Here is a 57,671-nt window from a genome sequence, read left to right as displayed (position 1 = left end):
CCAGTCGAACGGGCATGCATTTTATCATCAACCAGATGATGCAGTTTCAACATATGCATGTAACCCAGTGTGACTTTACGTTCAAACGCTTCACCGGTACGGCCATCGTACAAAGTAACCTGATTCTTCGATGGTGTCATACCGAGATGCTGCGCGATATGGTCAGGGAAGGCCAGATCCAGCATGCGACGAATTTCTTCTTCATCCGCACCGTCAAACACTGGCGTTGCAAACGGCACACCGTTTTTCAAGTTATTCGTCAATTCCAGAATTTCTGTATCGGTGAAGCTGTCCAGATCTTCTGTTTTGCCGGATTCGTTGTAAATCTTTTTCAAGAATTCACGCAGCTCTTCGACCTTGGCTTTTGCCTTCAGCATTTCGCCGATACGCAAGCCCAGACCTTTTGCGGCCCAACCCAGATGTACTTCCAGAACCTGACCCACGTTCATACGTGAAGGAACACCCAATGGGTTCAATACGATGTCTGCAGGAGTACCATCGGCCATGTATGGCATATCTTCGATAGGCACGATACGGGAAACCACACCCTTATTACCGTGACGACCCGCCATTTTGTCACCTGGTTGCAGACGACGTTTAACAGCCAGATAGACCTTAACCATTTTTTGTACGCCTGGCGGCAACTCATCGCCTTGCGTCAATTTGGTACGTTTTTCTTCGAAAGCCAGATCAAACTGGTGACGTTTCTCAGCGATAGAATCTTTGATCGCGACCAGAGCATTCGCTGCTTCGTCCGATGCCAGACGAATATCGAACCAGTGGTACTTGTCGATACTTGCCAGATATTCTTTGCTCAGTTTCGTGCCTTTCGCCAGTTTGGCTGGGCCACCATCGGCAATCTTACCGTCAAGCATACGTTCCAGACGTTCAAACGCATCGCCTTCAACAATACGCAACTGATCGTTCAGATCGAGGCGATAACGCTTCAATTCATCATCGATAATTTGCTGTGCACGTTTGTCGCGTTGGATGCCTTCGCGAGTGAACACTTGCACGTCGATGACTGTACCTACCATGCCTGAAGGCACGCGCAGGGACGTATCTTTGACGTCAGACGCTTTCTCACCGAAAATCGCGCGCAACAGTTTTTCTTCCGGTGTCAGCTGAGTTTCACCTTTTGGCGTCACTTTACCGACCAGAGTATCACCAGCTGTTACCTCAGCGCCGATATAGACGATACCGGACTCATCCAGACGAGCCAGTTGGTTTTCTGCCAGATTCGAGATATCACGTGTGATTTCTTCGGCACCCAACTTAGTATCACGGGCAACAACAGACAACTCTTCGATATGAATCGATGTATAGCGGTCATCAGCGACCACTTTTTCAGAGATCAGGATCGAATCTTCGAAGTTATAACCGTTCCATGGCATGAACGCGACCAGCATGTTCTGACCAAGAGCCAGCTCACCCATATCTGTCGATGCGCCGTCAGCCAGTACGTCGCCTTTAGCAACCACATCACCGACTTTAACGATCGGACGTTGGTTGATATTTGTATTTTGGTTAGAACGTGTGTATTTGATGAGGTTGTAAATATCCACACCGACTTCACCAGCCTGCGCTTCAGCATCATTCACACGAATAACGATACGGCCCGCATCGATGTAATCAACTTTACCGCCACGCAATGCCTGTACTGTTGTACCGGAGTCAACTGCAACAGTACGTTCAATACCTGTACCGACAAATGCTTTTTCCGGACGCAAGCAAGGAACTGCCTGACGTTGCATGTTGGCACCCATCAACGCACGGTTCGCATCATCGTGTTCGAGGAACGGAATCAGCGATGCCGCAACAGAAACGACCTGACCAGTTGCCACGTCCATGTACTGAATACGTTCTGGGGATACCAGTATCGTTTCGCCAGCTTCACGCGCGGACACCAGTTCATCAATCAGTTTGCCTTCGCCATCGATCGTCGCATTCGCCTGAGCGATGATGTAACGACCCTCTTCAATCGCAGACAGGTAGTCGATCTGATTGGTGATTTTGCTGTCAACAACTTTACGGTATGGCGTTTCCAGGAAACCGTATTCGTTCAGACGTGCATACAACGCCAGCGAGTTGATCAGACCAATGTTTGGTCCCTCAGGAGTTTCAATCGGGCAAACACGACCATAGTGAGTTGGATGAACGTCGCGGACTTCAAAGCCGGCGCGTTCACGTGTCAAACCACCAGGTCCCAGAGCGGAAATACGACGCTTATGCGTGATCTCGGACAATGGGTTAGTCTGATCCATAAACTGAGACAATTGTGAAGAACCGAAGAACTCACGGATCGCTGCAGAGATAGGTTTGGAGTTGATCAGGTCATGCGGCATCAGGTTGTCAGCTTCAGCCTGACCCAGACGCTCTTTCACAGCACGCTCTACACGTACCAGACCAGCGCGGAACTGATTCTCAGCCAATTCACCGACGCAACGTACACGACGATTACCCAAGTGATCGATATCATCGACTTCACCGCGGCCATTGCGCAGTTCTACCAGAATCTTGATTACGGCCAATACATCTTCGTTCGACAGTGTCATCGCGCCTGTCAGTTCATCACGACCGATACGGCGGTTGAACTTCATGCGACCGACAGCTGACAGATCGTAACGGTCTTCGCTATAGAACAAACCATTGAACAATGCTTCAACGGAATCTTCTGTTGGAGGTTCGCCAGGACGCATCATGCGATAAATCGCAACACGGGCAGCCATCTGATCCGAAGTGTCGTCAGTACGCAAGGTCTGAGAAATATAAGCACCCTGATCCAGATCGTTTGTGTACAGAGTCTGAATATCAGCCACACGTGCATCGCGCAAACGCGCCAGCAATTCCTCTGTCAACTCATCATTGGCATTTGCAATCACTTCGCCAGTATCAGCGTCGATAATATTTTTTGCCAACACGCGGCCAAGCAGATAATCTTCAGGTACGGAAATATGCTTGATTCCACCCGCCTCGATTTCACGTACATGCTTAGCATTGATACGCTTATCCTTAGCAACAATCACTTTGCCAGATTTGTCAGCGATGTCGAAACGCGCAACTTCACCGCGCAAACGCTCAGCGACAAATTCCATTTCTGCGCCATCTGCATGCAGGTTGAAATTATCGAAAACAAAGAAGTTTGCCAGGATCTGTTCGTTGCTCATGCCGATAGCACGCAACAAGATCGTTACTGGCATCTTACGGCGGCGGTCAATACGGAAGAACAGGATATCTTTCGGGTCAAACTCGAAATCCAGCCATGAACCACGGTAAGGAATGATCCTTGCCGAGAACAACAATTTACCGGAAGAATGCGTTTTGCCGCGATCATGTTCAAAGAACACACCTGGCGAGCGATGCAACTGGGAAACAATCACACGCTCGGTACCGTTAACAACAAAAGAACCCGTCGTCGTCATCAAAGGCAATTCGCCCATGTAGACTTCCTGCTCTTTCATTTCTTTAACGACAGGCTTAGTCGGCGATTCTTTATCCAGAATCACCAGACGTACTTTTGCACGCAATGGTGAAGCATAGGTAAGTCCACGCAATTGACATTCCTTGACGTCAAAAGCAGGATCACCTAAAACATAGGACAAGAATTCGAGACGAGCGAATCCATTGTGTGAAACGATAGGGAAAATCGAAGTGAAGGCTGACTGCAAGCCCTCATTTTTGCGGTTTGCCGCTGTTCTGTCTTCTTGCAAAAAGCTTTGGTACGACTCGATTTGAGTCGCCAATAAGAACGGAACGTTGTGGACGTTGGCGCGCTTCGCAAAAGATTTACGAATACGCTTCTTCTCAGTAAATGAGTAGTGCATGGACACTCCGTGAGTGACAAGGAAGGATGGAGAATTCAGGATTCCTGTCACAAAATTAATTCAACTCTGCGACAAAAAACCTCAAGTCTCAGCCCTCGGTCTTAATAAACAGCTAAACAACCCTGAACGACAAAGAAGCCAAAGAGGAACCCTCTCTTTCGAGAGGATTCCTGCCTTTGACTTCGGCAAATCCGCAGATTTGCCTTAATACTGTATTACTTAACGTCGACTTTAGCGCCAGCTTCTTCAAGCTTTTTCTTAGCGGCTTCAGCGTCAGCTTTAGCAACACCTTCTTTAACTGCTTTAGGTGCGCCATCAACCAGATCTTTAGCTTCTTTCAAGCCCAGACCTGTGATTTCACGAACTGCTTTAATGACGCCAACTTTGTTCGCGCCAACTTCAGCCAGAATTACGTTGAATTCTGTTTGTTCTTCAGCAGCTGCAGCAGCACCGCCGCCAGCAGCAGGACCAGCTGCAACTGCAGCAGCGGACACACCAAATTTTTCTTCGAAAGCTTTAACCAGATCGTTCAGGTCCATTACGGACATCGCGCCTACGGCTTCCAGGATATCGTCTTTGCTAATTGCCATTTGAAACTCCAATTAATTAATTACATTGATACGGTATTTGACGGAAACGTCACTACATTACGCAGCTTCTGTTTCTTTCTTTGCTGCCACGGCGGCCAGAGCACGTGCGAAAGCAGATACAGGAGCCTGCATCATACCTACGACTTGCGCCAACAATACTTCGCGGCTTGGGATGCTTGCCAATGCAACAACGCCAGCTTTATCCAGCGATTTGCCTGCATAGTTACCCGCTTTGATAACCAGTTTGTCATTGCTTTTTGCAAAGTCTTGAACGACTTTAGCAGCAGCAACAGCATCTTCCGAGATCGCATAGATCAACGGACCGGTCATTTCAGAAGCGAGGCTGGCAAATGCAGTTCCCTCAACAGCGCGACGTGCGAGTGTGTTTTTCAACACGCGCATGTATACGCCTTGAGCACGTGCGTTAGCACGTAATTGCGTCAAATGACCGACCTGGATGCCACGATATTCAGCCACGACGATAGTCTGAGCAGTTGCTACTTTTGCAGAGACTTCAGCGACGACGGCTTTTTTGTCATTCAGATTGAGACTCACGGTCAACCTCCATTAATGATATTCAGTCTGCACATCAGGATGATGCACTTCCCTCACATCGTTTCGAACACGGCGTCCGAAGTTAGGAGTTTCACTGGGGGACCAGTAATCACTACAAAACTTGTTCGGGTACACCATCTGCGTTGGGTTCTGCAAATTGCTCTACAGATGTTTAACTTGAAACAAAGTAACAAGCCCAACGGTCTTTGACACTCTGAATATCCTGATTGCTCAAGATATCCAGCCCAAAGATACGCCTCATGCAATACAGCATGAGGACTTAATTTTTTACTTAACCGAGATTAGCGTGATCAACGCGTACGCCGGCACCCATCGTAGATGAGATAGAAATCTTACGCAGGTAAACACCTTTGCTTGTCGCTGGTTTAGCTTTGTTCAGTGCATCGATCAATGCAACCAGATTCGACTTCAAATCACCATCAGCAAAAGACTTACGACCGATAGTAGTGTGAATAATACCTGCTTTGTCTGTACGGTATTGTACTTGACCTGCTTTTGCATTTTTAACTGCAGTAGCAACGTCAGGAGTCACAGTACCAACTTTCGGATTTGGCATCAGGCCACGTGGGCCCAGAACCTGACCTAAAGTACCAACGATACGCATAGTATCTGGAGATGCGATCACAACGTCAAATGGCATATCGCCAGCTTTAACGCGTTCTGCCAAATCTTCCATACCAACGATATCTGCACCTGCTGCTTTAGCTTCTTCAGCTTTTGCGCCTTGAGCGAATACTGCTACACGTACTGTTTTACCTGTACCAGCTGGCAAGACAACTGCGCCACGAACAACTTGGTCAGATTTCTTAGGATCAACACCGAGTTGAACAGAAACGTCGATAGATTCGTTGAATTTCGCAGTAGCACATTCTTTGATCAACGCGATAGCATTGTCAAACGGGTACACTTTCAGACGATCTACTTTAGTTGCGAGCAACTTTGCTTTTTTAGATAACTTAGCCATTACAGACCCTCCACCGTGATGCCCATAGAGCGAGCGGAACCAGCGATAGTACGCACTGCTGCGTCCATATCAGCTGCTGTCAGATCTGCGCGCTTAGTAGTCGCGATCTCTTCAGCTTGCTTACGTGTGATGCTGCCAACTTTATCAGTGTGAGGTTTAGCTGAACCTTTAGTGATACCTGCAGCTTTTTTGATCATGTAAGTTGCTGGTGGAGTCTTCATCACGAAAGTGAAAGACTTATCCGCAAATGCAGTAATCACGACAGGAATCGGCATACCTGGTTCAACACCTTGAGTCTGTGCATTAAATGCTTTACAGAATTCCATGATGTTCAAACCACGTTGACCCAGAGCTGGACCGATTGGTGGGGATGGATTTGCTTTACCAGCTGGCACTTGCAGCTTGATAAAACCAATAATTTTCTTTGCCATGTTGGCTCCTTCATTAATTGAGTGTTAGCGCCTGACAAGGCTATTAACTAAGTCAGGCTCCTCTGCTTACTTCTCAGTTTCAAAAATTGCTTTTTTCGTACTGATCAACGATTGCTACTCTCAGACTTTTTCAACCTGAGCAAATTCCAACTCAACTGGTGTAGCGCGACCAAAAATCGTCACTGTTACACGCACTTTGGATTTCTCGTAATTAACTTCTTCAACGTTTCCGTTGAAATCAGTGAACGGGCCTTCCTTAATACGTACAACTTCACCAACTTCATACAATACTTTTGGCCTTGGCTTCTCAACGCCATCCTGCATTTGCTGCAGAATTTTATCTACTTCATGCTGAGGAATCGGCGCAGGCTTATTCGACTTACCACCAATAAAGCCAGTCACTTTGCTGGTATTTTTTACCAGATGCCATGTATCGTCCGTCATATCCATTTCAACGAATACATAGCTTGGGAATAAACGGCGCTCAGTCACTACTTTACGACCATTGCGAACTTCAATCACTTCCTCTGTTGGCACAAGAATACGACCGAACAGATCTTGCATTTCAGCGCGCTCAATACGCTCCACCAGAGCACGGTGCACACTTTTTTCCATGCCTGAGTAGGCGTGAACGGCATACCATCTTTTAGCGCTTTTAGGCACAGACACCTCAGGCGCTGTACCTTGCTCGTTTTCCTGAATGTTATCGCTCATTATTTTTTCCATCCAAGAATTACGTCATACAACAAAAACTCGAGAAACTTATCCGTCCCCCAGAGAAAGATCGCCATGACCAATACAAAACCAAACACCACTGCCGTAATCTGACCGGCTTCTTTGCGCGTAGGCCAGACAACCTTTTTTGTTTCACGAACAGATTCTTTAGCGAAATCAAAAAAATTACGACCAACTTCGGAAATTGCAAGCAGTCCGACAGCAACAACCAGGCCCGCCAGAAGAGCAACAACCCGAACCCAAGTCGACTGACCAGCGAGAATGTAAAAAGCAGCAATTCCAGAAACGACTGCAGCACCAGCCAGAATGACTTTATATTTGTCATTGGAGGTACTTACTGTTTGTACGGAATGATTAGACATACTTTTGATTTACTTTCGGTGCCCTGCGGCCTTGACGGTGGCAGGGGCGGTAGGAATCGAACCTACAACCTTCGGTTTTGGAGACCGACGCTCTGCCAATTGAGCTACACCCCTACATCTTAGAACCACTTGATAAGTACTGCGACCTTGGCAAGCCGCAATACTTATTTCGAATGAACTTTAAAAATTACTCGATAATTTTAGCAACAACACCCGCACCAACAGTACGACCACCTTCACGGATAGCGAAGCGGAGACCTTCTTCCATCGCGATCGGGTTGATCAGTTTGACTGTGATAGAGACGTTATCACCTGGCATCACCATTTCTTTGTCTGCTGGCAACTCGATCGAACCGGTGACGTCCGTTGTACGGAAGTAGAACTGTGGACGGTAGTTGTTGAAGAATGGTGTATGACGACCGCCTTCATCTTTCGACAAAACGTAGATCTCGCCTGTGAAGTGGCTGTGTGGCTTGATTGAACCTGGTTTTGCCAACACTTGACCACGTTGGATGTCTTCGCGTTTTGTACCGCGCAGCAGAACACCGACGTTGTCACCAGCTTGACCTTGATCCAGCAATTTGCGGAACATTTCAACGCCAGTACATGTTGTCTTAACTGTGTCTTTGATACCGACGATTTCGATCTCTTCGCCAACTTTGATGATACCGCGTTCGATACGACCAGTCACCACTGTACCGCGACCAGAGATGGAGAATACGTCTTCTACTGGCAACAGGAAGGCGCCGTCAACAGCGCGCTCTGGTGTTGGGATGTAGGTGTCGAGTGCATCAGCCAGTTTCAGGATTGCTTCTTCGCCCAATGGACCTTTGTCGCCTTCGAGCGCCAGTTTTGCGGAACCTTGGATGATAGGCAGATCGTCGCCTGGGAATTCATATTTGGACAGTAATTCACGTACTTCCATTTCAACGAGTTCCAGCAATTCAGCGTCATCAACCATGTCGCATTTGTTCAGGAAAACGATGATGTATGGAACGCCAACCTGGCGAGCCAACAGGATGTGCTCACGTGTTTGTGGCATTGGGCCGTCTGCTGCGGAGCAAACCAGAATCGCGCCGTCCATCTGAGCCGCACCAGTGATCATGTTTTTAACATAGTCAGCATGGCCTGGGCAGTCAACGTGAGCGTAGTGGCGTGTTGCTGTTTCGTATTCAACGTGGGCAGTATTAATTGTAATACCGCGTGCTTTTTCTTCTGGTGCTGCGTCGATTTCGTCGTATTTCTTCGCTTCGCCACCGAATTTTGCAGACAATACTGTTGCAATCGCTGCTGTCAATGTTGTTTTACCGTGATCAACGTGACCAATTGTACCTACGTTGACGTGCGGCTTGGTGCGTTCGAACTTACCTTTTGCCATTTTGGACTCCTAACGATTTTATGAGATACTCAGGCACGCGCCCGACGACTTCAGACTTGAAACACCAGCTTACATGGTGCCCTTGACGTGGATTGAACACGTGGCCTCTCCCTTACCAAGGGAGTGCTCTACCACTGAGCTACAAGGGCAGCTTAGTCTGCACAAAGCCATGCAAAATAACTGGAGCGGGTGAAGGGAATCGAACCCTCGTCATAAGCTTGGAAGGCTTCAGCTCTACCATTGAGCTACACCCGCAGGGGCTACCACTTCAGCCGCAATACAAATTCTTTCCTATGGTGGAGGGGGCTGGATTCGAACCAGCGTACTCAGAGAGAACAGATTTACAGTCTGTCGCCTTTAACCACTCGGCCACCCCTCCATAGGGAACTCAGAACTATAGAGATCCGAAGCACTGATGTCAAGAGCTATTTAAAAAAATTGTCGAAAAGAGTCAATTTCGTGCATGCGACAACTGGAAGGAATCAACGCCGTCAAATTTTTCGAAGTCCTGAGATAAAACACTGATTGGCAGCGCAAGCTTTTTATCCATTGCGACGGCAACAAAACGCCACTCCAGAGCACCATTACTCTGTGCAATCGCCAACGTACCACTGGCCATTTCATAACCGCGTCTCAAAGCCATTTCGCCCATTGTTTTCTCATCCGGCAAAAATCCCTTTTTAAAACGTATCGTGATCACAATTGCCGCTTGTGAAGGTAACCAGGACTCAAGGCGATGCACCCATACCATGCAGGCAGCCGACAAAAGTGCCAACAGAATTGCCGCGGCATAAAAGCCTACTCCGACCAAAACACCGATCGCAGATGACGCCCACACCGAAGCAGCCGTCGTCAAACCGCTGATCGTGAATCCTTCCTTCATGATCACACCGGCACCGAGAAAACCAATACCGGTAACGATTCCCTGAATAATTCTGGTCGGATCAAGCGCCACCGGCGCTATCGCCCGACCGCCGTACCAGAAGTCAGGGTAACCGGCAATCACGACCAACGCTGCAGAAGCCATACATACCAGCCCGTAGGTCCGCATGCCTGCGGCACGTCCGTGATAAGAGCGCTCGTAGCCGACAACAAAGCCCAGCAACATTGCGCCAGCCAAATTTAAGAATATGATGATGTTGGCGTTCAGTTCGGCGGCCGACCAGAAACTCATGAAATGACTCAGGTAACTTCCCATAACGCCCCATAAATGATGTAAATCGTTTTTTAGTTTATCAACTATCAGTCTGTGGCGGAAAGCAATTTACGCTACCTGCGTAAGATATCCGGGTAAAAATCAGTTCCCGTTTTTTAAACCTATCATCCGCAAGCGACTATGCAGTATAATCCGCGCTCACATTCATTGGGGAGTAGCCTGCTTCAGCCTTGCTGAAGAAATCGCATCAACATACTTGACTCAACAGTCATGGTGCGGTTGATCCTGTGATCTGCGCGGGATTTGGCAAGACCTTTGATAGTTGCACTTCTGTTACCGGAGATCGGGCGGAGTGTTGCTGTCATTGGTTATCAGCGCCCGATCTCAATAAAAATCATGGAAGCTTTCCTCGTCTCTGCTCTGGCCGTCACCGTTGGCGAAATTGGTGACAAAACGCAATTGCTCGCCTTATTACTGGCAGCGCGCTATAAAAAACCAATCCCTATCATTCTCGGCATATTGATTGCTACCTTAGCCAATCATGCTCTGGCCGGATTACTCGGCCAATGGGTTGCCACTAATATTCCCTCCACGTTGTTGCGCTGGGCGCTAGGATTATCGTTTCTGGCCATTGCAGCCTGGACACTGAAACCTGATGAAATGGAAGATGAAGGCCTGAGTGAAGGAAAATACGGCGTCTTCGCGCTGACCTGCATCACTTTCTTTATTGCCGAAATCGGCGATAAAACACAGCTGGCAACGGTCGCACTGGCAGCAAAATACTCGAATCTCTACCTGGTTATCGCAGGTACAACGCTGGGTATGTTGATTGCTGATATTCCTGCAGTCTTTTTAGGAAAAATCGCAGCGCCGAATTTTCCATTCAAAATAGTCCGCTGGATTGCTGCTGGCGTATTCGCTATTCTTGGTGTCTTGGTGCTGATGGGTATCGGCGATCGTTTTTTATAAAGAGAAAGAAATGCTGACGATTTATCATAATCCGCGTTGCTCCAAATCACGTGAAGCACTGGCGATACTCGAATCTGCCTGCGCTGAACACGCGCAGGAATTAAAGGTCATCGACTACCAGAAAACACCGCTGTCGGTCGGACAATTAACGACGCTGCTGGAGCAACTGGGCGGCGATGTACAACAAATGTTGCGTACTAACGAAGCGGAATATGCCGAGAAAAATTTGGCGGAAGCCGACGTTTCCCGCGCGCTTCAGGCCATCGCAGATTGTCCCAAATTACTGCAACGTCCTATCGCTACATTCAATGGAAGAGCGGTCATAGGACGTCCGCCGGAACAAGTGCTGCACCTATTTAAGAAAGTTTCATCACATGAGTGAATTTAAACTTGCCGCTGGCAGTATCGTCAAATTCGGTTGCACAACAACCCAGCTTTATCCGATTTTAAGAAATGGTATCGCGATGAGTAGTGTGCGCCAGGGTTTGCAAGATGCCGCTGGCGCATCAATACCAGGAATCATAATAGGCGAGTTGATGGCCTACTTCGCTGCGTGTGCAGATTTCTGCAATAACACCGGCGCGGTCCATCACGCACATCAGGACATCATGGCAGCTTTCGTGCAAGCGCTGCAGAATCATCGCGGCGAAAAACCGCAAATGCCGGAGCTGGAAAGCATTGCCAGTGAAACCGGCTTACCGGTCGTACTGGAAATCGTGCTCGGGGAAGATTGTGTCGTGCAGGCAGACACGCATTTCGTCAGTGAAGGTGAAGCCGAGAAAAGCTGGAAACTCTGGCGCAGTGGTTCTTTGCAAAGAGAATGCGGAATTCCGGCGAGTTGGATCAAACAATTCTATTTCCCGCGCCTGCTCGATTACCGCGATATCAGCGTTGCCCGAAATCCACGCAGTCTGGAACAAACCACCGATACAGCATTGATGGTCGGTGGTCTGATGCAATCGTGGCACAAAGACACACCGGCAGATTTACTGAATGCCTTCAATAAGCAATACGGTCGCATCAATTTTTCTCAGCGCAGTCAATTTGACGAAACATCGCTGGAGCGCTTCTTCAATCTAAATGCCATGCTGGACCCGGCAACCCGCTTGTTAAATCAGATGACCATCTGGCAAGACATTGATTCTCTCGCCAAGAAACAAGGTATTGAGCTGAACTAAAGCAAATCAGTTGGACGGGCTGCGTTTGACGAAAAACAGCGCAGCCCCAATCGCCATCAGTATCCCGCCGAAGAAGCGATTCTGGCTTTTTAACCAGCGTGGATCACTGAAATATCTCTGCATGGTCGAGGCGGCATACGCATAGCTATGCATCACGATCAGATCGACGCCGCACATAGTCGCCCCGAGTATGCAAAGCTGCGGCAACAACGGCGCATCATGCGAAATAAATTGTGGTAACACCGCCACCATAAAAATGATGCCTTTAGGATTCGTCGTATTTGTAAAAAATCCGATCAGGAAACGTCGGCGCGCAGTGGGCAACTGTGTCAGCGTGACTTTTTTTTCTTCTTCCTTCACAACTTCTACCCGCGCACGCCATTGATTAAATCCGAGATAAATCAAATACAGCGCACCAACGATTTTAACGATATTAAACGCGAATTCTGACGCTAACAGAATCGAACCCACCCCTGCCCCGGCAATCGCCAGAATCAACAACAAGCCAGCCTGCAAGCCCAGTATCGTTGTACTGGCTTTTTTGACGCCGTAATTCAGCCCATGCGACATCGATAACACTGCACCAGAACCAGGGGAAATAGCGATTACACAAGCGGCAATCAGAAAGGCAAACCAGGTAGAAAAAGTCATAATCATCAATAGCGACGAGCGCTGAAATTAAACTGCAAAAAAAACACAAAAACTATTGTAGCCGCTGCCGCAATCAATCGCAGATCGTAGAATAAAAAATCAGCCTCGCATCATCGCCGCGAGTAACTGACTTTTCAAGGTCTTTATCAAAGCGGTTTCATCCGGCGGCACGCCTTCATCTGCGGTGGTCGCGCGATCCGCATAAAACAAGCCTAGAGGCTTCTTTTGTATGACCAGCGGCAAAATAATGAAACTGCGGGCGTCCGGTAATAATTCCTGATGCCAGGCTGGCAATAAACTGCGGATTTTTGGCACCATCGCATCCGAAATCATCACGTCAGCATTATTGCTTAAGGCCAGCGCAAATAAATCAGACTCGGATTTGCCGCCGAAGAAAAAGCTCTTTTGCCGTTCTGCATAATGTTCACCAACCGCCAGGCGCGCGACATAACGCCCGCTGCTGATATCGCGCAGGCAGACTGTGGCAAAACGAAATCCCATGCTGGTGTACAAGGTTTCGAGCACCAGCAAGATCAAATCATTCAATTTATAGTCATCGGAGGTCAGCATCTGCGTCACATCCTGCACGCCGGTCAGCAACAGATCACGCGCGTTGTGCGGTTTTCCGCTGGGGTAACGAATCGCTTCCTGCGCGGGAGTGACTTCGGCGGTCTTCAGCAAAAACTCACTGGGAACACCCAGCGCCTTCAATAATTCCGGTGCTTCTGCATTCGCCTCTGGCAAGGCAATATCCATGCTCTTTGCCATCTGGCGGGTCTCAGCTTCGACTTTGAGCAACAAATCGTCCAGCATCGCCTGATCCAGCTCCAGCACTTTACCGAAGCGCTTCAGCAATTTTTCATAACGGGCTGATTTATCGCCGACACCCGAAATCAGAATACCGGCCAGCGCATCGCTGAAGCTTGCCACTTGTTTCAGCCATTCATTACGTTGCGTGCTCTTGCGCAGCTCGCCAGAAGGCAATGGCGCCATCGCCTGAATAATTGCGTCCGGGATTTTCCAGCCTTGCAACGCCAGCTCGCCAAAACGCTCGAAGCTACAGCCGAGCAACAAGACCGATGCCGCATCTTCACTGGTTTCTCCGGTGGCAGCGACATTCTGGATACGAGAAAATAATCCGTGGTCAAACGAGGCAATCAGAACCTTGCCGACATTCTTGAACAAGGAAGCAACCGCCGCTTCTTCGCCATCCTGAAAACGTCCACGCTGTGCAATTTCGCGGCCGATAATGCTGGCGCACAAAGAATGAATCAGCTCTTTACGTACACTGATCGCCTGCGCCTGATCTTTGAAAAAATCGACCAGCAGCATCGCCAGCGCGCTGGTTTTAACGGTATTGAATCCGAGCAGAAATATCGAGCGTGAAATGGTCGTCACCGCAGCGCCAGCCGCAGTCCGGTATTGCACCGTATTTGCCAACCGCAAGATTTTTTGCGTCAGACCGACATCCGACAAGACAAAATGCGCGAGACGTGACACCGAATCTTCGCCGGACGAAGTAATTTCAACGACTTTAGCGATCGCGACACCTAGTGTCGGTAAATCGTTTTCGTCTCGGATTTTTTTTAATAAGCGTTCGCGATGCGACTCGAGGGGAATCTGAGAAAAACCTGTTGTTGGATAAGTTGCCATAGTTCCTGCGTGTGCAGCCAATGAATTCGACAAGATACTGTGCGACTCCTGCCTGCTGTTCGATCAATCGCCGATACGGCTGGCAGATATGGCAATCGATCTAATTTTTTGTAAAACGACTGATACTCAAACCATACTTTTTCTGCAGCTCATCATATAAACCCCGAATCGCCTTCAGACGCGGATTCATAGGATCAAGATGACGCGCAGATTCGATCAGCGCCTTCGCCTGCTCGCCGATAGTATTGTCCCAGCCAAGATTTTCCAGACATTTCAATGCCGCCAGCGCAGCATTCATCACCACTTGTGAATTATCCGGCGATTTACGGGCAGCGGCCGTCATCAGCTCGACAGAACCGCGGAAATCGCCCTGCTTCGCTTTTTGCACACCCAGCGCCACCAGATCCATAACTTCCTTCTTGCTGCGCTGTGCCAGCTCTTTCGCCAGATGCCCTTTGCCGGCGCTTTCAAACACGCCCATCGCCTTGTTCATGACCTGCTGGTTACTCGCCGCATTTTTCATCACGTCGAGAATAATTTCGGAAGCCGCGTCTTCATTGTCGTTATCAAGGCAACTCTTCGCCAGACCGATCTTGGCGCCAGTCGATAAACCGATGTCTTCGCGCGAGGCTTCGACGGCGGCACCGAGTTCTTCGGTCAACCTCGCGTCACCGGTTTTGGCATGCACCATCGCATTTGAAATCGCGCGGCAGGCCGCGGTCTTTTTCAGACCGACCATACTTCTGTCCATGTCGCGGATCACCGATTTAGCCTGATCGGTGTCGCCTTTTTTGACCAGCGCATCGACCAGATTCATGTGATCTTCAGGATCACGGAATTCAGAAAATTTTGCCTTGCTGACGACTTTTTTAAACACGTTTTCTGCGGTTTCGATGTCACCGGTTTCCATCGCAATCCGCCCCAGATTACGTAAGCGGCGTACACCGTGCGGCGAAACGGCGACTGCCGTATCCAGCACTTCTTTCGCTTCGGGGAGCTGGCCAACCATTTCATGTGTTTTGGCAAGCCAGTCATACGCATCCATGTACTTGCTGTTTTCCGCGACCAGATTTTTCAGGATGCTTTCCGCTTCCTGATATTTTCCCTGCATGTACAGCGTTTTCGCCAGACCCAGGCGAGCCCAGGCGACGGCTTTCATTTCAAACAGCTGGGTGTACAGCGCTTCGGCTTCGGCGGCTTCGCCCAGCACCACATGCAGTTCGGCGCGCAGACGCATGAAATCAATCACATAGCGCGGAAATTCACGTTCGCCGTGGTAGGTGGCGGTAATCGCCTCGCTCACTTGACCCTGTTCCATCAGGTTATAGACATCGACAAAGGCTTTGCGTTTTTCCAGCGCGCGAACTACACGTTCCAGCAGCATGTCGGCAGTAAATGGCTTGAGCAGGTAATCAGACGGGGCAAGTTCAGCGGCGCTGACGACTTTGGCGTAAGAGCGCTCGGCGGTCACCATAATAAAGATGGTCGATAAAGGCGCAAGCTTGTGATGGCGCATGTCTTCCAGCAATTGCTGGCCGTCCTGACCGACGCCGAGATCGTATTCGCACAGAATCAGATCGAATACTTTTGCCTGTATGGTCCGCACTGCAGTACCGGCAGTCAGCGAGTGCTCGATTTTTGTAATGCCACACAGATTGAGCATATTGTGCAAACTGACCCGCATTCCCTGATGCGGTTCAATGAGCAATGCCCTGATTTCGCTGAGTTCGCTCATTTCTACCTTTAGCGTAATTTTTTGTTTGTAATCGCTAGTAAGACATATCAGATAGCAATGCTGATATAAGTTCAGCAACCTCCTGATTGCTGCCACGCCTGTCGATTCATTATATTAAAGTGACGGCGAAATAGCGTAAAAACTTTAATCGGCCAACGCTGCAAAATCGGTGCAAAACCGGCATTTTTTCTGCGCTATTGCGTTCACTTGAAGACGCGCGCCAGCAACAACACGACCAGCGAAATCAGTATCGTCGAGGCAAACGGAAAAGAAAAATCACGGCCAAATAAGCGAAAACGAAGGTCGCCGGGCAAGCGTCCTATGCCCAGTTTTTCCAGCCACGGCAGCAGGCTGGAAAACACCACGACGGCCAGAAATATCGTCAATACCCAACGAAACATCAGATACTCCCCCCTGTTTTCATCAAAAACACCTTTATGTCCTTATAAACACTGGGCTTCAAAATATACTCCCCCCAGTATATTGGACGCCTATTTTCACGTCAGCACGCGATCAAAGACGGTGACTACGGTCGTGCCGCAGTAAATTGTCAGGAAGATCAACGCCGCTGCCGACCACAAGGACTTTGAATAACTCGCCCATTTCCGCCGGAGAGATCAGTTTTTGCAGTGCGTTCGCCTGCGGCAGATAAGCCATCACCTCTTCCGGCGAGGTACGGCTGAGCAGGTCTGTAATGCCCGATTCGAGTAAAAAACCGGCCTGACTGGTGTAGCTCAATACAGACAAATTTTCTTCCAGCGCCGCGCGCGCCATGGCAGTAAAGTCAACATGGGCGGTGATATCTTGCAAGCCTGGCAAATAAAACGGATCAGGATGTGCGTGATGGCGATAGTGGCACATCAGGCTGCCCTGCGAGCGCTGCGGATGATAATACTCTTGCGCCGGAAAACCGTAATCGATCAGGATCGCCGCGCCGCCTTTGCCAGTCGCTGCGCAACCGGCATTCAGCATCTGCGCCAGGCTGTGCATGAAACCCGTCGCCACCGCATGCACTTCAGTCAGATAAGCAACCGGCAGCTCACCGGCATCGGGAATCTGCGCGCATTTTGCCGCATCACACGTGCGTTCGCGGTATTGCAGAGGCGCTGCGCCACCGTCGTCCGCCAGCGCCACGCCTATCTCACACCAGCCATCGGCGGTCTTGCGCACCAGATCGACCGGCATCGCATCGAGCACTTCATTGCCCAGCACAATGCCGGAAAAAGACGCTGGCATTTCCTGCAACCAGACCACCTGCGGAAAGTCTTTCAGCAAATCTTCCTGACGGGCGCGCAATTCGCCGGACAATTCCACGATAAAATAGCGCTCTATCGCTATTCCAGAAAATTGACATTCCGTTAAAAAGTCTCTGGCGAGCTTACCTGTACCGGCACCGAATTCCATGACTTGCGCGGTGGTTTGGGCGAATAATTTGCCCGCCAGCGTGGCCAGCGTCGCACCGAATAAAGCAGACATTTCCGGGGCTGTTGTAAAATCGCCGTCTTTGCCTAATTTTGTGGCACCGCCGCTGTAATAACCCAGATCCGGCGCATACAAGGCCAGTTCCATGTAGCGCGAAAAAGGGATCCAGCCCTGATGTTGCCTGATGTCGTCAATGATGAGCTGTTGCAGTGCTTGTGAAGCTGCGAGCGCCTCCGGCGCAGGAATAGGAAGAGATAATTTTTGCATACCGGCATTGTAGTAAAAACCCCGTAGTCACGTTAAAGAATTTCCATGACCCAGACCAAGCTCAGCAACACCGAGGCGCGTGTTGCTCTCGTTACCGGCAGCGCGAAACGCATAGGGCGGCATATCGCCCTGACGATGGCGCAACAAGGCTGGGATATCGTCGTGCATTTCGGCACCTCGGCCTCCGATGCCGCCAGCGTGGTGCAGGAAATTCAGGCGCTGGGGCGACGCGCAATCGCTTTGCAATGCGACCTGGCTGATGAAGCCGCGACGCGCGCTTTGTTACCGCAGGCGATTGCCGCGATGGGCGCGGTGCATTGCGTGGTGAATAATGCGTCCCTGTTTGCAGAAGACAGCGCCAGCAGCTTTACCTATGCGGCACTCGACCGCCACATGCACGCCAATCTGGGTGCGCCGCTGATCCTCGCACAAGCACTGCATGCGGCCACCGCCGAAGGCCAGCAAGCCTGCGTGATTAATTTGCTCGATCAGAAATTATTTAATCTGAATCCCGATTTTTTATCGTATACCTTGTCCAAAGCTGCACTACAATGCGCGACCACCACGCTGGCACAGGCGCTGGCACCGAAAGTGCGAGTGGTTGGTATCGCGCCCGGCATCACGATGGTGTCCGGCCATCAGAGCGAGGCCGATTTTCAGCAGGCGCATCAGGTTACGCCGCTGGGTCGTTCCAGCACGCCGGAAGATATTGCGCGCACAGTCTGTTTTGTTGCCGACAGCCCGGCCATGACAGGCACGACCTTATTGGTCGATGGCGGGCAGCATTTAATTCCTTTGCAGCGCGATGTGATGTTTGTTGCCACTGCAAATCAATACTCATGAATCACAGCAAATGAATTACTGCGGATGAATCACAGAAAATGATACGCAGGCCTGACAACGCGCTTGCCGCAGGCTACCCGAATCAGAAAACGTTTTTACTTTATCAGGCTCTTTTATCAGGCTCTTTATGCTATCCATTTTGCACCACCCACAACTCGCCGACTGCCGCCGCTTGTTTTTGCGGAATTACGAAGTGTCGATCAACATCGGCGTTCACGAGTTTGAGAAAAAAGGCGAACAGCGCGTCATGATCAATGTCGATCTGTATATTCCGCTGGCACTCTCGACACCGAAAGACGATCAGCTTGATGAAGTCGTCGATTACGATTTCATGCGCGGCACGATCGCCGCCCGCGTTGCGCAGGGTCACGTGCATTTGCAGGAAACGCTGTGCGACGACGTCGCCCGCATCATGCTGGCACATCCGCGTGTGCGCGCCGTACGCGTATCGACCATGAAGCCGGATGTGTATCCCGATTGTGAAGGCGTCGGCGTTGAAGTATTCCAGATCAAAACAGAAATTTAAGTCAGACCATGCAAGCAATCAATGAATCTTTAACAGCACAGGCAGATGCGCCTGCAGCCGTTGCCAAATCGCAGGAAAAAATCACCTACGAAAATAATAAGCTGCACAAACGTCTGTGCCGTCAGGTTGGGCAGGCGATTGGCGATTTCAATATGATAGAAGACGGTGACAAAGTCATGGTCTGTCTGTCGGGCGGCAAAGACAGCTATGCCTTGCTCGATATTCTGATGACGCTGCGCGAACGCGCACCGATACATTTCGATATCGTCGCGGTCAATCTCGATCAGAAGCAACCCAACTTTCCAGCCGATGTTTTACCGGCGTATCTGGAAAAAATCGGCATTCCGTATCACATCGAAAATCAGGATACGTACAGCATCGTCAAGCGCCTGATCCCGGAAGGCAAAACCACCTGCTCGCTGTGTTCGCGCCTGCGTCGTGGCATTCTGTACCGGGTTGCTGATGAATTGGGTGCGAATAAAATTGCACTCGGCCATCACCGTGACGATATTCTCGAAACCTTTTTCCTGAATATGTTTTTCGGCGGAAAAATTAAAGGCATGCCAGCCAAATTGCAATCGGATGACGGTAAGCACATCGTCATCCGGCCGATGGCATATGTCAAAGAAACCGATACCGAGCGTTATGCGCAAGTCAAAAATTTCCCTATCATTCCTTGCGACCTGTGCGGCTCGCAGGAAAACCTGCAACGCAAGCAAATCAAAAATCTGATGCGTGAATGGGATAAAAAATATCCGGGTCGCGTCGATAATATTTTCTCGTCTTTATCGACCGTTGTGCCTTCCCATCTGATGGATAAAAACCTGTTCAACTTCACCGATCTGCAAATCAGTGGCGAAGCAAATCCGGATGGCGATATCGCATTTGACGAAGAGCCATGCGCCACGCCAGCCAGCGGCGTGATTCAACTGCATCTGGGCCAGGATCAGGACGATTAAGGCTTTTCCCCTGACAAAAAAAGCGGGCATGAAATGCATTCATGTCCGCTTTTTTATTTTCTATGCTGCGTCCGTTTCAGGCAAATTTACCTTCACGGAAATCGCTGATCGCTTTGAAGATTTCTTGCTGACTGTTCATCACAAACGGCCCGTACTGGACTATCGTTTCACCCAGCGGCTCACCGGCAATTAACAATGCGCGGGTAGGTGTGGCAGCGCTGATGATGACGCCATCGGCATCCGCTGTTTTTTTCAAAATCGCCATTCTTTGCTGCGGCACTGCTTTGCCCGCGACTTCCAGCTCACCTTCATACACGTACAAAAACGCGTTGGCCGTCGCACTCAGATGCTGGCGGAATTGCGTTCCGGCAGGCAAATGAATATCGAGATACAAAGGCTGCGTTACTTCACGCTGCATCGCACCGGCAACGCCATGACTATGCCCGGCAATCACGCGCGCTTTCACGCCTTCTGCGGTCAGCAATTCAGGAATCGCTTCGCTCTGAATATCGCGATACCACGGCTCTGTCATCTTATCCTTGGCAGGCAAATTCAGCCACAACTGAAAGCCCGCCATGCGGCCTTCTTCCTGCTCCGGCAATTCTGAATGAATCACACCACGCCCTGCGGTCATCCATTGCACGCCGCCGTTTTGCAGCAAACCTTCGTGTCCGGCGCTGTCGCGATGACGCATGCAACCGGTCAGCATGTAAGTGATGGTTTCAAAACCGCGATGTGGATGGTCGGGGAAACCGCCGATGTAATCGTCCGCCTCGTCGCTGCCAAACGCATCCAGCATCAGGTAAGGATCAAGACGATACTGGAACGGCTGGGTCAACACCCGCGTCAGTTTGACGCCAGCGCCATCGGAGGTCGCCTGACCGGCGACCAGTTGTTCCACCACCCGCGACTGGTTGACGTTTTCTGTCTGCAGATCTGTATGTACGGTGCTCATCCTGATTCTCCTTTTTAACTGATTGCGCCAAATGGCAATCAGGCTTTCAGTGCATCTTCAATTTGTTGCGTCGCTGAAGCAATCGCTGCCGCTTCGGCGTCAGGGCCCATCGCCAGACCTTCAGCGTAAATGAATTCCACATCGGTCATGCCGAGGAAGCCGAAGAAAGTTTTCAGGTAAGGCATTTGTGTGTCATTCCCTGTGTTGCGATACAAGCCACCACGGGTCAGCACCACATACACTTTTTTGCCGGTCAGCAAACCTTCAGGGCCATTCGCGGTATAACGGAAAGTGACCTGAGCACGGGAAATCGCATCGATCCAGTTTTTCAGCTGGGAAGAAATACCGAAGTTATACATCGGTGCGCCGAGCACGACCACGTCTGCTGCCTGAATTTCTGCGATCAGCGCATCATCTTGTGCCACACGCGCCTGCTGCGCCGCATCGCGCTGATCGGCTGGTGTGAACAAGGCTTGCAAGGCCGCTTCGTCGAGTGCCGGATGTGGCGTATGTCCCAGATCACGCACCGTCAGCGCTGCGCCCGGATTTGCTGTCAGCAAACGCTCGGCCAGCACTTTTGACAAACGGTTGGAATGAGAACCTTCGGAACGGACGCTGGAATTGATTTGTAAGAGTTTCATTTTCTTGCCTTCGATAAAGTGGTTAAGGATCAGATGACCATGAACGTACTTTATATGTTCCAATCGCATTCCAGAAGACCATAAATTGGATATCATTATCCCAAATATGGAACAATGGCTTGTTTATCAGTCAGTTTCCCCAAACTCCCACAAAAAATCAGGCGAAAAGAGAACGACGATGCAACTGGAAGCGAATGATCTTTTACTGTTTGCCCGCATTGTGGCTGAAGGCAGCTTCAGCAAGGCGGCGGCCCGTTTAGCGGTACCGAAATCGACGTTGTCGCGCCGCATCACGGCACTCGAATCGCAACTCGGTGAACGGCTGCTGCTGCGCACGACCCGCAAACTCAGCGTCACCGAATTCGGTCAGCATGTCTTGCAACACGCGCAGCATGTGCAGGAAGAAGTGGATGCCACTCTGGCACTGACCCAGCATCGCCAGGCCGAACCATCGGGACGCCTGCGGGTTTCGATGCCCGCCGATTTTGCGAATCAGGAAATGAGCCAGTTCTTATCTGCGCTGATCGCCGCACATCCGGCGATTGCGTTTGAAATTGATTTATCACCACGTCGTGTTGATCTGATCGGTGAGAATTTCGATGTCGCGATCCGCACCGGCGATCTGCCGGACGATGCCTCGCTCGCAGCGCGCCGGCTGGCGGTGTTCACGGTGGGTTTGTACGCGTCGCCCGCCTACATCGCGCGGCACGGCTTACCCAGTGAGCCGGAAGCGCTGATGGAGCATGATGCTTTGCTGCTGTTGGCGCGCAATGGCGAAGCAACGCCGTGGAAACTGAGTCGCAATGAAGAAAAATGGGAAGGCATTCCACCCGGACGCGCCAGCGCCAATTCGCCGGAACTCCTGACGCGCCTCGCGCGCAACGGCGATGGCATCATCATGCTGCCGGATAATTTTGCCGAATGTTATGTGAAATCGGGCGAACTGATACGCATCCTCGGCGACTGGCAATCGCCGGATATCAAACTGTGGGCAGTGTTCCCCGGCCGCCGTCTGATGCCGGCGCGCACCAGAGTATTTCTCGATGCCTTGCAGCAGCAATTTGAATCGACCTGCGCGTCGAAACAATCAGCCTGAAAAGCCAGAAAAAACCTCAGAAATTGAGGTTTTCATGGGAGTATATGGCGATTTCGCCTTTATCTCATTATAAACAAAGGGCTTTAAAATATACTCCCCCCAGTATATTTTCAGCTTCCGGGGCCGGAAATAGCTGAAAAATGGCGGCTGCAGCCATTAACGCATGGTTGATTTCAACTGAATGATGTCGCCAGCGACCATGAATTTGCCGTAACCCAGATGATGCAAGGTGCGCGGCGCCGCCACAGCCGGATCACGCCACGCCTTGACGACTTCCAGCACAAACTGACCGTATTTTTTGACCCTGCTGATGTCCACCACCCGGCATTCCAGACTCGCATAACATTCAGCGATCAGCGGCGCACCCACCATTTTTGCGGCGACCGGCGTCAGCCCGCATTGCAGAAATTTATCGACCGTCGCACCGCTGACATTACCGCATTGCACGACTTGCTCCGCAATCTCTGCCGTCGGAATATTAATCACACATTCCCGCGTCGCCATCAGCAAATCGAAAGAGTAATTACGATTGCTGACAACGCAGCTCAGCAGCGGCGGCTCGAATTCCAGCATCGCATGCCACGACATCGTCATCACATTCGCCCGCCCTGCAGCCGCCGTCGTCAGCAACACCACCGGCCCCGGTTCCAGCAAGCCATAGACTTTGGCTAAGGGATAAGATTTTTTGGGCATGATTTCAGTTCACTCAATTGTCGTCTTCACTGCTGCACGCTATCCATACAAGCACAAAAAACTGAGCCCGTGAAACGATCAACGATTCACAGGCTCATATTGTGCAACATTCCGTTATCAACAAAACGCTGCGATCAGCGGCTCATGCCCTTTAACATCCCCAACACACTGCCCAGGGTATCGCCCATCGCATTGCCTTCAGGCACAGTACCGTCCGGCGTTAACTTGTCGACGACCTGAGGCAACAGTTCTGCCAGATGACCAGACACTTCCTCAGAGGAAAATCCAAATTTTTCAGCGATCGCCTGCACCTGTTCACTGCCGAGTACCGACTGTAACTGCTCAGCAGATATCGGTAGATTCTCGCCGATTGCAACCCACGAGGAAACTACGCCACCCAGCCCTTTTTCCTGAAATATGGTGATCAAACCGCTCAGGCCGCCGATCTGCGGATTATTCATCAAACCGCCTATCGCTTCCAACAACCCCGCATGCTGCGTCGCGCCTGCCTGACCGGACTGCGTCAACGAGCCCAACACCTGTCCTGCGATTGAATCGAATAATCCCATCATCATCTCCTCAACTAAGCTACTGAACGCCTGAATGTCCCTACATTCAGGATCTGACCAGATTGGCTTACTTAGTATAAGCACAGATCAGCCAAATGCGCAGCAATTGGTTTCAGAAAATCGTTGCCCTGCACTGTTACCCAAGAATTCATTCACTGCATACAAGGAATCATTTTTCCGCTGCAGCCCGTTGTCGATCTGCCGGATGATTGACGCCGTCATTGGTTGGCACATCGCGAAGATCAAATGGGTTCACACCTTCCAGACAACCGACGTTATAGCCGTATTGCTCAGGATTTGAGCGGCGTTGATGGTGCGTGTAAATCCCACAGTTTGCGCAAAAATAGTGTTTAGCGGTGAAGGTATTGAATTGATATAACTTCAGAAATTCCATCCCCTTGATTATCCTGATTCCAGATAAGGGAACAGAAGCAACGATAGCGCCACGTCGCCTGCACATAGAACAATCACAGCGACGTGCATCGACTATGCCATTGGGTAGATCCAGCTCTAATTCCACGGCACCACAATGACAAGTCGCTTTATGTTTTTCCTGAATAACGGTGTTACCGACGATTTTCAGCATAGCTCCTATTTCCTGAAGGACGAATGAATCACAAGGTTAAACAAACAAGACTCAATTGGTGCTGAATATCATACGACATAAAAAAAGGAAGCCCGCGAGCTTCCTTTTTTTACCGCGTCATCATGCGCATTTTAAACGCCAGACCTCAGCTTCTCGCAGGCAATAAAGTTCCACTGACTTCGCCGAAACCTATGCGTGGCAAGCCTTGCTTTTGCGTCCAGCCGCGCAGGACGATGGTGTCGCCGTCTTCCAGAAACAACCTTTGTTCGCCGTTGTTCAGCGCAATCGGCTTTTTGCCGCCTTCGGTCAGTTCCAGCAGGGAACCGGCTTCTTCCGGTGCCGGGCCGGATTGGGTGCCGGAGCCGAGCAGATCGCCAGGATTGAGGTTGCAACCATTGACCGTGTGATGCGTGACGAGTTGCGCGACCGTCCAGTAAGAATCACGGAAATTCGATGTCGACAAGCGCTGCGGTGCGATGCCGTCTATACGCATTTTTTCAGTTTGCAGCAAGACTTCGAGCTGAATATCAAACGCTCCGCTGTCGCGCAGATCGGGCGTATCCAGATACGGCAAAGGTTGCGGGTCAGCCGCATCGCGTTGCCACGCCTGACGATACGGCGCCAGCGCTTCCAGCGTCACGACCCAGGGTGAAATCGTGGTGGCAAAATTCTTCGCAAGGAAAGGGCCGAGCGGCTGATATTCCCAGGCCTGCACATCGCGCGCCGACCAGTCGTTCAGCAGGCACAGGCCAAACACATGTGCTTCCGCCTGATCCATCCCAATCACATCGCCCAGTGCATTGCCCTGACCAATGAAAATGCCGATTTCGAGTTCGTAATCCATGCGCTTGGCCGGGCCGAATACCGGTGTCTCTGCCGTCGGTGGTTTGGTTTGCGCCACCGGACGGCGGAATTGCTGGCCGGACACGCCTATTGATGATGCGCGTCCGTGATAACCGATCGGCACCCATTTGTAATTCGGCAGCAGCGGATTATCGGGACGAAATAATTTACCGACCGCCGTTGCGTGATGCAGCGAGGTGTAAAAATCAGTGTAATCGCCGATCTGCGCAGGTAAAGCATATTCCGCCGCGCTCTGCGGCAGCAGGCAGTTTTGCAATGCGGCCAGATGTTTGGCATCGGCCCGCAATACGCGCGATAAAGCCAGACGCAGTGCCGACCAGACCGGCGCGCCGAGTGCCATCAGCGCATTCAGATGTGGTGCATTGACCGCCGCCGTAAAATGCCCGCCCTGCAATTCTGTATAACCGGCAAATGCATGAATCGCATGAGCTGCGGCCAGATCAAGAATCTGGTCACCGATCGCCACACCGATGCGAAAAGCCTGATGGCTGCCGTGGCGGCGGAACACGCCGAAAGGCAGATTTTGTATAGGAAAATCGCTGTCAGGCTGATTCGCCGATGCAACCCAACTGCGCAGCTCGGGATTGTGGGTTTCGTTCAATTGTATCGTCATGGTGATGCTGTCTTTCACACTTGTTTTCACGCTTGTTTTCACGCTTATTGCGGATTGAAATTTTTTCTGATGCCTTGCCAGCATTGATAATAATCGGCCTGCAATTGCGGCGATGTCATGGCGGCGCGGGTCGGTTTGATGATGTTACGCGTTTCTATCATGAACGCCATCGTATCTGCGACTTTGTGCGGTGTGCTGGTGTCAATATTGCTGGCTTTTTCAAACGTAGATGCATCGGGGCCATGGCCGCTCATGCAGTTATGCAGACTTGCACCACCCGGACGGAAACCGGTCGATTTCGCATCGTATTGTCCATGAATCAGCCCCATAAATTCACTCGCGATATTGCGATGGAACCAGGGCGGGCGGAAGGTGTTTTCCGCCGCCAGCCAGCGTGGCGGGAATATCACGAAATCGATGGTATCGACACCCGGCGTATCGCTGGGCGATTGCAGCACAAGGAAAATCGAGGGATCTGGATGATCGTAACTGATAGAGCCTATGGTGTTGAAATGGCGCAGATCGTATTTGTACGGCGCGAAATTGCCATGCCAGGCGACCACATCGAGTGGTGAATGGCCGATTTTTGCCGACCACAGATTACCGCTGAATTTGGCGACCAATTCAAACTCGCCTTCCTTATCTTCATACCAGGCGACCGGCGTCTGAAAGTCACGCGGATTGGCGAGGCCATTCGAGCCGATCACGCCAAGATCGGGCAAGCGGAACATGCTGCCAAAGTTTTCACAAACATAGCCACGCGCCTCGCCATCCGGCAATTGCACCTGAAAACGGATGCCACGCGGAATCACGGCTATCTCTTGCGGCTCAATATTCATGCGGCCCAGCTCGGTAAGTATATGCAGGCGCCCTTGCTGCGGAATGATCAGCAATTCGGCATCGGCGTTGTAATAGAAACGCGTGCTCATGTCGCGGTTTGCCGCATACAGATGAATCGCGCAACCGCTCTGCGCATCGGCAGACCCATTGCCTGCCATTGTCAACCAGCCATCGATGAAATCGGTGGGCGTCAGTGGCATAGGTTGCGGGTCCCAACGCAGTTGATTCGGTGTCGATGGCATCTGACTGAAATCATTCGTCATATTGCCATTGCTGACCTGCTGAAACGGCTGATGCATTGCCGCCGGACGGATACGATACAACCATGAACGCCGGTTCGCATGGCGTGGTGCGGTAAATGCCGTACCGGACACCTGTTCGGCATACAAACCATACGCGCATTGTTGTGGTGAATTCTGGTGTTGCGGCAACGCACCAGCCAATGTTTCACTGGCAAATTCGTTTGCAAAACCGGTCTGATAACGAAGGATATCTTGCATGCTCATAGCGCCATCCTGTCAGGAAATAGGAGAATTTCTGGCACTCTACTGCAGGCAGGTGTTTTTTACGATATAAATACAGAAATACAGACCATTCATAAAATCAATAATCAGAGACGCGTATGATAGAAGCCAAAGATATCGACCTGAATCTGCTGGTGGTGTTTCAGCATATTTTTGAAAGCAGACAAATTTCACTGGTGGCGCGCCAGCTTGGCCTGTCGCAACCGGCGGTCAGTAATGCGCTGGCAAGGCTGCGACGCAGTTTTGATGATGAACTGTTTGTGCGCACCGCCAACGGTATGCAACCTACGCCACGCGCCGAACAACTGGCGGATTCCGTCACACTCGCACTAAGCCATATCACGCAGGCCTTGAACAGCGAAGACAGCTTTGACGCAGCTAGCTCGAAGCGCCACTTCACCGTGGCGATGACGGATGTGGGAGAAGTCTATTTCATGCCTTTGCTGGTGGAGGAATTGCTGCAGCAAGCACCGCAGATACAAATATCGACGGTACGCGCTGGCAGCATCGATCTGAAAACCGAGATGGAATCTGGCCGTGTTGATCTGGCGATCGGTGCGTTTGATGATTTATCCGATGCCTGGTATCAACGTCGTTTATTCCGCCAGAACTATGTGTGCATGTTGCGCCAGACGCACCCATTGGCGGGCAAGCCGCTGGAACTGAAGGAATTTGTCGCCGCACGCCATCTGATAGTCGCTTCGCAAGAGGAACCGTATATCAGTATCAATCAACGTCTGGAAAAAGCGGGCATCCATCCCCACGCCCACTTTAAAGTGCCGCATTTTGTTGCTGTTCCGTATATCGTCAGCAGTAATGATTTACTGGTCACCGTGCCGCGCAAGCTGGCAGAACGGGCGGCAGCGCCTTTTGGTTTGACGTATGTCAAGCCGCCGCTACGTTTGCCAGCGCTGCAAACGAATCTGTTCTGGCACCGTCGCTATCACCAGGATGCCGGTAATCAATGGCTACGGCAGTTTATTTGCGAACGTTTTGTCGAAACAGAAACGCTCAGTTGAAAATACTTCACCGCAAAACTGAAACGTTTTCCCCCATCAATTCACCGTTATCCCCTACACTTTTGCCTATTCATTAGTCCACCGGAGAATCAGCATGCCCGTCATTACTTGTGTAGAAGATTTACGTTTACTCGCCAAAAAGCGTGTACCGAAAGCATTCTATGACTACGCGGACAGCGGTTCGTACACGGAAAGCACGTATAAAGCGAATAGCAGCGATCTGGCCGCAATCAAGTTGCGCCAACGCGTCGCTATTAATGTGGATCAGCGCAATACCCGCACCACGATGATAGGTCAGGATGTGACGATGCCGGTCGCCATTGCACCGACCGGCCTGACCGGTATGCAGTGGGCGAACGGCGAAATGTTGGGCGCGATTGCGGCAGAAAAATTCGGCATTCCGTTCACGCTGTCCACCATGAGTATCTGCTCGATTGAAGATGTTGCCAGCGTGACCACCAAGCCATTCTGGTTTCAGCTGTATGTGATGCGCGACCGTGGCTTCGTGAAAGAAATGATACAGCGCGCCAAAGCCTGCAAATGCTCAGCACTGGTATTGACGCTGGATCTGCAAATTCTCGGGCAGCGTCACAAGGATTTAAAAAATGGCATGTCGGTACCGCCGAAACTGACGCTCGCGAATATTCTCGATCTGGCAACCAAACCATCATGGGCACTGCGCGCGCTGGCCGGGCGTAAAACCTTCGGTAATCTGGTCGGCCACGTCAAAGGCGGCGACGGTATACTGACCCTGAGCCAATGGACTGCCAGCCAGTTCGATCCTACGCTGAACTGGGACGATGTGGCCTGGATCAAAAAAGAATGGGGCGGCAAACTGATCCTGAAAGGCATACTGGATGTGGAAGATGCCAAACTGGCCGTCGCTGCCGGTGCCGATGCGATTGTCGTCAGCAACCACGGCGGTCGCCAGCTCGATGGCGCAATGTCGTCGATTGAAGCTTTACCGGCAATTGTAGACGCCGTCGGTCATCAGACCGAAGTCTGGTTCGATGGTGGCGTCCGCACTGGTCAGGATATTCTGAAAGCGACTGCACTCGGCGCGAAAGGCAGCATGATAGGCCGCGCATTTCTGTATGGCCTGGGGGCGATGGGTGAAAAAGGCGTCACCACGATGCTGGAAATTTTACAAAAAGAACTGGATGTCAGCATGGCACTGACTGGCACAAAAGATATCCGCGAAGTGAATCTGAGCAATATCATCCGCAAATAAAACTAATCAAGCGACATAAAAAAGCATGGAAAAATTCCATGCTTTTTTTGTTTGCGTATCAGAACAAACGTAGTGTTTACGCTGCTTATGCTGCTTGTGACTGCACCAGTTGCAGGTTGTCGCCATCAATCAGGATGCGGCGTGGTTTATAGGCTTCCGGCACTTCACGCACCAGCTCTATGCTCAGCAAACCATTGTCCAGACGCGCGCTGACCACTTTCACATGATCGGCAAGGCGGAAGCGGTGTTCAAAATCGCGTGAGGCGATGCCGCGGTGCAGATAGTTTTTCTGGGTTTCATCTTTTTGCTTGCGACCGACGATTTTCAATGTATCGCGTTCGCTTTCGATATCGAGTTCGCTGCGATCAAATCCGGCAACGGCCATCGTGATCGCATATTTATCTTCCGCAATCAGTTCGATGTTGTATGGCGGGTAGCTTGGTGTTGCATCATTACGCTGCGCGTCATCAAACAATTGTGCAAGACGGTCAAAGCCAATTGCCGAACGATACAACGGAGCAAAGTCAAAATTACGCATGGTGAGATCCTTTTAAATTGAAGCGATATAAATAATTTCCGCAGACCTCAGGTGAGCATCTGCTGAGTCAAAGATAGGGTGCGTCAAAAGCTTTTCAAGAGAAAAATTTGTATACATTTTTTTCGTGACCCGGGGCGTGATGATTCTCTACAATAGCGGTTTCGACGCTCTTGAAATCACCCCAGACCGTCACTATTTACCTCGACCTCATTTTTAAGGAACACCGTGGCAAAGCTTTATTTCAGATATTCCGCCATGAATGCAGGAAAATCGACCGCCCTTCTGCAAGTCGCACACAATTACGAAGAACAGGGTCAGCAAGTCTGTCTGTACACGGCCGCGATCGACCATCGCTACGGCCAGGGCAAAGTTACTTCGCGTCTTGGACCGCAACGTGAAGCCGCCGTGTTTGATGCCAGTTTCGATTTTTTTAAAGAAGCGCCCCAAGTCAGTTGCGTCTTGGTCGATGAGGCACAGTTTTTATCTGCCGATCAGGTAAAGCAATTGCATCAGCTCGCGCATGTGCGCGGTGTGCCCGTCATTTGTTACGGCTTGCGCAGCGATTTTCTGGGTGAACCATTTACCGGCTCCACGTATTTACTGGCACTGTCAGACACGATAGAAGAACTCAAAAACATCTGCAGCTGCGGTAAGAAAGCGACGATGAATATCCGCGTGGATGAGCAAGGCAAGCGCACCCGCAGCGGCGAACAAATTGATATCGGCGGCAACGAACGTTATCACCATGTCTGCGGCCGCTGTTTTTACAGTAACTGAGTTCACAGTAACGGAACTGCCTGTCTAGCAATCTGCTTCAGCGCAAAATTCTAAGAGATGGCAGCGGTTTTACAAACGCAACAAATACCGCCGACCATCTCTTTTTTCTTTTCCCGGGGCATAGTAAGCGCAGATATTTCAGTTGACGAATAGAGTAAACACCCTAGTATCAATGTCATCACGATGACATATCCACCCCCTAGTCTTTCTGGTTTTTAGCTTGTTGTTGCGTACCGCTTTTTGCGTACGCCAGCAATATGGTCTGATGCAGAATCGTCTGTCGCATCAACGCATGACATCCGGCTCCTGTATGCCCATGCGATACGTCAACAGCAGTCTGCTCAACCGCCAACTCCAGGGAGATGAAATTGGATAGACGACAGTTTTTGAAATATAGCGGCTTTTTATCAGTATCAGTAGCCACCGGCAGTCTGAGTGCCTGCGGCGGTAGCAGCAGCGTCGCCAGCGACCAATCTGAATTACCGCTGGCCACGGGCACAAGCTGGAAATTCCCGCAAAGTGTCGCTTCCGGTGACCCTCGTCCTGACAGCGTTATCCTGTGGACACGTGTAACTCCGGCATCGCTGGGAGTCGCAGCGGTAGCGCCAACTGGCAACGATGTCGCAATACGCCTGATCGTAACCGCAACAGATAACACGGCTCTGCTCGGCAGCAATGCCGCACTGACTGGTACGACAGTCGTCGATACGCGTTTGTCTGTACTCGCCAGCTTCGATAACACAGTTCGTAATAAAGTGACTGGCTTGCAGGCAGGTCAGACTTATTTCTATCAGTTCATCGCCGGTGATGTACGTTCCAATGTTGGCCGCTTCAAAACAGCGCCAGCAAGCAACGCAGATGTCGCACAATTACAGTTCGCCTATCTGACTTGCCAGGACTGGAGTGTCAATCACTGGGGTGCGATGGACTACATCGCTAAAAATGAAAATCTCGATTTCATCATTCACCTCGGCGACTATATTTACGAAACAGTCGGTGCGGCATTCCAGACAGGTAATGCAGAAGCGCGCCACACTGCATTGCAATTGCCTGATGGTACTGCATTGCTGAATGCCGACGGCACTACCGGTAAAGCTAAATATGCGACCACGCTTGCCGATTACCGTTACCTCTACAAAATGTATCGCAGCGACCCGCGTCAGCAAGCAATACACGAACGTTTCGCGTATATCGCGATCTGGGATGATCATGAATTTTCTGATGACGCCTGGAAAGACGCTGTCACCTATGAAAACAACAGCCTCGATTCAAGCGGCAATAATATTCACCAGACCAGCCGCCGCCGCACTGCGAATCAGGCATGGTTTGAATTTATGCCAGCCGATGTCAGCCTGGATGCAGCAAATACCGGCTTCCAGAATATCCAGATTTATCGTGACTTCCAGTTCGGCAAGCTGATGCAACTGGTCATGACCGATGAACGCTTGTATCGTTCAGATCACGTCGTGCCGGAAAGCCTGTTCAACCCAGCGACAGGTAAGGCGCTGAACAGCAGCATGGGAACGCGTTACGTGGTGCCGCAAGATGTTTTCAATCTGATAGAAGCGCAAAAAATCACCGCCGCCACTGCCATGACAGGCGACCCATTGTCGGATGTGAGTATGCTGGGTAAAACCCAGCGCGACTGGTGGAAAAACAAAATGCAGACGTCAACCAATACCTGGAAAATCTGGGGTAACGAAGTCTGCCTGATGCGCATGGGTCTCAATGGTACGGATGCGATTGCGACATTACTTGCGCTCAATTCCATCTCCACACTGGCAAGCAATATCACCACTGCGCTGAGTAATCCTGCACTCGGCGGCAATGTGCTGGTCGCAGCAACGCTGGTGGCAGCAATGACTGCCGGTGCCTCGCAAGCTATTGCCAGTGCTGGCGCAGCAGCCATCGCTACGGCTGCTGCGACTGGTGGCAATCTTGCCAGCGCCGCCACAACAGCAGGCCTGACTGCTGCGCAGGCAGGTATCGCCGTAGCAACGTTCAACGCCGCGAAAGCTGCTGCAGCAGCGGGAACAGCGACACAGATCGGTGCCGCTGCGCAAACCATCGCCTTTGGTTACATCAAACCGGACGTGCAGACCAACAAGCAAAATTCCAGTTTCGTGATCGCCTCAGGTCAGCAAGCGGCACTGTCATCATTCTTCACTAAATTCTTGCTGAACTGTGATCAATGGGACGGTTATAACAGCGAACGCAAAGCGCTGATGCAACATTTGCTGACGAATAAAATCAGTAACGTGGTCTCGGTGACCGGTGATATACACGGCTTCTTTGCCGGTACCGTCAACGATGATTTCGATGCGGCTGGCGGCGGTACACCAGCAATGGTGGATCTGGTCAGCGCCGGTATCAGTTCCGACTCTTTCTTCACTTATATGAAAGATGGTGCAGGTTCTACCGGTCTGGCAACGATCATCTTTTACCCGCTGAGTATTCCTGTACCGAATATCGGCACGATCACCATCAACGTCAATATGCTCGATTACACCATGGGCAAAGCAGCACCGACGGTCGATGGTCTGCTGGAACAAATCCGCGTACAACTGACAGGCGCGCTGACAGCCAAAGGCGTACCTGAAGGCGCAACGCTGACGGGCACAGTACAGGCCATTCTGGCGGGATTGAAAACGAATAGCGACTTCAATACCAGCCTGTTGGGTCTGGCACAGCAACTGGCAGCGCTCGGAAATAATCAGTGGATGAAGTACATCAATTCGGATGCACAAGGATACACGGTGGTGACATTAACGCCGGGTAAACTGGTCGCCCAGTTTAAGCAAGTGAATAAGCTGGTCAATAACGGTACGATGACAGCGCCAACAGATGTGATCGCCCGCATTACCACTGCCACCGTCAACAGCGGCACCAGTGCGGTCAGTATTTCCTAATAACTCGCAATAATATTTACCAAAAAATCAGGTGCCGGTTCTGCGGCACCTGTATTCACACAGTACTGATGCATGAACGCCGTTGTCTGACACGTTTGCCAGACAACGGCTTTGTTTGCTTACTTATTGTTGCCGTTACTGTTGATATTCAAAAACGGAATCGCTCCACCGGTCGTGGTAGGCAGACGACCATCCCATTTCTCTATCGCTTTCGCCTGATTTTCTGTTTCACGCAGACGCAGCAACTCCGGTGTCACCTGCTGACGTTGTAAGGCCAGTGCTTCCGCTTCAGCACGCGCACGCGACACTTTTTGTTTCGCTTCGACTTCGATACGTTGCAAATCACGTTCCGCTTTCATTTTTAACTGATCTGCGGTCGTTTTCGCTTCAATCGCTTCATTGAACGTGCGGCTGAAATTGAAGTTGACGATAGAGAATTCATCCACAACTAAACCGTGTCTGGCCATCCGTTCTTTGAGTGCCACGATAATTTCATCGCGGACTTGCGAGCGCCGGGAAATCAGTTCTTCAGCGGTGAATCGCGCAGTTACGGCTTTCACCGCTTCCTGCACACTAGGAATAATGATGCGCTCGCCTGGCTCATTGCCGAGATCACGGAACACAGAGACAACAGCATCTGGCCTGACGTGGTAATTGATCGCAATTTTTGTATGAACGGTTTGCAGATCTTTCGATGCGGCGTCACCATCGCCCTCACCTTTTTGTATCGCGACCGACACTTTATGCAAGTGCTGTGCAATCGGCCAGACAAAGTGGATACCTTCGCTATACACTTCATCAGACGGCTTACCAAACGTCGTTAACACGCCGCGATGTCCCGCTTGTATCGTGGCAAAGGGATTCAAAACCAGTAACAGCAAAATCACAATGATGATGGACGCAATAGCAGGAATATTTTTCATGATGTCTTTATCTCGTTATTGAAAAAACATGCGAAGTATAGATTCAAGATTTACAAATGACCGTGGTAATTTTTTCAAAAAAATACCACTGTCGTAATTTCGCCGCAGTTTATGCAACAATGCCTTCTCTACCAGACCGGTTCATCAACGCATGTCACGCCCGCATCCCAGCTCCGCTATACAAAAGTCCAGCAAACTCCATCCGCGCAATCGCCATCAGGGGCGCTATGATTTCGCCCGGCTTGTAGCGGCGGACAGTGCATTGGCGGTGTTTTTGATGCGCAATGAGTACGGTGAATCCAGTATCGATTTTGCTGACCCGGTAGCGGTGAAAGCGCTGAACCGTGCTTTACTGAAAAGTGAATACGGGATACTTGACTGGGATATTCCGGAACAGCAGCTTTGTCCGCCGGTGCCGGGACGTGCTGATTACCTGCACTATCTGGCAGATTTACTGACATCGACGAACAAAGGCGTGCTCCCGAAAAAAAATTTACTGAGTGTGCTCGATATCGGTACGGGAGCGAATGGTATTTATCCTCTGATCGGTGTCAGCGAATACGGCTGGCAATTCACCGCGACCGATATCAACGCGGCATCGCTGGCGAATGTACAACGCATACTCGACGCGAACCCTGCGCTCGCCGCCAAAATCAATTTGCGTCTGCAGCCATCGGCAAACGCTATTTTTAACAACATCATCTTTGATGATGATTGGTTTGATCTCAGCATGTGTAATCCGCCCTTTCACACTTCGATAGCGGAAGCGCAAGCAGGCTCACAACGTAAATGGAATAATCTCGGCAAGGAAAAGCAGGCCGATGCAACTACACCCATACTGAATTTCGGCGGCCGCGATGCTGAACTGTGGTGCCCTGGCGGTGAGCTTGCTTTTATCGAACGCATGATCACTGAAAGCGCCAGCATACCGGGACGATGCTTCTGGTTCAGCACGCTGGTATCAAAATCAGATAATTTGCCAGCACTCAAAGCAGCACTGAAACGCGTCAAAGCGCTGGAAATCAAAGAAATTGCCATGAGCCAGGGCAATAAACAAAGCCGTTTTCTTGCATGGACTTTTTTGACACCACCTCAACAAACAGCCTGGAAAAAATTGCGCTGGTGAACGCCAGGCGAGAGTCTGCAACGCGGTACTCATTACCATCAGCACGGCAACAGAGATTAACGAAGGCGATCAGAAATAAAGCTCAGGAAGACATTGTTTTTTTCTGAGAGAGCCTTATGTAAAGCAGATATCAAGCGCATCGTACGAATGATGAGCAATTTAAAAGAAGACGTCATTCAATTCCGGCACTGGCTTACGGCAACATTATATTTGCCAGCGTTGCCGGTGTTCGGCAAAAAGTGCCGGCTAATGCGACAATCGCACGTGTGAGCCGCCTATGTCATGTCCCTGAAACAGTCGTCAGGCACATTGAGGCGTCAATAAAACCACTTCACGCCAGTACGAATTTGAGGGATATCAACAAGCTGCAAAAAAATAGCGCTGACTGCAATTATTTTCTGGGAGCAGAAAAGAGAAAAATGATGTTTTTACCAATATCTGTGTAAAAGAAAAATAGCTTAATTAGGATTATTTCCCTCCCTTTGTCGTCTAGCTGTCTGCAAAATCATAAAAATGATGCTAATGACAATTTTTTTGCACTTAGATTTGCTGTTTTTTTAGGCATAAATGTGAATATTTGCGAGACGAAATTATTCACAGCGCATAGCTAGCCTGGCTTACAATCTGGGGCGCTGTTATTTTATAAAATAGCTTTGTGAAAATATTTGACAAACTTATGTTGAATAACCGCCTCACTCAGTAACGAGATTTCGCCATCGGGTGCGACTTACAGCTCAATGTGTCAAGGATTGCAATGAAACGAGTAGATGATTTCCGCCTGAAACTAGGCAAAGATGAACTGGTTCCCATCATGATAGGCGGGATGGGTGTCGATATTTCCACTGCGGAGCTGGCGTTGGTCGCTGCCCGTCTGGGTGGTATCGGCCATATTTCTGACGCACTGGTGCATGATGTGTCGGATCGCCGCTTTGGTACCAGCTACATCAAGGAAAAAACCAAATTCTACAAATACAACATCAACAATACCGACAAGACGGATATCAAATTCAATCTTGAAGACCTGGCTGCGGCGACGCGCCTGCACATTGGTCGTACCATGGAAGCCAAACAAGGCTCGGGTATGATCTTTGTGAACTGCATGGAAAAGCTGACCATGAACGGCCCGCGTGAAACGCTGAAAGTGCGTCTGGAAGCAGCACTGGATGCGGGTATTGACGGCATCACGCTGAGCGCCGGTCTGCATCTGAGCTCCTTCGGTCTGATGGCGGAGCACCCGCGTTTCCGTGAAGCCAAGCTAGGCATCATCGTCTCATCAGTCCGCGCGTTGCAATTATTCCTGCGTAAAAATGCAAAATTAAACCGTCTGCCTGACTACGTGATCGTCGAAGGTCCGTTGGCGGGGGGTCATCTGGGTTTCGGTGATGACTGGGCCACATTCGATTTACAGACGATTGTGACCGAGGTGTCTGAGTATCTGAAAGCAGAACAACTGGATATTCCTATCATTGCGGCGGGTGGTATTTTCACTGGCAGCGATGCGGTTTCCTTCCTCGAAAACGGTGCCTCCGGCGTACAGGTGGCAACCCGTTTCACGGTGACGAAAGAATGCGGTTTGCCGGATAGTGTCAAACAGGAATACTTCAAAGCCAGCGAAGACGATATTGAAGTCAATCATATTTCGCCGACCGGCTACCCTATGCGCATGCTGAAAAATACGCCAGCGATTGGCGATGGCATTCGTCCAGGTTGTGAGTCCTATGGTTATCTGCTGGATGCGAATGGCAATTGCGCTTACATCACGTCATACAACCGTGAAGTTGCGCTGCACCCGGATGCAAAAAAAATCTCAGTCATGGACAAGACCTGCCTGTGCACCCACATGCGTAACTTCAATTGCTGGACTTGCGGTCAGACCACGTATCGCCTCAAAGACACCACGCGCAAATTGCCGGATGGTACTTATCAGATCCTCAGTGCCGAACATGTGTTCCGTGATTACCAGTTCAGTACCGATAACAAGATCGCCTTACCTGACGCACTGCCTGAATAAGTAAGCCTGATTCAACGCTAAACGCCAGTGCCTCCTGACATCGCCGTCAGAAGACACTGGCGTTTTTTATAAGTACTGTTCAGCCAATATGAAGATGCGCCGTTTTATTCCCAACCTGTCTTGATTTGGTGCAAAAACACGCCAACAAAAATCCGTATCGACTAGCTAAGCCCAATCACCGCCCCTCCTCACACCGATCTAAGTCTATCCTCCTGCGCAGCCGCAACAATAGCTATATGGCATGAATTATGCTGCACTGCACACACGGTAATGGCAATTCACGATGATTTTAGACTAAGGATCTCTGATGAAAATACGTTCTCTGTCAACACCTTTCATACTGTTCGGCTTGCTGTTTTGTCTGGGCTCAGCACCAGCTTCCGGACAGACCGACGATCCGGCCCCTGCATCTGGCAGCAGCACTGAAATCACCGTCCCCTCAGTACCATTGGTAAAACCAACGACGGCAGTAACAGTATCCTTACCGCCAGCACCGATAACAACGCCGACGCTCGTCAATGCAACGACCATCAGCGCAGGGGATACCGCCTGGATGCTGACGTCAACGGCGCTGGTACTGCTGATGACAATTCCAGGTCTGGCTTTGTTTTATGCCGGCATGGTCCGCAAAAAAAATGCGCTGGCAACCGTAGCGCATAGTGTCGCCACCACCTGTATCGTCACGATTATCTGGGTCGTTCTCGGTTACAGCCTGGTATTCACACCAGCCACGCCGTATCTGGGTAGCCTTGATCGGCTGCTGTTGCACGGCATGGTATTTCTGAAAGATGCCGGCCAGCTGACAGTGCATCATGTCGCCACGACGATACCGGAAAGTGTGTTCATGATGTTTCAGATGACCTTTGCGATCATCACGCCAGCTCTGATTACCGGTGCCTTTGCCGAAAGAATGAAATTTTCTGCTTTTCTGCTATTCATCACGCTCTGGTCACTGATCGTCTATGTTCCTGTTGCCCACTGGGTGTGGGAACCGACAGGCTGGCTGGCAGCGCGTGGCGTGCTCGATTTTGCCGGTGGTACGGTTGTCCATATCAATGCCGGTATATCAGGACTGGTCGCTGCGCTGATCATCGGCCCACGCAGTGGTTTCGGTAAAGAACCGATGCCACCTCATAATCTGGTATTGACAGTCATCGGCGCAGCGTTGTTATGGGTAGGCTGGTTCGGCTTCAATGCCGGCTCTGCTGGCGCGGCAGATGGACGTGCAGGTTATGCGATGCTGGTAACGCAATTGGCAGCCGCAGTGTCTGCCATGGCCTGGATGTGCGCAGAGTGGCTGCGCCGTGGCAAGCCATCTGTCCTCGGCATCGTTTCCGGTGCTGTTGCTGGCCTGGTCGCGATTACTCCTGCCTCAGGTTTTGTCGATGTGACCGGGGCATTCGTGATCGGCGCGGTGGCCGGTGTCGCTTGCTATTGGGGTGCAACGTCGCTCAAAGCAATGGGTCGCTACGATGACTCTCTGGATGTGTTCGGCGTGCATGCGATAGGCGGCATTGTTGGTGCGCTGCTCACAGGCGTATTTGCACTAAAAAGTATTGGCGGCGTCGAAGGCAGTCTGAGCAATCAGGCATTTGGCGTAGCAGTCACGATCATTTATTCGGGTGCAATGACAGCGGTGATTCTTGGTATTGTGCGTCTGCTCACTGGCTTGCGTGTGACACCGGAACAGGAACGAGAAGGTCTCGATCTGGAACTACATGGGGAGCATGTATTATGAACGCAGTTATGTCTGACAACCTCGCATTCTCTCTGATGGCGCGTATGCATGTCATTTTGCGGCGCCAGAATGAGAGGGTGATCGATATCGAATACATGCGCATCGACCCTGTTTATTGCCGCTATATTCTCGATCTGGCTTTGGAATTACCAAACACCGACCTGCATGACATCTGCCTCAAGCTGGAAGAAATTTATTTTGGCGAACATGGTCTGTTTGTCGCTACCGAACCGGCACCGCTGATCAAAAAACTGGAAGGCTTAAAAATACGCCCCAAAACACCATTAGCAGCAATACCTGCCGTATCGGCAAATCTGGTCGCCGCCACAGTCGCATCTGCTGGCGCGACAGAATTACCGACACTCGACCAGAACTCCATCGTCGATCAGACCTACATCGGCAGACTACGCTGATTGTCTCAGTATTGATGCCGCTTACAGGCCTGAATATGGCTAATATCCGCATCAATACTGAGATTTAATTTTGAAAATCAAGCTATTTCCTGATTTGTGGATCAACGCGCCATTCAGAAATACCAATAACCGTCATTCACCCATTGCGTCAGCGCTTTGACGAAAGCAGCGTGCTGCAAACCTTGTTCCAATGCCGCCAGACTGAGATTGTCTTCATCGCACAGCGCCAGCACGGTCGCACTGCAGTCTGCACCAAATTCATACCGCTCGCCGTTGACATAGCAAATCCCCTGACTGATGCTATCGTCAAGATAGAAACAACGTAAGCCACCGGTGCGAATCAGATCGGTTTGCTGCAAATTCTTGCGTAACTCGGTTTCATTGATAGGAAAATCCAGCGCCTGTAAATCGAGTTCGCATTTGGTTTTCGATAAATGGCAGCCGACAAAATTCATCATGATTTCGTCATCATTCAGTATCGTCTGCATTTGCTGTTTGATCAGCGTAAAATCACCAGCGTTAATATGCCCCTGATGCTGATGCATACGGCGTTGCGGATCACTGATCAAGGTGCCACCGAGTTCATTATCTATCAGGTAGTCCGCCAATCCACTCAGCATATCGCTGGCTGATTTGCTGCGAAAGCCCACTGAGAAACTCATGGAACTCTCAAGTGATACGCCATCATGCGGAAAGCCGGGTGGGATATAGAGAATGTCACCCGCAGTCAGCACCGCATCGATAATGGGCTCGAAAGGATCGGTATGCAATAAGGCGGCGTGAGCAGCGAATTGACGATGGTTACCCCGCTCACCAACGCGCCAGCGACGGCTACCTGAGCCCTGACAGATAAACACGTCATACAAATCGATGTGCGGCCCGACACCGCCGCCCGGCGCGGCAAAGCTGATCATCACATCGTCGAGCCGCCATTTCGGAATGAAAGAAAATGCCCGTACCAAACTGGCGACTTCAGGCGACCAGTGATCAACGGCCTGTACCACCAGCGTCCAGTCGCGCTCACCAAGATGTTCGTAACTTTCAAACGGGCCATTTTCAGCCTGCCATTTTCCGGATTGTCTATAAATCAGACGAGAATCTATCTGCGATTCACATGCCAACCCCGCCAGCTCATTCGGTGAAATCAGATCGCTGAATGCTGGAAAGCCCTGACGTATCAGTACCGGTTTTTGCTGCCAGTAATTAGCTAAAAAATCGTCGAGAGTAAATTCACTGAGCGTGAGGGTTAACATGGCAAAAATGAAGATAAGTAAGTAAAACTGTCTTGTAGCATGAAGAATGTCAGCGTCATACCGGACAGATCAAACTTTTGGCAGAAAACCCGTTTACCTCAGCATTAACCAGCGTGAATGGCACAAATCAGGGCACGCACCCGCCCTGATTTGACTGTAATCAAGAAAACTTACCAACGTGCGAAATGCTCTTCCGTCACCCCTGCCAGTTGGCCGACAGGCCGTGGGCTGGCATCTGCATGCGCCTTTACCCAGCCACTAAAGCTGCCCACAGGTTGTTGATAGCGACTCGCAGCGATCAACAAATTCTTGTTTTCACTGCGCACGCCTTCCGGTTGAAAATACAAATCCAGTAAGCCATCACTGGTGTGGATATGCCACGGTGCCAGCACGTTCGCCGGGTCGTATTCAAAGTGCGCGCTGCTCAGAGAAATCAGTTGCCCATCCAGCCACAAGGCATTTTCCTGATCGCCGAAATAACCGGATTGCAGATTAAATCCCATATCCAGACTATGTGCCGACGCCCACAGCCAGCGCGTTTCCCGCGCCAGAAAGCCATTGCTGTGATCGACACTGCCGCAACCATCGCTAAGGCTGAAACATCGTTGTCCGACTTTCACTTCCCCGCTCAAGCGCATCCCGCCAGATTTCATCGTTGCGTGCACGCTGCCACAAATTACGTTGCCGACGGCCAGCAATTCCGGCGCTGCACCGGCCAAGTGTAATTCAGCATCGATCTGGCAATCGCGAAACGACACCTGAATACGGTAAGTATTGTTAGCAGGCTGATGATGAAAATGTAGCCGCTGTCCGGGAAAGCGAAACCAGCTTTCAGCGCCAGTGGCAGGGTGGGCATTCAGATACGCAGTCAGCCCGGGTATGCCATCTTGCGAAAATTCTGCCAGCAGCTTTTTTTGCTGACGGTCAAACACGTAGGCAAATGCGGAGTTGGTCCAGCCTACATCCACAATCGCGATGCCGCAAAATATCTGATCCGTCACCAGTGCAGCATACTGCCAGTGCTTGTGATGAAAGCGCTGCCATACGACACCGCGCCGGAAAGGAGCCGCAAGCGCAGACCAGTCAATCACAGAGATTGCACCGGCAAATTTCCCGGTACGAACCTGACCACACGCATCGACCAGCGCATCCGGCGCCGTCGGCAAATAAGCTGGCTGAGAAATAGTTGGCATGATGTTTTTATGAAAAGATATTCCACACATTGTCCGATAAACCGGCGCTGCGGAACATCAAAATCAGACGATCTGTTGCATAAGGTTCAATTAAGCCAACACTTAGCTGCGTGAGAAGTGACGAGGATGCGAGAGACGCGTGCAACAAAGATGAGGACACATCAGAAAGTGCTGATCCCCTATACAATGACCGGCTATATACGCACCAACTGAGTCAGATTTTGAGCCTACTTGCAAGCCCTCTTGCCTTCGTCGACCTGGAAACCACAGGTACCATCGCAACCCGCGACCGCATCACTGAAATAGCTATCGTGACTTTTGATGGCGAACGTACAGAACGCTGGTCACAACTATTAAACCCCGAAGCAGCTATCCCGCCCTTTGTTGAGCAACTGACCGGCATCAGTAATGCGATGGTCGCTGACCAACCTGTGTTTGCTGATATTGCCGAGGAAGTTTTGCAACGCCTGCAAGGACATATCTTCGTTGCGCATAATGCGCGCTTTGATTACGGATTTTTGAAAAATGAATTCAAGCGCCTTGGTCTCACTTTCAGAGCAACGGTGCTGTGTACACTGAAGCTGTCGCGTCAGTTGTTCCCACAGTTTGCCAAACACAATCTGGACTGTCTGATCGAGCGCCATCAGATCAGCGTCGGCGATAGGCATCGCGCCTTGACCGATGCCGATGCGATTTACCAGTTCTGGTGCGATCTGCAGGCGACGTTGCCTGCAGAAACCTTACAGGTAGCGGTACAAGAACAAACAACGCGCCCCAGTCTGCCGCCGCATCTGGACGCGGATATTGTGGAGCAACTGCCAAAAGGCTATGGCGTCTATCTGTTTTTTGCAGAAAACAGATTACCGATTTACGTCGGCAAAAGTAATACGCTGCGCCAACGGGTGTTATCGCATTTTTCTTCTGATCATGCGATTGCCAAAGAAATGAGCATCTCACAACAGGTGCGCGATATCGAGTGGATAGAGTGCGAGGGTGAAATTGATGCACTGATTACCGAAGCCAGACTGATCAAAGAAATGCAGCCGACGCTGAATCGTCTATTACGCCGTAACACAGAATTCTGCTCGTGGCGTCTGAAGGATATGGGCAGTGGCTTGTTGCAACCACAACTCGTGTATGCCCGCGATCTGGATCTCGGCAGACAAGAGCAGTTATACGGTCTGTTTAAAAGCGGCGCTAGCGCACGCGAGTTTTTATTGCAGGCAGTGAAGCAATTTCAACTATGTGCTGCCACGCTGGGGTTGGAAAAAGGTGGTGCGGGTAAGCCTTGTTTTGCGCGCCAACTGAAGCAATGCAAGGGAGCATGCGTCGGCGCGGAATCACCACTGCAGCATAATCTGCGGCTGGCAGAGGCGCTCGGTGCGATGAAATTAAAGGCATGGCCGTTCTCTGGCCCCGCTGTACTAAAAGAAGGCAATGTCCATCACGTGATTGAGGCATGGTGCTATCTGGGCAAGGCGAAGAGTGAAGCGGATATTCAGGATTTGCTGACACGCGGTAAACCGCGTTTTGATCGTGATACTTACAGAATTTTGCTCAAGTATCTGAGCAGGATGAAAGCCATCAGCGTCGCAGGCATCAAAGTTCAGGCAGAAGTTAGCTAAAAAGACGGGGAAAGCGGGAAACGGAGCACAGCCAGACTGGCTGTGCTCCGGAAAGCTGTTGGCGAAAATATTAATTCAACGCTGCAGCCGTTGGTTTTTCACTGCCATCCGAAGGCAAGGCGGGAACGCCTATCAGTTTCATCAACAATGGATACACGTCAACGTTGTCAAACGCGGGGATCACCGTATTCTTTTTGAATGCTGGCCCATTGGCAATAAAGGTCGCCGCCATTTCTGGTGCCGTATTGTCGTAACCATGCGCGCCGCCGTTAGTACGGTTTTTGATATTTTCCTCACCAAAAATCAGCCAGCCGACATCGGCCAGACAAACGACGGATGGCACGCGGACATTGCTCCCGAAGTGGTAGCGCGCGGGAATATCGGCTTTCTTCCAGCATTCCATGTGCTCATGTTTTTTCAACAGCTGTTGCTTCACAACAGCATCTTGTCCGGGAGCCACTTCGATACCGGCGTAGGTTCCCGCAGTCACCACCTTAAAACTGTCAGGCGGCAGGATTTTATTCAGATAAACAACCCGTTCCGCGCTGGTGGCTGCCATCCCGTGATCCGACACCACCACAATATTGGCATTGACCTGACGCGAGCGCAGGCCGGCAATCAGACGACCGATTGCCACGTCAACGCTGGCGACAGCGTCAGTGGTGTGCCGATCGTCCGGCCCGAATTCATGACCCGCATGGTCCACATCATCAAAATACAAAGTCAGGAAACCCACTCTTTTCTCGACAGGCTGATCGATCCAACCCAGCAGCGTATCAACGCGTTTTTCTGGCGGCAATTTACCATCGAATACGCGCCACTCTGTCGGACGTACACCATGAATATCCGCTTCTGAACCTGGCCAGAACATAGTGGCAGTACGGACACCATTTTTTTCTGCGGTCACCCAGACTGGCTCGGCCTGATCCCACCAGCGACGATCGATGACGGCATCGCGGTTACCCAGACTGAAACGGACACCGGGAATCGCCGGATCTATCATCGTATTTCCGACGATGCCGTGATGATCAGGCCGTAAGCCGGTCACCAGCGTGTAGTGGTTAGGGAACGTGATCGAGGGAAATGAGGGCAGCATTTTTTCTGCACGCACACCGTCAGCAATCAGAGCATTCAGATTCGGCGTCACGCCGCGTTGCAGGTAGTCAGGTTTGAAACCATCGATCGATACCAGAATTACTGGTGGTCGTGCTGACTGCTCAGTCGCAGCAGAAACCGTCGTTTGCTTGACTGGTTGCGCGCAGCCTGCAACACCGATGACCAATGCCGCACAAACCGCTTGGATAAAGCTTTGTTGAGAAAAAATCTTAATCACATTTCACCTTAAAAAAAGGGGCAAGCTGCCCCGCATCAATTAATTTCCTTCCGCGATCAGTTGCAAAAACTGATCAAGAATATGGAAATGATCATCAAAAAACTGCTCTTCCATTGCACACAATTCAGTTACCGGAAACCAGGCTGCCCGCGCTGCATCGTCGGCAGCAACAATCTCAGGCAGCGTTGCCAACGGCAGATCAAAAAAATGGGCATGCGTAATCGTGCGTCCACGCTGACTGCGAGCCGGGTGATCAAATACCCGGACATCAACCAGCGCCTCTTCGAGTTCCGGTTTGGACACCGCAAGATTCGTCTCTTCGATTAATTCTCGGATTGCGCCTTGCAGTAAAAGTTCCTGCTGATCAAGGAAACCACCCGGTAAGGCCCACAAACCTTTGCCTGGGTATCCTCCGCGTTGCACCAACAAAACATGTCCGGCTACTTTCACCACAGCATCCACGGTACAAAATACCGGCGGATACGGTGCTGCTTTCCAGGCGTCTTTGTATTTCTGCAGTTGCAGATGCTCTTGCACCAGTCCGGCATAGTCAGGCGTTAATACCCACTCACTGATAAAACGCAGTACAGACCACGGTAAAAACGCTGCAACCATATCCAATGTTGCCTGCATATTCTTTGCTGCAAACAGCTGTTGCCGTATCTGTGTTGCATCCGTTGTGACAACCCGCTCTGCCTCTATCCATTGCCATTGCGGGAAGTGCTGCAGATAATAGCTGGAGGCATCTTTTACATAGCCTGTCAGCGCGATATGCAAAGCCGCATCCCCCCGCCTGGCAATGGCTTGTGCAACCTTGTTCTGTACGGCATTGGCCCAACGCAGATCATCGTAATAATCGCGCACCGGGATAAAACTGACACGCGCCTGATCAGCCTCAGACAAACTTGCACTGATCATCGCGGCCCGCTCTTGCCAGGTAAACGGATTCCCGACACTTCTGGCGCAAAACGCCGAACCTAACACAACGATCACCTTGTCCGCATTTGACAGCGCAAGAGCCAATAAACTGGCATGCCCTTGATGAAACGGCTGAAAACGTCCAATCAGGACTGCAACATCGAAATTATTCGTCATGGCATAGTGGCATAGTCAGATGGCAGGATGATGAAATACCTGACGCAAGTACGCCAGAAAGGTTTCATCGGTGCAGAGCGTTTTGCCGGCGGAATCCGATAACTTAGCAACGGGCTGACCATTGCATGACATGAGCTTCATGACGATATTCAACGGTGGGATTCCAGTGTCATTAGTCAGGTTGGTACCGATGCCAAATGCCGGCATTGTACGATCCGCAAAGTGACGGTAAATTCTGAACGCAGTATCAAAATCGAGTGCGTCGGAAAACACCAGACGCTTGGTTTTACCATCTATTCTGAGTTTCGTATAATGCGCCAGCGCCTTTTCGCCCCAGACGATAGGGTCGCCGGAATCGTGCCGCAAACCATCAAACAACTTGGCAAAATACAGATCAAAGTCAGCGAGGAAAGCATCCATACCAACGACATCGGTTAAAGCAATGCCGAGATCACCGCGATATTCCTGCACCCAGTCTTCCAGTGCCGCTTTCTGAAAATCGCGCAAACGTACGCCAAAAGACTGATAGGACTGCAAGTATTCATGCGCCATCGTTCCCATCGGTACGAGGTGATGTTTCTTAGCGAGATAGACGTTCGATGTACCTTTGAAAAATTCCGGTACTTCGCGCGCCAGCGTAGTGATGACTTCGTCATGCCAGGCTCCGGAAAAACGGCGGCGCACGCCAAAATCAGAAAACTCAAAAGGATGGAACTTTTTTGGTTCCTGCGCAAACGCCTGCAATTGTGAAAGCTTTGCAGCCAGTCGACGCCGTGCTTCCGGTAAGGTGGCATCGGTCTGCAAACGGCGGAAATACAATTCATTGACGATATGCAGCACAAAAATCTCGAATGCCGAAACATGTACCTGTGGACCTGTAGCAACGATCTCCAGTTGCTCGCCATTCGTACTGACTTTAATGAACTTACGCTGAAAATGAAACAAGGCCAGAAAATCGGTAAAGTCACTTTTGATGAAGCGTAAGGAACGCAAATAGTCGAGTTCATCTTCAGTAAACTTTAATGAACACAAATGATCGAGTTCGCGTTCAACATCGTCTTTCAATTCCGCCAACGGATAGACTGGCGTGTTTCTGCACACAAACGCATATTCCGTCTGTGTATTCGGATGGCTGTGCAGCAAGGCCTGCCACATCGTAAATTTATATAAATCGGTTTCCAGCAAGCTTTGTACAACTGGCTTCATTTGAAATTCTTTACGGTAATTGATAGACACCAGCATGATGGCTGGCGCATGAAATTCAGCGCGCCTGATTCGCTACTAATTCGGGCAACACATCGGCGGCAGCGGCAATCTGCATACCGCGTTGCTGCATATCGTGAAGGAAACTGGCATATTGCGCCTCAAACCCTGCTACCGGGCTGATGCAGTCACTCAGCAATACCAGCTTTGACAACTGCGTCGGATCAAAGTGTGCAACGATGTGTTCTGTTGTCGCTTTGACGCAATGGCTACCAGCCTCGCCCGCAATGTAGATCTGATCGGCTCCAGCCAAGCTGTCGATAAAGCTGCGGTTCAGCTGCGTTGCAGGGTCTTGCGGGTCCGGTACTTCTGCCATCACCGCAGAATAATGTTCAGTCCAGGGATTGCTGCCTTTGATCAGTTTCATCGCGACGCTGCTGCCAGTTTCCTCCCAGCGACCATAAGCCGCCCGCACATCCGCATGAACATTATGTCCCCAGCTACCGATTTCGCAGTGCACCGGCCACACCATCAGTTGATACCGCCCGTTTTTTTCCAGGCTTTCCAGATACGCGAGTGTGCGGGCGAGTGATTGCGACTGACGTGGCAGATAGAGTCCATCCCTGACATCCCGCGCCGAAATCACGGTGAACGGTGCGATCGCGTTTTTACTCGCATCCATCCAGAAAGGCGGATGGGCGATGTCATAACGGTGATGGGAATCCAGCGTGATACTAATGTCGGACAGCCCAGCGCCAGCGCGTTCTATGAGTTCTGCAATTCGCAACATATCGGCATGTGCCCCCGCCACAGGTAAAGCGGGAGTGACGATTTGTCGGCTGACAGGGTCGGTCATCAGATAATCGGCGGGAACATCACAAAAATCATTTTGCGGGTCAATGAGGAGGAGATGCAGATTACGTTTCATAAACTTTCCTGTGCTGAAGGCATGATTTTATGCCATGACGCAAGATCGTTCATGAAGTGCCTGAGTTGAGTGCCAGATCGCCGTTGAATTTGTCTGTTCTTTCGTTTCGACTATCAGGCTGGGAATGCCATATTTGTGTATAAAAAAACACAATAATGTTCAAGGCTTCTGAAAAATCTGTAGCCATTATCAATATGCAACTTTTCTACTCTTAACAATGTAGAATATGTAAAGATTCCTTCATCTGAGTCAAGGTCATGCAAAGATTCATACTTCTGTAAGATTCTTACCTTGTATCAACTGAATTCGGGATTGAATAAAGACAGATGTTGAACAATACTTCCTCTGTTTCTACCCGTAACACCCCTTTTGTAAAAACTAAGCTTCAAACGTGGATCAGAGTGTGCAATCACATCGTCTGCCGGAACTTAGCTTATTCTTAAATCAAACCAGACAAATTATGCTCAGTCATTTACTTAAGTCTTTCGTCTGCAGCGTGCTGATCGCCACGCTGGCTGCTTGTGGCGGCAGTACGCCGGACACAAGTTCAACCAACAGCAACAACGCGGCCGGAAATTCCGTGCAAGCGATGGCTGCAAACTATGTTCAACCGAGAACTGGATGGTTCTGGAATCCGGCGGAAGGTGGCCGGGGTTTTGCGATTGAACGTCAGGGCAGCCAGTTGTTCGTTGCCGGTTTCATGTATGAAACAACGGGTGAGTCAACCTGGTATGTCAGCACCATGAATCAACAGCCTGATGGTAGTTACCGTGGCGATTTCCTGCGCTATACCGGTGGTCAATCTCTGCTGGGCACCTATAAACAAGCGCAACCAACGACCTACGCAACGGCAACTGCATCTTTCGACAGCAGCACAACCGGTCAGTTAAGCGTCACGAGCTCAGGCAGCAATGCGACAACGGTGATCGCGCTTCAGGCTTTTCCGATTTCAACCCCAACCGCGTTCCAGCCTTCTACTGACCAGTTCCAAAGTGGCTGGTGGTGGAATCCGGAAGAAGGTGGACGCGGTTTCTTTATCGAAGCCCAAGGAGCGCAAGCCTTCATCGGCAGCTTCATGTATCAGGACAATGGTTTGCCGACATGGTATGTCAGCAGCGCAAAATTACTGGCGCCGAATCTGATCAGTGGCAACCTGGAATCCTACTCTAACGGTCAATCCATGTTTGGAGGCTATAAACCAGCGTCCCTCTCGTCAACTAATCCGGGCGTGGTCAGCTTTGACATGACCAGCAATACCACCGGTGTCATGACACTCACAGACGGCAACAAAATCAATGTGCAGCGTTTTGTCTTTAATACAGAGCCTGTTGCAGCGGAAACAGCAAAAAATCTGCTGATTTCTGAAGTCTCGTCGGATTATTACAATAACGGTTCCACATGGTTCGAAGTCTACAATCCAAATTCAACGACTGCCATCAATTTGGCCGACTATACGTTGCGTAGCACTTATCTGGATACCGATAAGGGACTGATTTATTCATCGCCAATGACTTTTACGTTACCTTCGGTCACTATCCCTCCGAAATCGTATTTGGTTATTTCAAGCAGTACAATAAGCAACCCTGTCAACAGCAAGCAGATTGTGTATGTTGGAGGTAGTTCACAAAAACCTTTCTGGACATCATCAGGTTTTATTGAGTTGCTCAAAGGCGGACAAACTGCTGATATCGTTCGCTTTGGTAGCAATGGCACGAGCCCGACAACGACTAGTGCTTGGACAGGTGCAAATGCGCCAGCTCTTCCCTATGATAAAAACCAATATGGCTACTCGATCGTCCGCCTTGCTGCATCAGGAATGACGGATACCAATACAGGCTCGGACTGGTCTTCAGTGAACTTTGCTACGCCAGCAGGCCCGAATGATGTCGGTGTCGGCGTGGTTGACTCTGATGGCGACGGCATCCCTGACAGCGCAAAAATCAATGGTAAAACTTTTGCCGGGCTGGATCTCTATGCTATGGGTGCCCGCCCTGGTCAACGTGATGTGTTCATGCAAATTGACAGTATGAACAGCAATGATCCCGGCATCATTTTGCGTCCGGAAGCTGCACAAAAATTGGTCGATACTTTTGCCAATAAAGTCTACAGTGCCGGCAAGAAAAAAATCGCATTACATATTGATGCAGGTAATTTATTCTCGCCGACAATCAATCCGGGAGCGTTCAACCTTGGTGGCGGTAAATCCGTCCCTTACACACCGTGTCTGGTAATGGAATATGACAAGGTCACGACGTCCGGCTGTACCAATCTGTACGATGTAAAACGGACTAACCTCGATGTACGCCGTAAGCTGATTTTCCATTACGTCATTATGGGACAGTCTCAGCAAGTGGATGGCAGTTGTGGTTCCAGCGGCCTCGGTGAGGTCAATGGCAATGATTTTATTATCACATTAGGGAATTGCGGCTTCAAAACTACTGCCGGCACACAAGTCACCTATCTGATTAATGCCCAAGCTGCAACGCTGATGCATGAGTTTGGTCATAACCTGGGCCTTTCACATGGCGGTAATGAAAGCAATAATTACAAGCCCAACTATTACAGCATCATGAACTACATGTATAGTTTCCCAGGCTTAAGCGCAAATCCAAGTAGTACTCAGGCAGCCAACCGTTTTTATCTGACCAACAAAACCTACGCCAAGGCTACTGGTCTCAACATCTGCAACATCGATAATTCGCCTTGCGGCAACAGCTTTATCATGGATTATTCGAACGGCAGCAGTATCGATCTGGATGAAAATAACCTGAACGAATCGCTGAATATCGGCCGTGGCGCAGTTGCTGGCGCTTACGCGGATTGGGACAACAGCAATAGCCAGACGAGCGGCACATTTGCGTTCAACATCCACAATCCGGATACGACGACAAGCCTGAGGGTGCTCAAGGATTACAACGACTGGGATAATCTTGTGTTGCCATTAGCGCGTACTTTCCAGGGTGTAAATTCTGGTGCCGTATTGCCAACGATGCAGCCGGTCAAAGAAATTGTCCGTAAAGATACGATGAGTGACAGGCCACGAAATCTGGTCTATGAAGACCCGAATCTGTTGCCGAGGCATTTAGATTCAATACGAAGAACTCAGCATTAATAAGAACAGCCCGCACTCTTTTGACTGCGGGCTTTTTTTATTTGTATCCGCTCATTTTTTTCTGATTGACGGCAACCACTGCCGTCACTGTTCCCGCTCAACACCACCTGCCGCAGAATCGCAGTTAACAATAATTGTCATCCGGCGAATCAAGATAATTACAGCCATATCTATTACAATGCGCACACTTCCTGTGTGACTTGTTATATCCCTCTGCGTTTGAGCTCAGGCCGCGGATATCGGCCACCAAACCACGCATGTTATTCAATAATAAATTTAGTGATTATTCAAATATGGACATCCCTGTAGCCGATATAAATAAAACGGCAAGTAATGAAGATTTACATACGATGGCCTGGAATCACTCAATGTTTCCCCTGTTTGCAATAGATATGGCTTCTGGTCAGTTGCTTGATGTGAACCGGGCAAGTGAATTACTGACCGGATATGGTCGGGCAGAATTGATAGGCATGTCATATCAGTTGTTGTTTCCAGAAAACGAGCGCAGCTCCCTGCGCACGACTCTGCTCACCATATCGACACCGGCCGTTCTCAAAGAGCTGTATATACAGACAAAGACAACGCAACTGATCCCGGTGGAAGTCTCACTGGCAACGATGTTTGAAAACCAGGGTAGTTACCAGCTGATAGGCAGTTTCAGAAATCTGCAAACCATCACAGACACTGAATATGAACTGGCGGCGAAGAAATGGGAGTTATCAGCGTATGCCAGCGCCGCACTGGCACTGTCCCAAGCAAGTTCAGCTGAAGAGTTAATGCAGTTGGTATGCGACGCCTTAACGCACGAACATCGCTACGTTCTAGCCTGGGTTGGTATCGCCGAAAACACCGCAGACAAACGTGTGCGTATTGCCGCCGGATCCGGTTGCAGCAAAAACTATCTGACGGATTTGTCCGTCAGTTGGGCAGAAGACAGTCCCTGGGGACAAGGCCCGACCGGGCTGGCGATACGCAGCGGCCTCACCCAGATGATGAAAGACGCTGAAACCAATCCCGGTTTTACACCATGGAGTGAAAAAGCAAAACAGGAAAATATTCGTGCCAGCGTTGCCGTTCCATTCAAATATCAACACGATCAACATGGCGCCTTAACGGTTTATTCGTCAGAGCCTGAGACCTTCGGCAAAACTATGCTGGAATTATTCGAGCATCTGGCGGGAGAAATTGCGCACGGGCTGAATAAATTTGCTCAGAATGCCGTTATCGACAGCGAACGGCAGCAGCGTGAAGCAGCACAGTTGAACTTATCCAATGCCTTGGGCGCGGCAATCCGTGCGATGGCAAAAACAATGGAAAATCGTGACCCTTATACTTCAGGTCATCAGGACAGAGTGTCTGTAATTGCCTGTGGCATTGCGCAGCGGCTGGGTTGGAGTAGCGATCGCTTGCAAGCACTGCAAATGGCAGCAGTCGTGCATGACATAGGAAAAATTGCGATTCCGATTGAAATTCTGACCAAACCGAAGCGCCTGAGTGATGCTGAGTTTCTATTGATGAGTGAACATCCGTACACCGGTTACACGATACTGAAAGATATACCGTTCCCGTGGCCTGTTGCAGAAATTGTTTATCAACATCACGAAAAAATAGATGGTTCCGGCTATCCGCGTGGATTGCAGGGAAATGAAATTCTGCCGGAAGCACGCGTACTGGCGATCGCTGATATCGTCGAAGCAATGGCCTCGTATCGACCTTATCGACCGGCTTTAGGTATAGAAAAAGCACTGCATGAAATTGAACTGCTTGCAGGTAAACAGCTAGATGCTGAATATGTTGCTGTTTGTGCCCGGATGTTCAGAGAGGAAAATTTTGCATTACCTTTGCCGGATCATCTCTGATCGGAAGCCAGATACAGCGAGAGATCCACGCGGCTGACTTTTTACCCGGAAGACAGATCGTTTATTCTATTAAATATAATTTTTTCACAGAACATCATTTCATTGAGAGTTTCATCCGCGCGACGCTGATCAGCTCAGGAAATGTCGAATCAAATTTATGATGATGCACAACGATATGCACAACGATACGCATGACGACACAGAAGATGACTATAAAACTGCGGCAGAACGCAACGCCGCTGCCGCACGCAGCACCTGGACCAGCGTTGTCGTCAATCTTGCGCTGACCGCGCTGCAGATCAGCGTCGGTATATTCGGAAAATCACAGGCACTGATCGCCGACGGCATACACTCGCTATCCGATCTGGTAGCAGACTTTGTCGTTCTGTTTGCCAGCCATCACAGTAAAAAAGATGCGGATGAAGATCATCCTTATGGACATCAGCGTTTTGAAACAGCAGCCTCGCTGATACTTGGCATGTTATTGTTAGCCGTTGGTATCGGCATGTTATGGTCAGCATTCAGAAAGCTGGAATCACCGGAAAGCGTGCCTCAGGTGCACAGCATTGCTTTGTGGGTCGCTGGCAGCGCGTTGATTTCCAAAGAGCTGTTATTTCGTTACATGCTGAAAATTGCGCAAAAAGTAAAATCCAGCATGCTCGTTGCCAATGCCTGGCACGCCCGCTCAGATGCAGCCTCTTCGCTGGTGGTCGCTTTGGGTATTATCGGCAATCTGGCTGGTTACCCGATTCTTGACCCGATTGCGGCGCTGATCGTCGGCTTTATGGTGGCGAAGATGGGCTGGGAGTTCAGCTGGGAAGCGCTGCATGACCTGATGGATCGCGCTGCCGATGATCAGGAAGTACAGGCAATACGTCAGACACTGCTGGAAACCCCGGGTGTGATTGATGTGCATGATGTGCATACCCGCAAGATGGGCGACATGATCGTGGTTGATGCGCATATTGAAGTCGATGCGACAATCACGGTGGAAGCAGGACACGACATCGCCGTCGAAGCCCGGCAACGCGTGATGATGCGACACCGGGTACTCAACCTGATGACACACATCGATCCCTGGAAACGTCCAGACCGGGATCATAGAGAACAGGTCAGCAAGCCCTGAAAAAATGAATGGCCGGCCTGAGCGTTTGCAGATGGGCGAACTGCAGACGCTCAGGCCACTATCTTGCCTCACTTCCAACCGCATTTCAACTCACGCAGTTTATATGCGGTGACCGTAAATGCAGTCACTGCAATCGCGTCATCTTTCTGTACAAACACAGATTGCTTGTCTGAGCTTGCTATAGCAAAGTATTATAGAAAAAATTCACACGCAGGCACCACCATTGAGCTTGATCGAATGGTAACCACACGCTCTGCGATACACTACCTTTCCACGCACATGCTGCGTATCGTCTTGCCATCCACGGCAGAGACCAGGAAAGCTTCTGCGCCAGTGCCCGCACTGGTATCACCTCAGTAACATTGTCAGTCATGCTCACCGGGCTGTCTGAAGAAAGGGATTGAATGGATCACGGCGTATCTCTGATCACCACTGTCGCGGCCGCTTTTGGTGTCGCACTCATTCTCGGCTTCATCGCTGAACGGATTAAAGTACCCGCCTTAGTTGGTTATCTTGTAGCGGGCATCATTATCGGACCGGCGTCGCCAGGCTTTGTGGCCGACGTCAATATCGCTTCGCAGCTTTCTGAAATCGGCATCATGTTACTGATGTTCGGCGTGGGCCTGCATTTTTCGCCTGCCGACCTGCTTGCGGTCAAACGTCTCGCCGTGCCGGGAGCCATCGTGCAGATGGGATGTGCCGCTTTACTCGGTATCGGGCTTGCCTCGTGGTGGGGCTGGTCATTTGGTGCGGCGCTGGTATTCGGCTTGTCCTTATCCTGTGCCAGCACGGTAGTGTTGCTGAAGTCATTAGAAGCACGCAATCTGCTCGATACCATGAATGGCAAAATTGCCGTAGGCTGGCTGGTGGTACAGGATCTGGTAACGGTCATGGTATTGGTGTTGCTGCCAGCATTGGCTGGCATACTCGGCAGTCATACTGCAGTGGCCAACAGCAGTTCTTTGTGGTCAACAATAGGTCAGACACTGCTGCAAGTCACTGCATTTATTGTGCTGATGCTGGTCGTTGGACGACGCCTGCTGCCGTGGATGTTGTGGCAGGTTGCGCGCACCGGTTCGCGTGAATTGTTTACATTATCCGTGATCGCAACAGCGATTGGTATTGCCTATGGTGCGGCCGAATTATTCAAAGTGTCATTCGCGCTCGGTGCATTTTTTGCGGGTTCAGTCATGCGCGAATCCGAATTCAGTCATCGTGCCGCAGAAGAATCGCTGCCTTTACGCGACGCATTCTCAGTGCTGTTTTTCGTCTCGGTCGGTATGTTGTTTGATCCGTCGGTGCTGGTTGACCGGCCGCTGCATGTATTGGGCGTGGTTGCGATTATCCTGCTGGGTAACTCCATCCCGGCGGCCACGCTGGTTCTGGCCTTTAAATATCCGCTGAATACGGCGCTGACGATTGCCGCCAGCCTCGCTCAGATCGGTGAATTCTCGTTCATTCTGGCCGGGCTCGGAAAATCCATCGGTTTGTTACCGGCCGAAGGTGTCAATCTGATTCTGGCGGGCGCACTGATTTCTATCGCACTGAATTCCTTCGTCTTTACCGCGATATCACCGTTCCGCCGCTGGATACTAGATCGTTCAGCGCTCGCGCGCCGTCTGGAAGTCAATCTCGATCCTTACGCTGAACTGCCTATGACTACTGAGCGCAAATATCTGGAAGGACAAGTCGTGCTGGTCGGCTATGGTCGGGTTGGCAGACGGATTGCGAAAGCACTGGATGAGCGCGGTATTCCTTACGTTGTGGCAGAACAAAACCGTGAAGTGGTAGAAGATTTACGTAAAAACGGTCGCGCCGCCGTGTCAGGTAATGCAGGCGATCCGGCTGTGCTGATTCAGGCACATATCGCCAATGCAGCAATGCTGGTGGTGGCGACACCGGATACGATCAACGTCCGCCAGATGGCTGAAACGGCACGCACGCTCAACCCGGCTATCGAAATCATTCTGCGTACCCATAACGAAGAAGAATCCGTCCTGTTACACAACGAGGGTATCGGTTCCGTATTCTTTGGTGAAGAAGAATTAGCCAAGGGCATGACCAGCCACGTTCTGGATCGCTTCGCACCAGGCACAACGAGCACCCCAGCACATTCTCATTAAAAAAAAAAAAGATCGCCCGCTTTACAATCGGGCGATCTTTTTTCAGCACTAAAGCAGTTTCAATACAGATAAAGTTACAGCGTTTTTTGTCCGCGTTTGAGCGCGCTTTTCAGCGCTTTTTCTTAGCTTCAATCTTGATGACCTGAAAAACTCCTTTCGCATCAAGATATCCCTTCGCTTCGACATACATCCCATTCACATACTGACCGCCATCTTCCCAACGGGCTGCTGACAAATTTGCATTTAATACAGAGCTGCCAGTCAACGAGCAAGTTGCAGGGTAGCTGGTGCAGCTCAGAGTGGCATAGATTTCGAAATTACGATTGCCACTCGACAAATCACTGCTATTGCCGGTTCCGGTTGAAATACCTGTCGTCGCCCCTTTCAGCTCAACCTTCGTCGCCACCAGTATGCCATTCACCAGATTACCTTTTATCTCGACATAACTATTGTTCGCGAGAGTACTGACGCCATACTCAAAGCGGGCTTTACTCGCATCGACCTGCACACCTTGTACTGTAAAGCTGGAGAGAGAG

At 50.5% G+C, this 57,671-nt stretch carries 50 protein-coding genes, 4 tRNA genes and 1 riboswitch (2 of these 55 only partly in view); of the genes, 20 read left to right on the top strand and 34 right to left on the bottom strand.

The window, feature by feature from the left end:
• From rpoB to H8K29_RS02225, 13 genes are all read right to left on the bottom strand, one after another.
• A protein-coding gene (gene rpoB, locus H8K29_RS02285) for a DNA-directed RNA polymerase subunit beta (protein ID WP_186896240.1) crosses the window boundary here: on the bottom strand, positions 1-3,824 show its 5' portion. It extends 283 nt beyond the left edge of the window; 3,824 of the gene's 4,107 nt are visible here — the first part of the coding sequence; the start codon lies at positions 3,822-3,824; its stop codon lies beyond the left edge, outside the window.
• A gap of 215 nt (positions 3,825-4,039) precedes the next feature.
• Complete coding sequence (gene rplL, locus H8K29_RS02280; RefSeq protein WP_186886085.1) at positions 4,040-4,414, bottom strand: 50S ribosomal protein L7/L12; 375 nt, start codon at positions 4,412-4,414, stop codon at positions 4,040-4,042.
• Positions 4,415-4,471: 57 nt separating this feature from the next.
• Positions 4,472-4,969 (bottom strand): 50S ribosomal protein L10, encoded by a 498-nt coding sequence (gene rplJ, locus H8K29_RS02275; RefSeq protein ID WP_186886084.1) that lies wholly within the window; start codon positions 4,967-4,969, stop codon positions 4,472-4,474.
• 292 nt (positions 4,970-5,261) lie between these two features.
• Entirely contained in the window at positions 5,262-5,954 is a 693-nt protein-coding gene (gene rplA / locus H8K29_RS02270) for a 50S ribosomal protein L1 (RefSeq protein WP_186886083.1), read from the bottom strand.
• Positions 5,954-6,385: a 50S ribosomal protein L11 gene (rplK, locus tag H8K29_RS02265; RefSeq protein WP_186886082.1), complete on the bottom strand. Its 432-nt coding sequence runs from the start codon at positions 6,383-6,385 to the stop codon at positions 5,954-5,956. The genes rplA and rplK overlap by 1 nt, the downstream gene beginning before the upstream one ends.
• Positions 6,386-6,505: 120 nt before the next feature.
• Positions 6,506-7,099 carry a transcription termination/antitermination protein NusG gene (gene nusG / locus H8K29_RS02260; protein ID WP_186886081.1) on the bottom strand — a complete coding sequence of 198 codons (594 nt, stop codon included), beginning with the start codon at positions 7,097-7,099 and terminating at the stop codon, positions 6,506-6,508.
• Entirely contained in the window at positions 7,099-7,482 is a 384-nt protein-coding gene (secE, locus tag H8K29_RS02255; protein WP_186886080.1) for a preprotein translocase subunit SecE, read from the bottom strand. The genes nusG and secE overlap by 1 nt, the downstream gene beginning before the upstream one ends.
• A 38-nt stretch (positions 7,483-7,520) precedes the next feature.
• Positions 7,521-7,596 (bottom strand) — tRNA-Trp (locus tag H8K29_RS02250).
• Between the two features lie 73 nt (positions 7,597-7,669).
• Entirely contained in the window at positions 7,670-8,860 is a 1,191-nt protein-coding gene (gene tuf, locus H8K29_RS02245) for an elongation factor Tu (RefSeq protein ID WP_186896239.1), read from the bottom strand.
• 74 nt (positions 8,861-8,934) lie between these two features.
• Positions 8,935-9,009 (bottom strand) — tRNA-Thr (locus tag H8K29_RS02240).
• Between the two features lie 32 nt (positions 9,010-9,041).
• Positions 9,042-9,115, bottom strand: a tRNA-Gly gene (locus H8K29_RS02235).
• A 39-nt stretch (positions 9,116-9,154) separates the two neighbouring features.
• Positions 9,155-9,239: transfer RNA gene (locus H8K29_RS02230), tRNA-Tyr, on the bottom strand.
• A 72-nt stretch (positions 9,240-9,311) separates the two neighbouring features.
• Positions 9,312-10,034, bottom strand: a complete 723-nt coding sequence (locus tag H8K29_RS02225) for an MgtC/SapB family protein (RefSeq protein ID WP_223826793.1) — start codon at positions 10,032-10,034, stop codon at positions 9,312-9,314.
• 179 nt (positions 10,035-10,213) lie between these two features.
• A riboswitch (yybP-ykoY riboswitch) is annotated at positions 10,214-10,320 on the top strand.
• Between the two features lie 92 nt (positions 10,321-10,412).
• Here H8K29_RS02225 and H8K29_RS02220 point away from each other — a divergent pair.
• The 3 genes from H8K29_RS02220 to H8K29_RS02210 are packed head-to-tail and all read left to right on the top strand — an operon-like array spanning position 10,413 to position 12,163.
• Positions 10,413-10,985 (top strand): TMEM165/GDT1 family protein, encoded by a 573-nt coding sequence (locus H8K29_RS02220; RefSeq protein ID WP_186884179.1) that lies wholly within the window; start codon positions 10,413-10,415, stop codon positions 10,983-10,985.
• Between the two features lie 10 nt (positions 10,986-10,995).
• The gene (locus tag H8K29_RS02215) at positions 10,996-11,367 is read left to right on the top strand and encodes an arsenate reductase family protein (protein ID WP_186896238.1); all 372 of its coding nucleotides are present in this window, start codon (positions 10,996-10,998) and stop codon (positions 11,365-11,367) included.
• Entirely contained in the window at positions 11,360-12,163 is an 804-nt protein-coding gene (locus tag H8K29_RS02210) for a hypothetical protein (RefSeq protein WP_186896237.1), read from the top strand. Before H8K29_RS02215 ends, H8K29_RS02210 begins: the two co-directional genes overlap by 8 nt.
• 6 nt (positions 12,164-12,169) lie before the next feature.
• Here the strand turns inward: H8K29_RS02210 and H8K29_RS02205 are convergent, their stop codons facing one another.
• From H8K29_RS02205 to H8K29_RS02185, 5 genes are all read right to left on the bottom strand, one after another.
• Complete coding sequence (locus tag H8K29_RS02205; RefSeq protein WP_186896236.1) at positions 12,170-12,814, bottom strand: LysE family transporter; 645 nt, start codon at positions 12,812-12,814, stop codon at positions 12,170-12,172.
• Positions 12,815-12,913: 99 nt separating this feature from the next.
• Positions 12,914-14,467 (bottom strand): HDOD domain-containing protein, encoded by a 1,554-nt coding sequence (locus tag H8K29_RS02200; RefSeq protein WP_186896235.1) that lies wholly within the window; start codon positions 14,465-14,467, stop codon positions 12,914-12,916.
• Positions 14,468-14,567: 100 nt separating this feature from the next.
• Positions 14,568-16,202, bottom strand: coding sequence for a tetratricopeptide repeat-containing response regulator (locus tag H8K29_RS02195; protein WP_186883808.1), 1,635 nt, complete (start codon positions 16,200-16,202; stop codon positions 14,568-14,570).
• A 203-nt stretch (positions 16,203-16,405) separates the two neighbouring features.
• Positions 16,406-16,603: a DUF2905 domain-containing protein gene (locus H8K29_RS02190; protein ID WP_186883809.1), complete on the bottom strand. Its 198-nt coding sequence runs from the start codon at positions 16,601-16,603 to the stop codon at positions 16,406-16,408.
• A 112-nt stretch (positions 16,604-16,715) separates the two neighbouring features.
• A complete protein-coding gene (locus H8K29_RS02185) occupies positions 16,716-17,891 on the bottom strand; it encodes a class I SAM-dependent methyltransferase (protein WP_186896234.1) in 1,176 nt (391 codons plus the stop codon).
• A gap of 45 nt (positions 17,892-17,936) precedes the next feature.
• Between H8K29_RS02185 and H8K29_RS02180 the strand changes: the two genes are divergently transcribed.
• From H8K29_RS02180 to ttcA, 3 genes are all read left to right on the top strand, one after another.
• Positions 17,937-18,734 carry an SDR family oxidoreductase gene (locus H8K29_RS02180; RefSeq protein WP_186896233.1) on the top strand — a complete coding sequence of 266 codons (798 nt, stop codon included), beginning with the start codon at positions 17,937-17,939 and terminating at the stop codon, positions 18,732-18,734.
• A gap of 127 nt (positions 18,735-18,861) precedes the next feature.
• Entirely contained in the window at positions 18,862-19,260 is a 399-nt protein-coding gene (locus tag H8K29_RS02175; protein WP_186896232.1) for a dihydroneopterin aldolase, read from the top strand.
• A gap of 8 nt (positions 19,261-19,268) precedes the next feature.
• Positions 19,269-20,219: a tRNA 2-thiocytidine(32) synthetase TtcA gene (gene ttcA / locus H8K29_RS02170; protein ID WP_186896231.1), complete on the top strand. Its 951-nt coding sequence runs from the start codon at positions 19,269-19,271 to the stop codon at positions 20,217-20,219.
• Positions 20,220-20,295: 76 nt separating this feature from the next.
• Here the strand turns inward: ttcA and H8K29_RS02165 are convergent, their stop codons facing one another.
• Both H8K29_RS02165 and H8K29_RS02160 read right to left on the bottom strand, forming a co-directional pair.
• The gene (locus H8K29_RS02165) at positions 20,296-21,174 is read right to left on the bottom strand and encodes a pirin family protein (protein ID WP_186896230.1); all 879 of its coding nucleotides are present in this window, start codon (positions 21,172-21,174) and stop codon (positions 20,296-20,298) included.
• 38 nt (positions 21,175-21,212) lie between these two features.
• Positions 21,213-21,815 (bottom strand): FMN-dependent NADH-azoreductase, encoded by a 603-nt coding sequence (locus tag H8K29_RS02160; RefSeq protein ID WP_186896229.1) that lies wholly within the window; start codon positions 21,813-21,815, stop codon positions 21,213-21,215.
• Positions 21,816-21,993: 178 nt separating this feature from the next.
• On the opposite strand from H8K29_RS02160, the gene H8K29_RS02155 reads away from it, so the two are divergent.
• Positions 21,994-22,911 (top strand): LysR family transcriptional regulator, encoded by a 918-nt coding sequence (locus H8K29_RS02155; RefSeq protein ID WP_186896228.1) that lies wholly within the window; start codon positions 21,994-21,996, stop codon positions 22,909-22,911.
• A 156-nt stretch (positions 22,912-23,067) separates the two neighbouring features.
• Here H8K29_RS02155 and H8K29_RS02150 read toward each other — a convergent pair whose 3' ends face one another.
• From H8K29_RS02150 to hmgA, 5 genes are all read right to left on the bottom strand, one after another.
• The gene (locus H8K29_RS02150) at positions 23,068-23,604 is read right to left on the bottom strand and encodes a flavin reductase family protein (RefSeq protein WP_186896227.1); all 537 of its coding nucleotides are present in this window, start codon (positions 23,602-23,604) and stop codon (positions 23,068-23,070) included.
• Positions 23,605-23,738: 134 nt separating this feature from the next.
• Complete coding sequence (locus tag H8K29_RS02145; protein ID WP_186896226.1) at positions 23,739-24,173, bottom strand: YidB family protein; 435 nt, start codon at positions 24,171-24,173, stop codon at positions 23,739-23,741.
• Positions 24,174-24,342: 169 nt separating this feature from the next.
• Entirely contained in the window at positions 24,343-24,759 is a 417-nt protein-coding gene (locus H8K29_RS02140) for a GFA family protein (protein WP_222611390.1), read from the bottom strand.
• A gap of 145 nt (positions 24,760-24,904) precedes the next feature.
• Positions 24,905-26,236 (bottom strand): fumarylacetoacetase, encoded by a 1,332-nt coding sequence (fahA, locus tag H8K29_RS02135; RefSeq protein ID WP_186896585.1) that lies wholly within the window; start codon positions 26,234-26,236, stop codon positions 24,905-24,907.
• 44 nt (positions 26,237-26,280) lie between these two features.
• A complete protein-coding gene (hmgA, locus tag H8K29_RS02130) occupies positions 26,281-27,582 on the bottom strand; it encodes a homogentisate 1,2-dioxygenase (protein ID WP_186896225.1) in 1,302 nt (433 codons plus the stop codon).
• A 116-nt stretch (positions 27,583-27,698) separates the two neighbouring features.
• Between hmgA and H8K29_RS02125 the strand changes: the two genes are divergently transcribed.
• Both H8K29_RS02125 and H8K29_RS02120 read left to right on the top strand, forming a co-directional pair.
• Positions 27,699-28,619 (top strand): LysR family transcriptional regulator, encoded by a 921-nt coding sequence (locus tag H8K29_RS02125; RefSeq protein ID WP_186896224.1) that lies wholly within the window; start codon positions 27,699-27,701, stop codon positions 28,617-28,619.
• A gap of 94 nt (positions 28,620-28,713) precedes the next feature.
• On the top strand, positions 28,714-29,850 hold the full coding sequence (locus tag H8K29_RS02120; protein WP_186883821.1) for an alpha-hydroxy acid oxidase: 1,137 nt from the start codon (positions 28,714-28,716) through the stop codon (positions 29,848-29,850).
• An 85-nt stretch (positions 29,851-29,935) separates the two neighbouring features.
• Here the strand turns inward: H8K29_RS02120 and H8K29_RS02115 are convergent, their stop codons facing one another.
• Positions 29,936-30,388, bottom strand: a complete 453-nt coding sequence (locus tag H8K29_RS02115) for an Hsp20 family protein (protein ID WP_186883822.1) — start codon at positions 30,386-30,388, stop codon at positions 29,936-29,938.
• A gap of 225 nt (positions 30,389-30,613) precedes the next feature.
• On the opposite strand from H8K29_RS02115, the gene H8K29_RS02110 reads away from it, so the two are divergent.
• Together H8K29_RS02110 and H8K29_RS02105 are read left to right on the top strand one after the other, a co-directional pair.
• On the top strand, positions 30,614-31,165 hold the full coding sequence (locus H8K29_RS02110; RefSeq protein WP_186896223.1) for a thymidine kinase: 552 nt from the start codon (positions 30,614-30,616) through the stop codon (positions 31,163-31,165).
• A 368-nt stretch (positions 31,166-31,533) separates the two neighbouring features.
• Entirely contained in the window at positions 31,534-34,074 is a 2,541-nt protein-coding gene (locus H8K29_RS02105) for an alkaline phosphatase (RefSeq protein ID WP_255423222.1), read from the top strand.
• A 119-nt stretch (positions 34,075-34,193) separates the two neighbouring features.
• Here the strand turns inward: H8K29_RS02105 and H8K29_RS02100 are convergent, their stop codons facing one another.
• Positions 34,194-34,997 (bottom strand): prohibitin family protein, encoded by an 804-nt coding sequence (locus tag H8K29_RS02100; RefSeq protein ID WP_186896221.1) that lies wholly within the window; start codon positions 34,995-34,997, stop codon positions 34,194-34,196.
• A gap of 151 nt (positions 34,998-35,148) precedes the next feature.
• Here H8K29_RS02100 and rlmF point away from each other — a divergent pair, with 151 nt between their 5' ends.
• The 4 genes from rlmF to H8K29_RS02080 all read left to right on the top strand — a co-directional run bounded on the left by rlmF (position 35,149) and on the right by H8K29_RS02080 (position 40,285).
• Positions 35,149-36,123, top strand: a complete 975-nt coding sequence (gene rlmF, locus H8K29_RS02095; protein ID WP_186896220.1) for a 23S rRNA (adenine(1618)-N(6))-methyltransferase RlmF — start codon at positions 35,149-35,151, stop codon at positions 36,121-36,123.
• A 754-nt stretch (positions 36,124-36,877) separates the two neighbouring features.
• Positions 36,878-38,134, top strand: coding sequence for a nitronate monooxygenase (locus H8K29_RS02090; protein WP_186896219.1), 1,257 nt, complete (start codon positions 36,878-36,880; stop codon positions 38,132-38,134).
• A gap of 307 nt (positions 38,135-38,441) precedes the next feature.
• Positions 38,442-39,872 (top strand): ammonium transporter, encoded by a 1,431-nt coding sequence (locus tag H8K29_RS02085; RefSeq protein WP_186896218.1) that lies wholly within the window; start codon positions 38,442-38,444, stop codon positions 39,870-39,872.
• Entirely contained in the window at positions 39,869-40,285 is a 417-nt protein-coding gene (locus H8K29_RS02080) for a hypothetical protein (protein ID WP_186896217.1), read from the top strand. The genes H8K29_RS02085 and H8K29_RS02080 overlap by 4 nt, the downstream gene beginning before the upstream one ends.
• A gap of 113 nt (positions 40,286-40,398) precedes the next feature.
• Here H8K29_RS02080 and H8K29_RS02075 read toward each other — a convergent pair whose 3' ends face one another.
• Both H8K29_RS02075 and H8K29_RS02070 read right to left on the bottom strand, forming a co-directional pair.
• Entirely contained in the window at positions 40,399-41,538 is a 1,140-nt protein-coding gene (locus H8K29_RS02075; RefSeq protein WP_186896216.1) for a cupin domain-containing protein, read from the bottom strand.
• 170 nt (positions 41,539-41,708) lie between these two features.
• Complete coding sequence (locus tag H8K29_RS02070) at positions 41,709-42,731, bottom strand: DUF2804 domain-containing protein (protein WP_186896215.1); 1,023 nt, start codon at positions 42,729-42,731, stop codon at positions 41,709-41,711.
• Between the two features lie 221 nt (positions 42,732-42,952).
• On the opposite strand from H8K29_RS02070, the gene H8K29_RS02065 reads away from it, so the two are divergent.
• Positions 42,953-44,356 carry a 3'-5' exonuclease family protein gene (locus tag H8K29_RS02065; protein WP_222611389.1) on the top strand — a complete coding sequence of 468 codons (1,404 nt, stop codon included), beginning with the start codon at positions 42,953-42,955 and terminating at the stop codon, positions 44,354-44,356.
• A gap of 70 nt (positions 44,357-44,426) precedes the next feature.
• Here the strand turns inward: H8K29_RS02065 and H8K29_RS02060 are convergent, their stop codons facing one another.
• The 4 genes from H8K29_RS02060 to H8K29_RS02045 are packed head-to-tail and all read right to left on the bottom strand — an operon-like array spanning position 44,427 to position 48,915.
• Positions 44,427-45,689 carry an ectonucleotide pyrophosphatase/phosphodiesterase gene (locus H8K29_RS02060; protein WP_370527118.1) on the bottom strand — a complete coding sequence of 421 codons (1,263 nt, stop codon included), beginning with the start codon at positions 45,687-45,689 and terminating at the stop codon, positions 44,427-44,429.
• A gap of 39 nt (positions 45,690-45,728) precedes the next feature.
• Entirely contained in the window at positions 45,729-46,784 is a 1,056-nt protein-coding gene (locus H8K29_RS02055; RefSeq protein WP_186896214.1) for a bifunctional nicotinamide-nucleotide adenylyltransferase/Nudix hydroxylase, read from the bottom strand.
• Positions 46,785-46,799: 15 nt separating this feature from the next.
• Positions 46,800-47,990, bottom strand: a complete 1,191-nt coding sequence (gene pncB, locus H8K29_RS02050; RefSeq protein ID WP_186896213.1) for a nicotinate phosphoribosyltransferase — start codon at positions 47,988-47,990, stop codon at positions 46,800-46,802.
• A gap of 55 nt (positions 47,991-48,045) precedes the next feature.
• A complete protein-coding gene (locus H8K29_RS02045) occupies positions 48,046-48,915 on the bottom strand; it encodes a cysteine hydrolase (RefSeq protein ID WP_186896212.1) in 870 nt (289 codons plus the stop codon).
• Positions 48,916-49,375: 460 nt separating this feature from the next.
• Between H8K29_RS02045 and H8K29_RS02040 the strand changes: the two genes are divergently transcribed.
• The 4 genes from H8K29_RS02040 (at position 49,376) to ybaL (ending at position 57,135) form a co-directional block, all read left to right on the top strand.
• Positions 49,376-52,027 (top strand): hypothetical protein, encoded by a 2,652-nt coding sequence (locus tag H8K29_RS02040; protein WP_186896211.1) that lies wholly within the window; start codon positions 49,376-49,378, stop codon positions 52,025-52,027.
• Positions 52,028-52,284: 257 nt separating this feature from the next.
• Positions 52,285-53,886 (top strand): HD domain-containing phosphohydrolase, encoded by a 1,602-nt coding sequence (locus H8K29_RS02035; protein ID WP_370527117.1) that lies wholly within the window; start codon positions 52,285-52,287, stop codon positions 53,884-53,886.
• A 160-nt stretch (positions 53,887-54,046) separates the two neighbouring features.
• Positions 54,047-55,012 (top strand): cation diffusion facilitator family transporter, encoded by a 966-nt coding sequence (locus tag H8K29_RS02030; RefSeq protein WP_222611403.1) that lies wholly within the window; start codon positions 54,047-54,049, stop codon positions 55,010-55,012.
• A 404-nt stretch (positions 55,013-55,416) separates the two neighbouring features.
• The gene (gene ybaL / locus H8K29_RS02025) at positions 55,417-57,135 is read left to right on the top strand and encodes a YbaL family putative K(+) efflux transporter (protein ID WP_186896209.1); all 1,719 of its coding nucleotides are present in this window, start codon (positions 55,417-55,419) and stop codon (positions 57,133-57,135) included.
• Positions 57,136-57,244: 109 nt separating this feature from the next.
• Here the strand turns inward: ybaL and H8K29_RS02020 are convergent, their stop codons facing one another.
• Positions 57,245-57,671, bottom strand: partial view of a DUF5666 domain-containing protein gene (locus H8K29_RS02020; protein ID WP_186896208.1) — the final stretch only. The gene runs 1,118 nt beyond the window's last position; the window shows 427 of its 1,545 coding nt (coding positions 1,119-1,545); its start codon lies off the right edge, out of view — the gene reads right to left on this strand; the stop codon is at positions 57,245-57,247.

It is taken from the genome of Undibacterium sp. CY21W, from assembly GCF_014284265.1.
GTDB lineage: Bacteria > Pseudomonadota > Gammaproteobacteria > Burkholderiales > Burkholderiaceae_D > Undibacterium > Undibacterium aquatile.
Note: the sequence above shows the minus strand (reverse complement) of the source record. Positions and strands in the feature narration are given on the sequence as shown.

Bases quoted from the DNA above. Each gene is read 5' to 3' on its own strand.
- rplL (WP_186886085.1), bottom strand. From the start codon at position 4,414: ATGGCAATTAGCAAAGACGATATCCTGGAAGCCGTAGGCGCGATGTCC.
- rplA (WP_186886083.1), bottom strand. From the start codon at position 5,954: ATGGCTAAGTTATCTAAAAAAGCAAAGTTGCTCGCAACTAAAGTAGAT.
- rplK (WP_186886082.1), bottom strand. From the start codon at position 6,385: ATGGCAAAGAAAATTATTGGTTTTATCAAGCTGCAAGTGCCAGCTGGT.
- nusG (WP_186886081.1), bottom strand. From the start codon at position 7,099: ATGAGCGATAACATTCAGGAAAACGAGCAAGGTACAGCGCCTGAGGTG.
- secE (WP_186886080.1), bottom strand. From the start codon at position 7,482: ATGTCTAATCATTCCGTACAAACAGTAAGTACCTCCAATGACAAATAT.
- tuf (WP_186896239.1), bottom strand. From the start codon at position 8,860: ATGGCAAAAGGTAAGTTCGAACGCACCAAGCCGCACGTCAACGTAGGT.
- H8K29_RS02225 (WP_223826793.1), bottom strand. From the start codon at position 10,034: ATGAGTTTCTGGTCGGCCGCCGAACTGAACGCCAACATCATCATATTC.
- H8K29_RS02220 (WP_186884179.1), top strand. From the start codon at position 10,413: ATGGAAGCTTTCCTCGTCTCTGCTCTGGCCGTCACCGTTGGCGAAATT.
- H8K29_RS02215 (WP_186896238.1), top strand. From the start codon at position 10,996: ATGCTGACGATTTATCATAATCCGCGTTGCTCCAAATCACGTGAAGCA.
- H8K29_RS02210 (WP_186896237.1), top strand. From the start codon at position 11,360: ATGAGTGAATTTAAACTTGCCGCTGGCAGTATCGTCAAATTCGGTTGC.
- H8K29_RS02205 (WP_186896236.1), bottom strand. From the start codon at position 12,814: ATGACTTTTTCTACCTGGTTTGCCTTTCTGATTGCCGCTTGTGTAATC.
- H8K29_RS02200 (WP_186896235.1), bottom strand. From the start codon at position 14,467: ATGGCAACTTATCCAACAACAGGTTTTTCTCAGATTCCCCTCGAGTCG.
- H8K29_RS02195 (WP_186883808.1), bottom strand. From the start codon at position 16,202: ATGAGCGAACTCAGCGAAATCAGGGCATTGCTCATTGAACCGCATCAG.
- H8K29_RS02190 (WP_186883809.1), bottom strand. From the start codon at position 16,603: ATGTTTCGTTGGGTATTGACGATATTTCTGGCCGTCGTGGTGTTTTCC.
- H8K29_RS02185 (WP_186896234.1), bottom strand. From the start codon at position 17,891: ATGCAAAAATTATCTCTTCCTATTCCTGCGCCGGAGGCGCTCGCAGCT.
- H8K29_RS02180 (WP_186896233.1), top strand. From the start codon at position 17,937: ATGACCCAGACCAAGCTCAGCAACACCGAGGCGCGTGTTGCTCTCGTT.
- H8K29_RS02175 (WP_186896232.1), top strand. From the start codon at position 18,862: ATGCTATCCATTTTGCACCACCCACAACTCGCCGACTGCCGCCGCTTG.
- ttcA (WP_186896231.1), top strand. From the start codon at position 19,269: ATGCAAGCAATCAATGAATCTTTAACAGCACAGGCAGATGCGCCTGCA.
- H8K29_RS02165 (WP_186896230.1), bottom strand. From the start codon at position 21,174: ATGAGCACCGTACATACAGATCTGCAGACAGAAAACGTCAACCAGTCG.
- H8K29_RS02160 (WP_186896229.1), bottom strand. From the start codon at position 21,815: ATGAAACTCTTACAAATCAATTCCAGCGTCCGTTCCGAAGGTTCTCAT.
- H8K29_RS02155 (WP_186896228.1), top strand. From the start codon at position 21,994: ATGCAACTGGAAGCGAATGATCTTTTACTGTTTGCCCGCATTGTGGCT.
- H8K29_RS02150 (WP_186896227.1), bottom strand. From the start codon at position 23,604: ATGCCCAAAAAATCTTATCCCTTAGCCAAAGTCTATGGCTTGCTGGAA.
- H8K29_RS02145 (WP_186896226.1), bottom strand. From the start codon at position 24,173: ATGGGATTATTCGATTCAATCGCAGGACAGGTGTTGGGCTCGTTGACG.
- H8K29_RS02140 (WP_222611390.1), bottom strand. From the start codon at position 24,759: ATGCTGAAAATCGTCGGTAACACCGTTATTCAGGAAAAACATAAAGCG.
- fahA (WP_186896585.1), bottom strand. From the start codon at position 26,236: ATGACGATACAATTGAACGAAACCCACAATCCCGAGCTGCGCAGTTGG.
- hmgA (WP_186896225.1), bottom strand. From the start codon at position 27,582: ATGAGCATGCAAGATATCCTTCGTTATCAGACCGGTTTTGCAAACGAA.
- H8K29_RS02125 (WP_186896224.1), top strand. From the start codon at position 27,699: ATGATAGAAGCCAAAGATATCGACCTGAATCTGCTGGTGGTGTTTCAG.
- H8K29_RS02120 (WP_186883821.1), top strand. From the start codon at position 28,714: ATGCCCGTCATTACTTGTGTAGAAGATTTACGTTTACTCGCCAAAAAG.
- H8K29_RS02115 (WP_186883822.1), bottom strand. From the start codon at position 30,388: ATGCGTAATTTTGACTTTGCTCCGTTGTATCGTTCGGCAATTGGCTTT.
- H8K29_RS02100 (WP_186896221.1), bottom strand. From the start codon at position 34,997: ATGAAAAATATTCCTGCTATTGCGTCCATCATCATTGTGATTTTGCTG.
- rlmF (WP_186896220.1), top strand. From the start codon at position 35,149: ATGTCACGCCCGCATCCCAGCTCCGCTATACAAAAGTCCAGCAAACTC.
- H8K29_RS02090 (WP_186896219.1), top strand. From the start codon at position 36,878: ATGAAACGAGTAGATGATTTCCGCCTGAAACTAGGCAAAGATGAACTG.
- H8K29_RS02085 (WP_186896218.1), top strand. From the start codon at position 38,442: ATGAAAATACGTTCTCTGTCAACACCTTTCATACTGTTCGGCTTGCTG.
- H8K29_RS02080 (WP_186896217.1), top strand. From the start codon at position 39,869: ATGAACGCAGTTATGTCTGACAACCTCGCATTCTCTCTGATGGCGCGT.
- H8K29_RS02075 (WP_186896216.1), bottom strand. From the start codon at position 41,538: ATGTTAACCCTCACGCTCAGTGAATTTACTCTCGACGATTTTTTAGCT.
- H8K29_RS02070 (WP_186896215.1), bottom strand. From the start codon at position 42,731: ATGCCAACTATTTCTCAGCCAGCTTATTTGCCGACGGCGCCGGATGCG.
- H8K29_RS02055 (WP_186896214.1), bottom strand. From the start codon at position 46,784: ATGACGAATAATTTCGATGTTGCAGTCCTGATTGGACGTTTTCAGCCG.
- pncB (WP_186896213.1), bottom strand. From the start codon at position 47,990: ATGAAGCCAGTTGTACAAAGCTTGCTGGAAACCGATTTATATAAATTT.
- H8K29_RS02045 (WP_186896212.1), bottom strand. From the start codon at position 48,915: ATGAAACGTAATCTGCATCTCCTCCTCATTGACCCGCAAAATGATTTT.
- H8K29_RS02040 (WP_186896211.1), top strand. From the start codon at position 49,376: ATGCTCAGTCATTTACTTAAGTCTTTCGTCTGCAGCGTGCTGATCGCC.
- H8K29_RS02035 (WP_370527117.1), top strand. From the start codon at position 52,285: ATGTTATTCAATAATAAATTTAGTGATTATTCAAATATGGACATCCCT.
- H8K29_RS02030 (WP_222611403.1), top strand. From the start codon at position 54,047: ATGATGCACAACGATATGCACAACGATACGCATGACGACACAGAAGAT.
- ybaL (WP_186896209.1), top strand. From the start codon at position 55,417: ATGGATCACGGCGTATCTCTGATCACCACTGTCGCGGCCGCTTTTGGT.